The organism is Pseudomonas sp. NPDC089752 (assembly GCF_044748725.1).
Lineage (GTDB): Bacteria > Pseudomonadota > Gammaproteobacteria > Pseudomonadales > Pseudomonadaceae > Aquipseudomonas.
In genome coordinates, this window is record NZ_JBIVGP010000004.1 from 286,423 (window position 1) to 341,556 (window position 55,134).

Consider the following 55,134-nt stretch of genomic DNA (forward strand, 5'->3'; position numbering starts at 1 on the left):
TGGCGTTGGCCTGGCTTGAGCGTGGCGACCACATGCCAGACCCGACGCAGCTCGTAACGGGCCAGGTCCTGGTTGATATGCCCGGCCTTGATGATGTCGCCGTATTTGAGCTTCGGATCGTCGAGCTTGTAGGCGTTGGAGGCAATGTACATCTCCTTCTTGCCTTCGAGCTTCCAGTCATAACGGTCCGGTGCACCGTTGTACATGTCCAGGTTGTCCGAGGTACGCAGGCCGTCGGCGGCGGTGCCTGGGCCGTCGTACGACACTTGCGGTGCCTGGCGCACGCGGCGCTGGCCGGCGTTGTAGATCCACGCCTTGCGCGGTTCCTTCACCTGGTCGAGGGTTTCGTGGACCAGCAACACGGTCCCGGCCAGGCGTGCAGGCGCGGTCACTTCCTGCTTGAAGTAGAACAGGATGTTGCCAGGGTTGCTCGGGTCGTAGTCCTTCATCTTGTCGCGGAAGACGAACTGGTCCGAGAAATACACCAGGCTGAACGAGCCGTTCTGCTGAGGCGTGGCCTGGGTCACCAGGCGACTGACACTGCCGCCGCGGTAACGGGTGATGTGGTTCCAGATGACTTCGAGGCCGCTTTTCGGGATTGGGAACGGAATAGCGGTCTGGAAGTTGTTCAGGCCGTTGCCGCCTTCGACCAGCGTGGTCGCAGTGGCGTTTTTCTTGATGGCGGCGAACACATCATCCGGCACGGTGGCGCCACGGTGGGTCTTGTACACCGGGATCTTGAAGGTGTCCGGGTAGCGTTTGAGCATCGCCACCTGGCCCGGTGACAGCTTGTCCTTGTACTGGTCGACGTTCTGCGCAGTGATGGTGAACAGCGGCTTCTCGCTGCTATAAGGGTCGGAGAGGAAGCCCCGGGCATCGGCTGTGCCGGCAGTGGTCGACAGCGGTTGCCACGGGCCGATGGAGCCATCGGCATTACCGGCCTTTTCCGCGCCCATCGGGGTCAGGGTACTGCCCAGCTTGGCCGCTTCATCGGCGGAAACCGCAGCCATGACGCTGGTCGCCAGCAGGGACAGGCCCAGTACACCGGCTTGCAGCAGACTTCTGGTCTTGTTCATGTCGTCTCGTCCTGGATCTGTGTGCTTAGAAGTTCACGCCGAAGCTGAGGGCGACGAAGTCGCGATCATCCACGGTGCTGTACTTGCCGTCGAAGAAGTTGGTGTACGACAGGCTTGCGGTGTAGGTGTTCTGGTACTCGGCGTCCAGGCCCAGGCTGATGGCCTTGCGGCCTTCCTCGAAGTTGGCGCCAGGGCCTGGCGAGTAGCCGGATACGTCATGCGACCAGGCCACGTTGGGCTTGAGGTTGACCCCGGCGAACACGTCGTTGTAGTCCCAGATGACCCGGGCGCGATAACCCCAGGAGGTGCTGGTGGTGTAGCCGTCGTTTTCGCACTTGCGGTTCAGGTTGGCGGTCGAGGCACCGGCCCCGGCGCCAGCGATGGTGCTGGCATTGAGCGCCTGGCAGGTGTCGGCGCCACCGGTGGCTGGCAGCGGGCCTGGGCCGAATACCGGGTCGCGGCCGTAGCGGGTTTCGTGCGCGTTTTCCAGGCCACCGACGTGGGTCACGCCCACTTCGCCCACCACAGTCATGCGGCTGGCGCCCATCACCTGGTCGAAGAAGTGCGTCAAGGTGGTCTGGAACTGGGTGATTTCCTTGCGGCGATAACCGTGCAGGTCTTGGCCTGGGGTGCCGGTGAGCAGCGAAGCATTGCTCAGTGCGCCCCCGATCGGGCGCACGCCGGCGAACAGGATGTCGGTGGTGTTCAACTGCACCGGGGCATTCGGCCGGTAGCTGAGTTCACCGCTCCACGCGGTACCGGTAGGCAAGGTGGTGGAGAAGCTCAGGCCATACAGGCGGATATCTTCAGGGTATTCGACGAAGTACTTCGAGTTGCCTGCCACGATAAGTGGGGCCAGGGCACGCAGCTGCGGTGGCAGCTGGCTCAGGCCGGCAAACACCGACGGCGCGGCGCCGGTGGCGCTGAAGATCGGGGCGCGGCTGTGGTAGTTCATGAAGTAGGCGCCGAATTCGGTATCCAGCGGCTCGAACATGTAACGCATGGCCACGCCGAACTGGCCGCTGTCACGGGCGTCGCGGTCGGCGCCACGGGCGACCATCACGCCTTCTTCGTTGATGTTCACGCCACGGGTGGCCAGGAAGCCCTGGGCCGCTGCTGGCACCGTGCGGCTGCTGTTGAGCACGCGCAGGTTGTCGGTGCAGCCGTCGGCGATGATGTCGGGCTGCGAGAAGAAGGTGCCGCAGTTGTCGACGACGGTCTGGTCCCACTCGATCTGGTAGAAGGCCTCGGCCGACAGGTTGTCGGTGAGGCTCTGCGAGATGTAGAACATGTTGACCGGGATCAGGCCTTCCTTGATCTCGGCACCAGGGCGGCGGAAGGCGGCCACGTCGATCGGGTTGATCGAGTTGATGCCGCCGCCGATGAAGGTACTTTCACCCCAGCTGACCACCTGCTTGCCGAAGCGTACCGAGCCTGGCTGATCGCCGATCGAGTAGTTGTGGTACACGAAGGCGTCGAGCAGCTGGGCCCCGGAGGACTTGGCGCCTTCCTTGCGATTGGAGTCGCTGATGTCCTTGAACTCGCGGCTTTCGTCCTTCAGTTCGAAGTCGTACCAGTACTTGCCACGCACGAACACGCCGGTGTCGCCGTACTTCAACTCGAGGTCATGGATGCCCTTGAAGATCTTCGAGAAGGTTTCACCCTTCTTGAAGTTGAGGTGGCCATCGTCGGAGGTTTGCGACAGGCCCTTGCCGCCGTTGTTGACCCCGATGAGGTTCTTGTTCGGGTTGGCGGTCGACCAGCTGGCCCCGACAGAGAGCGACGAATCGAACTGGCCTTCGATTTCCCCGATGTTGAAACTGACCGCGAAAGCAGGACTTGCAAGCGTGGAAGCAAGGCTGACGGCCAAGGGCAACTTGGCCCGACGCCAGAACGGGTGTGCAGATTTCATCGACGCTACTCCATGTACTTTTTTGTTATGGCAGTGAGTCCTTTCAAGAACGGCCCGAAAGACCGGTATGCGGGTTTTCACCCGCGGCGACACGTGTTGCGCGTGTCGCCCTCCCCCATTCCTGAAAATCCCCTGGCCCCGACTATAGCCAGCAGACCTAGGTGCTTGATCCCTCTAAAGTGTGATTTGCACACTGGCCGCCAATTCGCCCCGGCGTGGTCCCGGGTAGCGCGTTGGCAAGGCAGAAGCATGGCGCATTTTTGCCGTTTGGCAAGGCGCCGACCGCTCTGGCCTGCGGGTCGTGTTCCGAGGGTCACGACCCGCAGCGCGGTTACAACGTGGAAAGGAACGCGCTGTTGCTGGCCTGCCATTGAACGATGTCTTGGCGGATACGCTTTTTGTCGAGTTTTCCTACACTGGTCTTGGGAATTTCTGTAACAACGGCGATCTGGCTGGGAATCGCCCACTTGTTGATGTGGCCTTCTTCGACGAAAGGCTTGAGGTGTTCCTTCAGCGCCTTGGCATCGACTACCTGCCCTTCGCGCACCACCAGCAGAGCAAATGGACGTTCGCCCCACTGCGGATCGGCGACGCCTACCACGGCCACTTCGCGAACGGCGGGGTGACGGCTGATCAAATCTTCCAGGTCCAGCGAAGACAGCCACTCGCCGCCAGTCTTGATGACATCCTTGATGCGGTCGCGGATATCGATGTAACCCATGCCGTCGAGGGTGGCGACGTCACCGGTGTGCAGCCAGCCGCCCTGCCACAGCTCCTCGCTTTTTTCCGGCTCCTTGAAGTAGCCCATGGTCAGCCAGGGCGCACGCAGCACCAGCTCGCCCTGGGTTTCGCCGTCGGCCGGGAGGAAATTGCCCTGGCCATCGACGATCGCCGCCTCCACCAACGGCACCGGCACGCCGGCCTTGATGCGATAGGTAACGCGTTCGTCCTCGCTGCCGGCCTGCAGTTCGTCGTTCAAATGCGCGGCCGAGATCAGCGGGCAGGTCTCGGACATGCCATACGCGGCGGTCAACTGAATGCCACGGGCCAGCGCGGCCTGATAGAGCGAGCGGTTGAGCGCGCTGCCGCCGATGATGATCTTCCAGCCGCCGAAGTCCTGGCCCTGGGAGCTTGGGCAGTTGAGCAGCATCTGCAGGATGGTCGGTACGCAGTGCGAGAAGGTGACCTTCTCTTCGCGCCACAGCTTGATCAGCATGTCCGGCTCGTAGCGCCCCGGGTACACCTGCTTCATGCCGAGCATGGTGGCCGCATACGGGATGCCCCAGGCATGCACGTGGAACATCGGCGTGATCGGCATGTATACATCGTTGCTGCCGAGCAGGCGCACGCTGTCGATGCTGCCGGTCACCGAAGCCTCGGCCAGGGTGTGCAGCACCAGCTGGCGGTGGGTGAAATAGACGCCCTTGGGGTTACCCGTGGTACCGGTGGTGTAGAAGGTGGTGGCCACCGAGTTCTCGTCGAAATCGGGGAAGTCGTAGTGCGGGCTGGCCGCCGCCAGCAGCTGTTCGTACTCGCCCACCAGGTTCGGCAGTTCGGCGGCATTGTCCGGGCCATCGGTCAGCAGCAGAGTCTTGTCGACCGTGGTCAATTGCCCGGCGATGGCCTGGTAGAGCCCTACGAAGTCGCTGTTGACCAGCACGAAGCGGTCTTCGGCATGGTTCATGGTGTAGAGGATCTGTTCGGGTGAAAGGCGCACGTTGATGGTGTGCACCACCGCGCCGATCATCGGGATGGCGAACATGCATTCCAGGTAGCGGTGGCTGTCCCAATCCATCACGGCCACGGTGTCACCGGCCTTGACCCCGGCTTCGGTCAGCACGTTGGCCAGGCGAGCGATGCGCTCGTTGAGCTGTGGATAAGTCAACCGCAACTGGTCGCGGTAGACGATCTCGCGGGTCTTTTCGTAGCGGCTGCCGGACATCAGCAGGCGTTTGATCAACAGAGGGAAGCTGTAGGCGCCCTCGGCGGGCTTGATGATGCGGGTCTGCAACATGGGTATCCCTTATCTGGAAAGCGAGCCGAACAAGTCTGGGATCTACTGTAGTTCGCCAATGTGACGGTCAAATCAGCCGAAGGAATGATTTGGCTGTGAGAGGTATGAGTGGCATTGTTCGGGGGATGGATCATCCCTGCCCTGCCAACGGAGCCCTACTGATGCCCAGCCCGCGTCGCGCCGTGTTTCTCGATCACCAATCCCTTGATCTTGGCGACCTCGATCTATCTCCGCTGCGAAGCCAGTTCGATGAGTTCGTGCTGTTCGATGCCACCCGCCCTGACCAGGTGGCCGATCGCTTGCAGGGCGCCGTGGCCGTGGTCAGCAACAAGGTCATGCTCGATGCCGAGGCGCTGGCGGCCAACCCGCAGCTCAAGCTGATCCTGGTGGCCGCCACCGGCACCAACAATGTCGACCTGGCAGCCGCTCGCGCCCAAGGCATCACCGTCTGCAACTGCCAGGGCTACGGCACCCCATCGGTGGCCCAGCACACCCTCGCCCTGCTGCTGGCCCTGGCCACGCGCCTGTGCGATTACAACCAGGCGGTGACCGACGGGCAATGGGCCAAGGCCAGCCAGTTCTGTCTGCTGGATTTCCCCATCGTTGAACTGGAGGGCAAGACCCTGGGCCTGCTCGGTCATGGCGAACTGGGCGGCGCCGTCGCGCGGCTGGCCGAAGCCTTCGGCATGCGCGTGCTGAGCGGGCAGATCCCCGGCCGCCCTGCGCGTGACGATCGCCTGCCGCTGGAAGATCTGCTGCCGCAGGTCGACGCCCTGACCTTGCATTGCCCGCTCAACGAGCACACCCGGCACATGATCGGTGCCCGCGAACTGGCCCTGCTCAAGCCCGGCGCGCTGGTGGTCAATACCGCCCGCGGCGGATTGATCGACGAACAGGCCCTGGCCGACACGTTGCGTAACGGCCACCTCGGCGGCGCCGCGACCGATGTGCTCAGCGTTGAACCGCCGGTCCATGGCAACCCGCTGTTGGCCGGGGATATCCCGCGCCTGATCATCACCCCGCACAGCGCCTGGGGTGCCGTGGAGTCGCGCCAGCGCATCGTCGGCCAGCTCAGCGAAAACGCTCAGGCCTTCTTCGCCGGCCAGCCACGCCGCGTGGTCAGCTGAGCGGTAAGGCTGGCTCTGCTACACTGCGCGACTTTTTTCAGGAGGCGTCGTCCATGGACCCGCGCAGTGAAGTATTGCTCCGCCAGGCGGACCTGTTCCAGGGTCCGCTGCTGATTGCCGGCGCCCCCGCCGACGACCTGCTTGGCCAACTGCCCCAGGCCCATGGCTGGACCTGGCATGCGGGCGACCAGGCCATCCTTGACGCTCGCTTTGCCGGGCGCAGCCATTATGGCGTCGAGGTGCCGCCAGTCGCGTTCGAAGCAGCGGTACTGTTCCTGCCCAAGTCGCGAGAACTGGCGGCCTACCTGCTCAACGCCCTGGCTTCGCGACTGGCCGGCCGCGAACTGTATCTGGTTGGCGAAAAGCGCGGCGGGATCGAAGGCGCGGCCAAGCAGCTGCAAGCCTTTGGCAAGCCGCGCAAGCTGGACAGCGCACGGCATTGCCAGTTGTGGCAGGTCACCGTGGACAACGCGCCCGAAGCCAAACCGCTGGTAAGCCTGGCCGAACGCTTCGAGCTCGACCTTGAAGATGGCCCATTACAGGTCGTCAGCCTGCCCGGGGTGTTCAGCCATGGCCGCCTCGACCGCGGTACGGCGCTGTTGCTCAAGCACTTGGACGATCTGCCGGTCGGCCACGTGCTGGACTTCGGCTGCGGGGCTGGAGTGCTGGGTGCCACGGTCAAGCGCCGTTATCCACAGAGCCAGGTCACGATGCTGGACGTGGACGCCTTCGCCGTGGCCGCCAGCCGTCTGACCTTGGAAGCGAACAACCTGGTAGGAGAAGTCATCAGTGGCGACGGGATCGATGCCGCGCCCACAAACCTGAGCCTGATCCTGAGTAACCCCCCGTTTCACACCGGGGTGCACACCAACTACCAGGCATCAGAAAACTTGCTGAAAAAATCAGGCCAACATCTGCGAAAAGGTGGCGAAATGCGCTTGGTTGCCAACAGCTTCCTGCGTTATCAGCCCTTGATCGAAGGGGCGCTTGGCAACTGCCAGACCCGTGCCGAGGCCGATGGCTTTCGCATCTACCGGGCAACACGCGGATAAAAACAGGGCTTGCCGAAAGCGTTTCGGCTAGGCAGAATCCGCTCCGTCCTAGGGGAGTAGTCTCCCGCAAGCACCCAGCTTGCCCGGCACGCGTCAACACACTTGGCCCACAGGCCATGGCGCGTGCGACCCAGCTCTGATGAGCAAGATCCGCACAGACGGATCCAGGGTTTGACAAGACCTATGACACGCACACCTTACCCGGGGCGGGAAGGCTGTACGTGTCATAGCCGTGTCGACCCGCCCCCGTAGGAACCCTGATGCTGGAATCTCTGCTAATCCCCACTGCGATCGTCGCCCTTGCCGAAATCGGCGACAAGACGCAACTGCTCGCACTCATTCTGGCTGCCCGCTTCCGCAAACCCTGGCCGATCATCGCCGGCATCGTCGCCGCCACACTGGCCAACCATGCCGCTGCGGGTGCCGTGGGTGCCTGGGTCGGCGGGTTCTTTAGCGAAACCATGCTGCACTGGATTCTCGCCGCCAGCTTCACCGCCACGGCCTTGTGGACGCTGGTGCCGGACAAGATGGATGACGACGAAAACCCCGCGCGCCGCTTCGGCCCGTTTCTGACCACGCTGATCGCGTTCTTCCTGGCCGAGATCGGTGACAAGACCCAGGTGGCCACGGTGATGCTGGCTGCACAGTATCCGCACCTGATCATGGTCATCATCGGCACCACCCTGGGCATGCTGATCGCCAACGTGCCGGTGGTGCTGGCGGGCAACTTCGCCGCTGACAAACTGCCGTTGACGCTGATTCGCCGACTGGCGGCGGCTGCGTTCATCGTGCTGGCGCTCGTCGCCGTCTACTCGGCGATGAAAAGCAGTGGGTGGGTGGGGTAACTGAGAACCGAGATTGTGGGAGCGGCTTTAGCCGCGAAGCAAGCGACGCTGTGCATGGCACCGGCTGCGCCGGTGTTCGCGGCTGAAGCCGCTCCCACTGGGTCCTGTTTCCGGCTGGCCGGAGAGGGCTGCACAGCAGCCCGCATTCCCTTACTTCTTGGCGGCCTGGTACAGCGGCATCACCTTCGGAATCGCCGCCTGCAACGAGGCAATCCGGCTTTCGGACGCCGGGTGGGTGCTCATGAACTCGGGCGGCGCGCCTTCGGAAGCCTTGCTCATCTTGTTCCACAAGGTGATCGCGGCATTCGGGTCATAGCCGGCACGCGCCGACAGTTCAAGGCCGATCAGGTCGGCTTCGTTCTCGTTGGCGCGGCTGTTGGGCAAAGTCATGGCGTAGTTCACCACCTGGTCGGCCAAGGCAATGCTGCTCTGGCCAAGGCCAAACAGCGCACCTGCGCCCTGGCGGGCCATTTCCACGCCATAGGCCTTGGACATGGCTTCACGGCTGTGTTCACGCAGGGCGTGGGCGATTTCGTGGCCTACCACCGCGGCAATTTCGGCGTCGGTGAGCTTGAGCTGGTCGATCAGGCCGGTGTACACGATGATCTTGCCGCCCGGGCCGCAGTTGGCATTGAGCTCGTCGCTCTTGATGACGTTGACTTCCCACTGCCATTGCGCGGCATCCGGGCGGAATTTCGGCGCTTGGGCGATCAGGCGGTCGGCAATGACCTGCACGCGCTTGGCATCGGCGCTGGACTTGTCCAGCACGCCCTTGCTCGACGCCTCGCCAAGGGTCTGCTGGTAAGACTGGGCGTACATCTGGTTGACCTCATCGGTCGAGAGCATGCTGAACATGTACTGCTTGCGCTCGACGCCGACAGCACCGCCGCTGGTGGTATTCACCGCCTGGCAACCTGCCAGCAGGATGCCAGCGCTCAATAGGCTGACGACAAAAGACTTACGCATGAAAACACTCCCTTTTTACATGCGCCGTATCCTAGGCCGAGTCGCCTGTTACCTGCCATAGCCGCAGGGAAGATTTCTTTTTATATACCGGCCTCTTCGCGGGCAAGCCCGCTCCCACAGGTATTCCATTGAGCCTGAAAGCAGTGGAGAACCTGTGGGAGCGGGCTTGCCCGCGAAGGGGCCGGCACAGGCAACGCATCAGGCCGGCGTCAGGCACTCCGGCGCATCCAGCTTGGGATCATTGACGAAATTCGCCAGTGCCCGCTCACGCAGTGTGGCCGGGGGGCTGGCCAACAGTTCGTGCAAGCGCGGCAACGGCGTTTCAGGGTCTAGCCATGCTGCCCGCCCCGCCTCATCGAGGATCAACGGCCGACGCTGATTCATCGCAGCCTGGGTCACGACCGCGCAGCTCAACCACACCTGGTCCTGCACCGGGTAGGCTTCCCACACGGCGGCAAAATACAGCGATGACCCCTCCCCTGGCGTCAGCCAATAGGGCCGCTTGCGCACCGTGCCGCGCCATTCATAAAAGCCGTTGGCCGGCATCAGGCAGCGACGCAGGCGCAACGCTTCACGGAACATGGGCTGTTCGGCCAGGGTTTCGGCACGGGCATGGGCCGGGGTGCGGGAAAGGTCGGTGAGCCAGGCCGGGGTCAGCCCCCAACGGGCCTTGGCCAGCTGCATCTGGCCATCGAGCTGGCGCTGGATCAGCACCGAGGCGCCGGGCGAGATATTCCATTGCGCCGGCTGGCCGACCGGAAAGCCTGGCAGGCTTGCCAGCTCCTGGGGCCAGCGAAACAGGGCGTAGCGTCCACACATGGGCGAAATCAAAACCTAGCAGATCAAGGTACCGGGATAACTCTCCGGTTCGTCGCCGGCAAGCGGCTGGGCGCCATTGTACGCATCGATCAGCTGCCGTGCGTAACCGGCCTGCTCGTCGGCCACGGCGAGGCCGAGCAAACCTTGCATCGGCAACTCGCCAACGCCGCCCATCAGGTCGCGGCCGACCAGGTGCACGTCGATGCCCTCGCTGGCCAGCATGCCGATCAGCATTTGCGCCTCAAGCAGGTTTTCCGGATCGTAGATTCGTTGCATCAGTCGTTCTCACCGTACACATCGAGCATCCATTCCTCGCCATGAACCTGCAGCACGAAGCGGATAGGCTTACAGCATACCTGGCAGTCTTCGATGTACTCTTGGTCGCCTCCGGACAGGTCCACCGTAGTCTCGACTTCTTCACCACAATAGGGGCAATCGTAGATCGCAGTTTCCAGCATCGCGGCCTCCGGGGTGACTTGTGCGTATAATTGCCGGTCTGTTTACAGGGCCCGTGTGTGTTCGAGCCGTTTTTCGGACCCCGACCCTATCTATTACCCTAGCCGTTTCCAACAAGAGAGCATGATGGGCGAATTCGATGCCATCCGACCATACGACGACGCTGAGGTCCCTGCCGTTCTGGCACGCCTGCTCAGCGACCCGGCATTCCTCGATATCCTCACCCACTTCCGCTTCCCCCGCGCTGCCGGCACCTTCGGCTGGCTGCTCAAGCCGCTGATCGCCCGCCGCCTGCGCAAGGAATTCGCCGGGGTCACCTGCGTTTCCACCCTGCAGGACAAGGTCGAATATTACGTCGACCAGACCATCGATCGGGCCACCGACGGCGTCACCTACACCGGCGTCGAGCAGCTCAAGTCCGGTACCGCCTACCTTTTTTTGGCCAACCACCGCGACATCGTCATGGACCCGGCCTTCGTCAACTACGCGGTGTACCACGCCGGCCTGCCGACGCCGCGCATCGCCATTGGCGACAACCTGCTGCAAAAGCCGTTCGTCAGCGACATGATGCGCCTGAACAAGAGCTTCATCGTGCACCGCTCGCTGAGCGGTCGTCGTGAAAAACTCGCGGCCTACCAGCTGCTCTCGGCTTACATCAACCACTCCATCCGCAACGACAGCGCCTCGATCTGGATCGCCCAGGCCGAAGGCCGCGCCAAGGATGGGGATGATCGCACCGATTCGGCGATCCTCAAGATGTTCCACATGAGCCGCAAGGACGAGCCGTTCGGCGCGGTGATCCAGGGCCTGAACCTGACGCCGGTATCGATCAGCTACGAATACGACCCTTGCGACCAGGCCAAGGCGCGCGAGCTGTACATACGCGCCACCACCGGCACCTACAAGAAAGCGCCGGGCGAAGACGACAACAGCATCGCCAAGGGCATCACCGGCTACAAGGGCCGCGTGCACATCCACTTCGCGCCGCCAGTGACCGAGTTCTTCGATGACACCAAGCAGCTGGCTCAGGAGATCGATCGCCAGATCCTCGGTGGCTACCGGTTGTTCCCGGTGCACTACCTGGCCTATGCGATGTGGGGCGAGAAGGACGAGGCCCTGCAGGTGCCAAGCGCCGAGAAGGTGTTCCCGGCCGATGAGCTGGCCAAGGCCAAGGAAGAATGGCAGCGCCGCCTGGACGCCTGCCCTGAAGAGCAGCGCCCGTACCTGGTGTTGCAATACGCGACGCCGGTGCGCAACCAGTATCAGGTCAAGCAGCAGGCGCCGGTTGCCTGATCATGCAGGGGCCGCCTTGCGGCCCCTCACTGGTCAGATCCAGGTACTGAACCAGGACAGCAGCAACGCCATGGCCAGGCAGGAAAAACCGAGGATGTAGTAGTAGCGCGGCACCCGCTGGTCGAACGCATCCACTACCCCTTCGTCCATTGCCAGGCTTTCACGACTGATGGCCTCGCGACGCCGCGCGCTGTGCACCAGCAGCCCGCCTGGGCAGGTCATCAGCAATGCCAGCAGATTGATCAGCTTGGTCGGGTGGGCGGCCAGGAAACCCCAGAGCACTTGCAACGACATCACGCAACCTCGGTTTAAACGACAGCGAAGGCCGGCATTCTACCGAAGACCGCCCTTGGCGCTCGGATTTGGCGACAAAATGTCACTAAATTTCATCTGTCATGAGCACGTCATCAGAACAGGCCACCCTGTCGGCCTTTCTCGAACCGGAGCTCTTTCATGCTGCACGCCGAAAACCAGGACCGCCTCTATCTCGTTGCCCAGAGCGATGAGCAGCAGGCGTTGATCGATGGTTTCGCCATCAACGTTCAGGACCGCCGGTGGCTGGTTTACTGTGCGCTGGGCGGGCATGTGCACGAACATTTGCCGGAAGTGGACCTGCTGACGGGCGTCAGCTTGCTGGACTTCCACATCGAAGCTGCATGAACTTTCTAGGGCCTCTTCGCGGGCGGTCCGACGTCTCGGCAAGCCCGCTCCCACAGGTACCCCACAAGTTTCAGGGGTGAAGATAAACCTGTGGGAGCGGGCTTGCCCGCGAAGAGGCCGGCACGGCCAATAAAAAAACCCGCTGCTTGGCGCCAGGCAGCGGGTTTTCATCTACAGCTAACGACTTACTCGCCCAGTACCTGGCCGATGGTCGGATCTTTGAACAGGCGGGTCAGAGCATCGCTCAACACGTCACTGACCAGCTTGGTGTTGGTTTCCTGGTTCGGCGCCATGCCAAAACGCTGGTCCAGCGAAGCACCGTAGCGGCCGCTGTAACGGCGGTTGGCGTTCGACACATCAGCACGGAACGTAGCGCCGATGGTGGCTTCGGTCACGTACATGTTGTCCTTGGGCGACTGGTACTTAAGTTCCGCCAGGGTCACGGTCAACTGTGGCGCGTTGTAGGCATTGGGCGTCGGGGTGAAGCCGAGCAGTCGCACTGCGGCTTCAGCCTGGGCCTGCACCTTGGGCACGATATCGTTGCCACTGACGCTGATGGTGCTGGTCTCGGGGTACATGCCACCACGAGTGCCCAGCGACTGCGAAGCCCGACCGTCGACAACCTTGACCACCACCGGCTGACCATGACCGACCGGGGCGAGCTGGGCGTTGAGCTTGGGTTGCGGGCTGAGTTGTTGCGGGCTGTGGGCACAACCGACCAGGCTGAGGCTGGCCACGGCAAGCAAACCGAACAACAAACGTTGCAACATGCGCGTTTCTCCAGAAAAGGCGGCAAAGGCCAGCAGTATACCTAGCCAGGCATGCACCAGTCATCGGCCTCGCCTTGCTGTCACAATCGTTTCATGGCCGCACCGTTATCCTTGCGCCAAGCCCTAACGCACAGGACTCACTGCCATGGCCTCGCTCTGGACCCTGCTCTTCCAACGCCCGCGCCACCGCCACTATGCCCGCCTCGACAGCGACGGCAATTGCCTGGCTTTCAAGCAATGCAGCCAACCGCCAGCAGGCAGCGGCTGGGTGCAGGTCGAAGAAGTGCACCTCGCCTGGCTGGGTCGGCCACTGCCCGCGAGCGCCCGGGTTTGCACCCGCGCAAACCGCCATTGGCAGCGCCGCACCCTGCCAGCCTGACAAACGCTGCAATAAAAACCACGAATAACGACCTTTCTGCCCGCGACATCGCTATAATCTCCCCCCGATTATAAGGACGTCTCCTGATCGGGCCCCGCATTTGCCGTTTGACCCCGGCACCTTCACCGCTTCGCCCACAGAGAGCCTTCCACTCAGGTCTTGCATCGGCTGTCGTGCCTGCTTTTCCGGCCCTTCGCACTGCATGAACCTGCGGGTTGCCATCGCGCAGTCCCCTTTTGAGGTTCACGTCTCCAAAAGAGCGTGGAAAAACGGTTTTCACTACTTCACAAGAGTGTGGCGAGCAAATGAACAGTCTGGCATGTGCAAAAGCGGCAGATGTGTCCCGAACAGCCCTGAACAGGCGGCTAAGGCGCTCGGTTTCCATGAGCATCTGAGGTCGTTCCATAGCGCACGCACGACACCTTGACCATAAGTCGAATTGCCGCACCCATGGCAATCAGGGTTCAATATCGCAACCCGAAGACTGATTGGCGGTGTCCGCGGAAGTGGCAAGAACTGCGAAGAGTCGGACATGGCAATCCTGGCACCCCAGGATTCTCATGCTGTCAATTAGGTAGCTGTAGATTGTGGAGACGCGTTAAATGGCGCAGAACGAATCGGTTGATGTAGTACTGGTAGGCGCGGGCATCATGAGTGCCACCCTGGCCGTACTGCTCAAGGAGCTCGACCCGACCCTCAAGCTGGAGGTCGTCGAGGCGATGGACTCCGGGGCCGCGGAAAGCTCCAACCCCTGGAACAACGCAGGCACCGGCCACGCCGGCCTGTGCGAGCTGAACTACACGCCCCAGGCCGCCGATGGCAGCATCGACATCAAGAAGGCCGTGCACATCAATACCCAGTTCGAGGTTTCGCGCCAGTTCTGGGCGTACCTGTGCAAGAAGAGCAATTTCGGCTCGGCCCGTGCTTTCATCAACCCTGTCCCGCACCTGAGCTATGTCGAAGGTGAAAAGGGTGTGTCCTTCCTCAAGAAGCGTTTCGAGCTGCTCAAGCAGCACCACGCCTTCGCCGAGATGGAATACACCGAAGACAAGGCGGTAATGAACGACTGGATGCCGCTGATGATGCCTGGCCGCCCGGCCGACCAGCAGATCGCCGCCACCCGTGTGAGCAAGGGCACCGACGTCAACTTCGGCGCCTTGACCAACAAGCTGCTCAAGCTGTTGGGCGATTCGCCGGACGCGCAGGTCAAGTACAGCAAGAAAGTCGTCGGCCTGCGCCGTAACGGCGCTGGCTGGACCGTCAGCATCAAGGACGTCAACAGCGGCGGCAGCCGTGAAGTCGACGCCCGCTTCGTCTTCCTCGGCGCCGGCGGCGCGGCCCTGCCGCTGCTGCAGGTGTCCGGCATCCCGGAAAGCAAAGGCTTCGGCGGGTTCCCGGTGAGCGGCCAGTGGCTGCGTTGCGACAACCCGGAAATCGTCAAGCAGCATCAGGCCAAGGTGTACAGCCAGGCCGCCGTCGGCGCGCCGCCGATGTCGGTACCGCACCTCGACACCCGTGTCGTGGACGGCAAGACCTCGCTGCTGTTCGGCCCGTACGCCGGTTTCACCACCAAGTTCCTCAAGCATGGCTCGTTGATGGACCTGCCGCTGTCGGTGCGCATGGGCAACATCGGCCCGATGCTGGCCGTGGCCCGCGACAACATGGACCTGACCAAGTACCTGGTCAGCGAAGTGATGCAGTCGATGGAACAGCGCCTCGAAGCACTGCGCCGCTTCTACCCACAGGCCAAAGCCGAAGACTGGCGCCTGGAAGTGGCAGGCCAGCGCGTGCAGATCATCAAGAAAGACCCGAAGAAAGGCGGCATTCTGCAGTTCGGCACCGAGCTGGTCTCGGCCCAGGACGGCAGCCTGGCCGCACTGCTCGGCGCCTCGCCGGGCGCTTCGGTGACCGTGTCGATCATGCTCGAGCTGATCGAACGCTGCTTCCCTGAACAAGCCAAGGGTGCCTGGGCTGCCAAGCTCAAGGAAATCTTCCCGGCCCGCGAGAAGACCCTGGCCACCGACGCAGCCCTGTACCACAAGATCAGTGCCGACAACGATGTGGCGCTGGAGCTGGTGGAAGACAGCCCGGCCAAGCATTACGCCTGATCCGGCAGAAACGAAAAAACGCCCCTCGGGGCGTTTTTTTGTGCCTGATTCTTTGCCAGCCTGTGCCGGCCTCTTCGCGGGACAAGCCCGCTCCCACAAGTCTGGCGGTGATTTCTGTGGGAGCGGGCTTGCCCCGCGAATAGGCCGGTACAGATTACAAATTAACCGCGGGCGTTATCGATGATCTCGATGTACTCCGGGGCCGTACGCTGGTCAGCGATCTGCTCGACGAAGGTCTGGCCATGCTCGTCCTTGCCATCGAGGTCATAGCCCGCCTCGACGAAGAAACCGACAAAGCGCTCGAAGTCGTCCACGCGCAGCCCACGGTAGGCCTTGACCAACTTGTGCAGCGACGGCGAGGTCACACCATCGGCCGGCTCGAACTGGAGGAACGACTTGATGTAGTCGTCGCTGATTTCGTCACCAATCACCTGCTTCTTGTCTTTACGCATTGCCGGCTCCAACTGGACCATCACGGGATTTCGAAGGCCGGCAGTTTACCCCTCACAAGCGGCGTGCCTCAACGCGTACGTACCGTACCGGTGTGCAGGTCGGCCCAGATGTGGCCGTTGGCGTAGGTCAGAAACTGCACATAGACCGTCTCGTTACGCAGCAGGTCCATCACCACGCGGTAGTCGCTGACCGGGTAATTCAGGCTCAGGATACGGGACTTGTCGTCGTACAGCGGTTTTTTCAGGCTCTTGCCGGCCTCGCCTTCGAAGGTGAGCAGCACCTGGGCGATGCTTGCGCCTTTGCTCAGCGGCTTGCCTTTGAGGCGTACCTGCAGCGCGCGGGTAATCGGGATAGGTTGCTGGTCGGACTGACGCTGGGCGGCCACCACCACCGAATAATCGGTGACCTGCAGCAGTTGCTGAGCCGTCGGCGCTTCCTGTCGCAGGGCTTGCTCATCGGGCGGGAGAAACTGGCTGTGCAGCGGTGCTGCGGCGAGCGGCAGGCTGACTGCCAGCAGCAGGGGGAAAATCGCACGCATGTGAGGCTCCTTGGCATGAAGGAGCACTCTAGCACGCCGAACTGCGGCGACTATCAATCGAACTGCGCGAGCATCCAGGCCTGGTATGCGGCCACACCCTCTTCGCCCTCACGCGGCGCCCAGTGGGCATGCTCACCCTCGACCAGGGGCGTGTACGGCCCTGCCTTGCAGTCGAACAGCACACTGTCGGCCTCCAGCACTACCAGCGAATGATAGACACGCGGCGGCACGTCCACACCGATGCAATCGCCGCCGGCCTGCAGGACACGCTTGTCGATCACCACGCCATTCTCATCGAACACCAGCAGACCCAACCGTCCCTTCAAGGCCAGCAGGGTTTCCGCCTTGTCGTCACTGAGGTGGCGATGAGGGGCAATGTAAGTGGACGGCTGCAGCCCGACTGCCAGCCGATGAAACGGCTCCTGAGCATCGTGAAAGCTGTGATGGTGCCGCCCACGCGGACTTTCAGCGGCTTTTTGTGCCAGCTCAGCGAACAGCGATCGGTCGATGTACGCAGGCTGGCTCATGATCAAAGTCCTTTGACGGCGAAGATGCCGTTCGCGTTGCGCCAGTACCCTTTATAGTCCATGCCGTAACCGAAGATGTAGCGATCGATGCAGGGCAGGCCGACGTAGCTGGCCTTGAGGTCCGGGCTGGCCTTGCGGTCGTGGTCCTTGTCGATCAGTACGGCGGTGTGCACCGAGCGAGCGCCTGCATGTTTGCAGAACTCGATGATGGCGCTGAGGGTATGGCCCTCGTCGAGGATGTCGTCGACGATCAGCACGTCACGGTCGATGAACGACACCTCCGGCTTGGCCTTCCAGAACAGTTCACCGCCGCTGGTCTGGTTGCGGTAGCGGGTGGCGTGCAGGTACGACGCCTCCAACGGGAACTGCAGATGCGTCAGCAGTTTGCCGGCGAAGATCAGGCCGCCGTTCATCACGCAGAACACCACCGGGTTCTTGTCGTGCAGGTCCTGGCAGATCTGCTGGCCGACCTTGGCAATCGCCGCTTCGACTTCAGCTTCGTTGTACAGGCAGTCTGCCTCGCGCATGACTTGACGGATGTGCTCGAGATCAGCGGACATGGCGCTCTCCGGGGGGCATTTTGGAAAAGCGGGCAAAGGTACGCATCCGCTCGTCACAGATCAAGCATTTATGGACTAACGTGCAAAAGGACTGCACGACAGCAAAGGCTGAATAGATTAATCTAGCGCGGTTTTTTTGCCCGCCTTTCGGAGCCCCCTATGCCCACTCGTGAGATCCGCCACCCGCTGATCCGCCACAAGCTCGGCCTGATGCGCCGTGCTGACATCAGCACCAAGAATTTTCGCGAACTCGCCCAGGAAGTCGGCGCGCTGTTGACCTACGAAGCCACCCAGGACCTGCCACTCGAAACCTACGAGATCGATGGCTGGTGTGGCAAGGTACAAGTTGAAAAAATCGCCGGCAAGAAGATCACCGTGGTGCCGATCCTGCGCGCCGGTATCGGCATGCTCGACGGCGTGCTCAGCCTGATTCCGGGCGCCAAGGTCAGCGCCGTAGGCGTCGCCCGCAACGAGGAAACCCTCGAAGCTCATACCTACCTGGAAAAGCTCGCGCCGGACATCAACCAGCGCCTGGCCCTGATCATCGACCCGATGCTGGCCACTGGCGGCTCGATGGTCGCCACCATCGACCTGCTGAAAAAAGCCGGCTGCAAGGAAATCCGCGCGATGGTCCTGGTTGCCGCGCCTGAAGGCATCGAAGTGGTGGAAAAAGCCCACCCGGATGTGCAGATCTACACCGCCTCGATCGACCAGCGCCTCAACGAGCACGGCTACATCGTGCCGGGCCTGGGTGATGCCGGCGACAAGATCTTCGGCACCAAGCAGAAGGACGCCTGACCATGCAGGACGGCTTCAACGACCCGCTCTGGCGCCAGGTCGTTTCGGGTGCGCAGATGCTCTTCGTGGCATTCGGCGCGCTGGTGCTGATGCCGCTGATCACCGGCCTCGATCCGAACGTGGCGCTGTTCACCGCCGGCATCGGCACCTTGCTGTTCCAGCTGGTCACCGGCCGTCAGGTGCCGGTGTTCCTGGCGTCGAGCTTTGCCTTCATCACCCCCATCATCCTCGCCAAGGGCCAGTTCGGCCTGGCGGAGACCATGGGCGGCGTGATGGCCGCAGGCTTCGTTTACACCTTCATGGGCCTGATGGTGAAGATCAAGGGCACCGGCTTCATCGACCGCATGCTGCCACCGGTGGTGATCGGCCCGGTGATCATCTCCATCGGCCTGGCCATGGCGCCGATCGCCGCCAACATGGCGATGGGCAAAGGCGGTGACGGCGCTGCGTTGATGCCGTACAAGACGGCCATGCTGATTTCCATGCCGGCGCTGCTCACCACCCTGATCGTCGCGGTGTTCGGCAAAGGCATCTTCCGCCTGGTGCCGATCATCTCCGGCGTGCTGGTGGGGTTTGCCCTGTCGTTTGCCTTTGGCGTGGTCGACACTGCCAAGATTGCCGCCGCGCCGTGGTTGGAGATTCCCAACTTCACCGCGCCAGCATTCAACTGGCAGGCGATCCTGTTCATCGTCCCAGTTGCCCTGGCACCGGCGATCGAGCATATCGGCGGAGTGATCGCAGTCGGCAGCGTGACCGGTCGTGATTACCTGAAAAAACCTGGCCTGCACCGCACCCTGCTGGGTGATGGCCTGGCCACCACCGCAGCCGGCCTGTTCGGCGGCCCGCCCAACACCACCTACGCCGAAGTGACTGGCGCGGTGATGCTGACCAAGAACTACAACCCGAAGATCATGACCTGGGCGGCGATCTTCGCCATCACCCTGGCCTTCATCGGCAAGTTCGGCGCACTGCTGCAGAGCATCCCGGTGCCGGTGATGGGCGGCATTCTCTGCCTGCTGTTCGGCTCGATCGCGGCGGTGGGCATGAACACCATGATCCGCCACAAGATCGACCTCGGCGAGGCGCGCAACCTGGTGATCGTTTCGGTGACCCTGGTATTCGGCATCGGCGGCGTGCTGATCGGCAGCGGTGACGGCCCGGACGACTGGGGCCTGAAGGGCATCGCCCTGTGCGCCATCGTCGCTATCGCCCTGAACCTGATTCTGCCGGGCAATGATGGCTGGAAACACAAGAAGCTGGATGATCAGTTGCCTTGATCCCGGTTTAACCTGAACCGGCCTCTGTGGGAGCGGGCTTGCCGATACGTCGGACCGCCGCGAAGAGGCCGGAACAGTCAACCTAAGGCTCAGACCTTTTCACACATCCCCGCCAACACCCTCACCCACTCCGGGTGATCATTCAGGCACGGCACCAGCACCAGCTCTTCTCCTCCCGCCTCGATGAACTGTTCCTTGCCACGATCGCCGATCTCTTCCAGCGTCTCGATACAATCAGCCACAAATGCCGGGCACATCACCAGCAGCTTCTTGACCCCCGCCTTGCCCAGCTCATCCAGACGCGTCTCGGTGTAGGGCTCGATCCACTTCGCCCGCCCCAACCGCGACTGGAACGACACTGACCACTTGCCCTCCGGGATGCCCATCTTCTCTGCGAAGGCCTTGGCCGTGGCCAGGCACTGGCCGCGGTAGCACACCGCACGCATCTCGGCGCTGGCGTCCTTGCAGCAGTCCGCCGCCTGGAAATCATGCTTGCCAGTAGGGTCGAGCTTCTTCAGGTGCCGCTCGGGCAGGCCATGGAAGCTCAACAGCAGGTGGTCGTAATCCTGCTGCAGATACGGCTGGGCACTGGCAGCCAGGGCGTCGATGTAGTCCGGGTGATCGTAGAATGGCCGAAGCAGGCGCAGATCCAGCGGCAAGCCGCGCTCGGCAATGGTCTGTTTGGCCTGCTCCACCACGGTGGTCACCGTGCTGTCGGCGAATTGTGGATAAAGCGGTGCCAACGTGACCTTGCGCACGCCCTGGGCAGCCAGGCGCGCCAATACATCGGGTAGCGCCGGCTGGCCATAGCGCATGGCGATTTCGACCGGGCCATGGGGCCAGTGCTCGACCATCGCTTGCTGCAGGCGCCGCGTCAGCACCACCAGGGGTGACCCTTCGTCCCACCAGATCGATGCATAAGCGTGCGCCGATTGCTCAGGGCGCTTGATCAGGATCAGCGACACCAGCAAACGCCGCACCGGCCACGGCAGGTCGATCACGTAGGGGTCCATCAGGAACTGGTTGAGGTAGCGGCGTACATCGGCCACCGAGGTGGAGGCCGGGGAACCCAGGTTGACCAGCAGCAGGGCGTGATCGGTCATGCAGCGTCCTATGTCAGAGGCGCCTGGACAGGTTGTCCAGGGCCGATTGCAGATCGTTGAAGCGGAAGGTGAAACCCGCGGCCAGCAAACGCACCGGGCGCGCCCGCTGGCCACCCAGCAGCAGTGTCGACAACTCACCAAGGCCGGCCTTGAGCAACAGCCCCGGCACCGGCAGCAGTGCCGGCCGATGCAGCGCCCGACCCAGACGTTTGGCGAACTCGCGGTTTCGCACAGGCTCTGGCGCGCAGGCATTATAAGGACCGCTGGCATCCCTGTGCTGCAAGAGAAAATCAATCAGGGCGACCTGGTCGTCTATATGAACCCAGGGCATCCACTGCCGGCCATTACCGAGCGGGCCACCCAGGCCAAGCTTGAAGGGCAGGCGCAGGCGTGACAAGAAGCCGCCATCGCTGGCCAGTACCAGGCCGGTGCGCACCAGCACTACACGCAGGCCCAACGCCTGTGCACGCAATGCGGTTTCTTCCCAGGCGATACACAACTGGCTGGCGAAATCTTCACGCACCGGTTGTGAGGCCTCGGTCAGCTCACGCTCACCGCCATCGCCATACCAGCCCACGGCAGACCCGGAGACCAGCACCTCGGGGCGCTGATCGCGGCTGCCCAGCCAGGCCAGCAACTGCTCGGTGAGGGTAATGCGGCTGGCCCACAGCAGTTGGCGCCGGGCAGCGGTCCATGGCCGATCGGCGATCGGCGCGCCAGCCAGGTTGATCACCGCATCCACCTGCTCTTGCGGCGACAGATCTTCCAGTCGGGCAATCCCACGCACCCCGCTACCGCACAAACGCGCCACCTGATCGGGGCGCCGGCTCCACACGGTCAGCTTATGGCCCTGGCCAAGCCAGTACTGGCAAAGGTGCTGGCCGATCAACCCAGTACCGCCCGTCAGCAATATATGCATGGCTGTGTCCTCGCAGAGTGCGGCGATGGTCTATTTTTAACAACAAGGCACTTTTTTAACCAAACGCTCTCGGATAAACATAGGCCAACCTGCGCCATGACGCGGAATAACCTTATACAAATATTGTGCATTGTACAGGTTTGCCTGACAGCGTAGTCTGCTTATCAGCAAGGTTCGAAGAGGCCATCATGACAGTACCTATTGCCATCATCGGTGCCGGTATCGCCGGCCTTTCCGCCGCTCAGGCCTTGCAGAAGGCCGGGCAAGCCGTTCACTTGTTCGACAAAGGCCACGGCAGTGGCGGGCGCATGGCCAGCAAGCGCAGCGATGCCGGTGCGCTCGATCTCGGCGCCCAGTACTTCACGGCCCGTGACCGGCGCTTCGTCGAGCAGGTGCAGCAGTGGGTGGCTGCCGGCTGGGCTGAACAGTGGAAACCGCAGTTGTACAACTACCGAGATGGCGAACTGACCCCCTCCCCTGACGAACAGACCCGCTGGGTCGGCGTGCCGCGCATGAGCGCCATAACCCGCGGCCTGCTCAAGGACGTCACGGTGAACTTCGGCTGCCGCATTGCCGAGGTGTTCCGCGGCAAGCAGTTCTGGCATCTGCAAGACACCGAAGGCTGCAGCCATGGCCCCTTCAGCCGTGTGGTGATCGCCGTGCCAGCTCCGCAGGCTACTCCCCTGCTCGCGGCTACTCCAAAACTCGCGGCGGTGGCTGCGGGCGTGGTGATGGAACCTACCTGGGCCGTCGCGCTTGGCTTCGAGACACCCCTGGATACGCCCATGCAGGGCTGTTTCGTGCAGGACAACCCGCTCGATTGGCTGGCGCGCAACCGCAGCAAGCCAGGCCGCGACGAGCACCTAGACACCTGGGTACTGCATGCCACCTCCAATTGGAGCAAACATCACATCGACTTGGCCAAGGAAGAGGTGATCGAGCAATTGTGGGGCGAATTCGCCGAATTGGTCGGCTGCGTCGTGCCGGCCCCCTCTTTCGCATTGGCTCACCGCTGGCTGTATGCACGGCCCGCCGGCAACCATGAATGGGGTGCACTGGCAGATGCCGACCAGGGCCTGTATGCCTGTGGCGACTGGTGCCTGTCAGGGCGTGTCGAGGGTGCCTGGCTCAGTGGTCAGGAAGCGGCGCGGCGGCTGTTGGAACATCTCGAATAACGCCAAAGGCAACACTATACAAAAATACTAGTTTGCATAACTTTGTGGCTGTGCTGGAATAACCTTGTACACGGTCTCGTCAATGTACAAGTATTCGGAGTCAGTCATGCCCGATCAGTCCGCCCACAACAAGCCCTGCATCGCCATCAGCGCGTGCTTGACCGGCCATAGCGTGCGCTACAACGGCGGGCACAAGGCTTCCGATCTGTGCCGTACGCAACTGGAAGCCCATTTCGACTGGCTGCCGGTCTGCCCCGAAGTCGCCATAGGCTTGGGCGTACCGCGCGAGCCTATCCGCCTGGTCGGTGACCCGCGGCACCCTGCCGTGGTCGGCACGCGCAATCCCGACATGGATTTGAGCGAACCTCTGGCCAATTACGGCGAACGCATGGCCGCTGAGCTCGACGGTATCTGCGGCTACATCTTCATGCAAAAATCGCCCTCCTGCGGGCTGGAACGGGTCAAGGTCTATCAGGACAACGGCCACCCTGCTGCCGAAGGCGGCACGGGTGCCTATGCCGCCGCATTCTGCGCGCGTCGCCCGGATTTGCCGGTCGAAGAAGAAGGCCGCCTGCACGACCCGGTACTGCGCGAAAACTTCATCAGTCGCGTGTACGCCTATGCCGACTGGCAACATGTGCTTACCGAGGGCCTGAGCCGTGGGGCGTTGGTCCGATTCCACTCACGTTACAAATACCTGCTGATGGCCAACAACCCTCAGGCGTATCGCCAGCTCGGTCGCCTGCTGGGCAGCATGAGCCGGGAAGACGACCCACGGGAAATCGGAGCACGCTATTTCAGCCAACTGATGCAAGCCCTGCGCCGCTGCGCCAGTCGCGGCACCCATGGCAACGTGCTGCAGCACCTCAGTGGCTATTTCAAGGGCGCACTGACATCCCAGGACAAGGCCGAACTGCAGCACCTCATCGACCAGTACCAGCAGGGCGAGGTGCCGCTCGTGGTACCGCTGACCCTGCTCAAGCACTACCTGCGCAAGCACCCCGACCCTTACCTGCTGCAACAAGCCTACCTGCAGCCGCACCCCGACAGCCTGGGGCTGCGCAATGACGTCTGACACGCTTTTGCCCATTGGTGAACTGGCGCGACGCACCGGCGTGAATCCGGTGACATTGCGTGCCTGGGAGCGGCGCTACGGCCTGCTCAAGCCGCAACGCACCGCCAAGGGCCATCGCCTGTATGCCCTCGACCAGCTCGAACGGGTCGAAGCGATATTGGCCTGGCTGGAACGCGGTGCTTCGGTCGGCCAGGTGCGCGAGCTGCTCGACAAGCCACCTGCCGTTGTCCCGCAAGGTGACTGGCAAACGCGCCAACAACAGATGATCGAGGCCATCGCCAACCTGTCCCAGCGCGCCCTCGATCAGCAGCTCAACCAGGCCATGGCGCTGTATCCGGCGATAACCCTCTGCGAAAAGCTGTTGCTGCCGCTGCTGGAGAGCTTGGCACAGCGCTGGCGCACCTACTTCAATGCCCGGCTCGAGCAAGTGTTCTTCCATACCTGGTTGCGCAGCAAGCTTGGGGCGCGGGTCTATCACGACAATCAACTCCTGCAGGGGCCGGCGGTACTGATCGCCGCAGACAGCGAGCACCTGTTCGACCCCAGCCTGTGGCTATGCGCCTGGCTGCTGTGCAGCAACGGCATCCCGGTTGAGATCCTGGAGCAACCGGTCAGCGGTGTCGAACTGCAGCGCGCCGTCATCGCACTTGCGCCTCGCGCACTGCTGCTGCACCTGGGCCCGCGCATCGACAGCCGGGCCTTGCTGCGCACGCTCGAAGGGATATCTGGGCCGAAACTGTTGGGCGGCGCCACGCTTCCCCTCCATCAAGCACAACTACAAGCCTTCGGCCTGCCTGAGCTTTTTCTGTTCGACACCCCTCAGGCGGCATTGCGCGCACTTCAAAGCAATGGCCGCCCGCCTGTAGAGATGAGCCCCCGATGCAATTGATCTGGCTGCGCAGCGATCTGCGCCTCGACGACAACACAGCCCTGAGCGCTGCCTGCGCCCGCGGCCCGACCGTTGCCCTGTGGCTGGCCAGCCCCGGCCAGTGGCAGGCACACGATGATGCCGCATGCAAGGTCGATTTCTGGCTACGAAACTTGCGCGACCTGCGCCAGTCGCTGGAAAACCTCAATATCCCGCTGCTGATCCGCAAGATAGATACCTGGGACGAGGCCGCAGCTGCGCTGCTCAAGGTATGCCGCCAGCACCACATCGAAGCCGTGCATTGGAACGATGAGTACGGCATCAACGAGAACAGTCGCGATCAGGCCACGCGCGCCCTGCTGGAGGCCTCCGGCATTCAGGCACACAGCTACCTCGATCAACTGTTGTTCCGCCCAGGCACCATCCTCACGCGCAGCGGCGACTACTTCCAGGTGTTCAGCCAGTTCAAGAAAGTCTGCCTGGAGCATCTGCACCGCAGCCTGCCGTCTCAGGCTTCACAGGTAAAACGCCAAGCGCCGCTGGATATCGCAAGCGACCCGATCCCGCAACACATCGAAGGTTTCGACAAACCACCACGTGCCCTGAGCGAACATTGGCCGGCTGGTGAGGAAGAGGCCAAGGCGCGGCTCACCCGCTTTCTCGACGAAACTGTCGAGGACTATCAGACCCTGCGCGACCTCCCCGCCAAACCCGGCACCAGCCAGCTGTCGGCTTACCTGGCCGCCGGGGTGATTTCACCACGGCAATGCCTGCATGCCGCCCTGGCAAGCAATCGCGGGGAGTTCGACAGCGGCAGCAGCGGCATTCAGACCTGGATCAACGAATTGCTCTGGCGCGAATTCTACAAGCACATCCTGACCGGTTATCCACAGGTATCGCGCCACCGCCCGTTCCGCGCTCAGACCGAAGCCCTGCCCTGGCGCGATGCGCCTGCAGATCTCGAAGCCTGGGAACAGGGCCGCACCGGCTTCCCGATCATCGATGCTGCCATGCGCCAACTGCTGCACACCGGCTGGATGCACAACCGCCTGCGCATGATCGTCGCCATGTTCCTCAGCAAGAACCTGTTGATCGACTGGCGCAAAGGCGAGCGGCATTTCATGCGCCATCTGATCGACGGTGATCTGGCCGCAAACAATGGCGGGTGGCAGTGGAGCGCGTCCACAGGTACCGACGCGGTCCCCTATTTCCGTATATTCAACCCGGTTTCCCAGTCGCAACGTTTCGACCCACAAGGGGCGTTCATCCGCCACTGGGTGCCCGAACTAGAAGGAGAAGACGAAAAGAACATTCATCAGCCAATGAGAGCAACGGATCTTTTAGTCAATAATTCGTATCACAGTCCTATAGTCGATCTCAGCAGTAGCCGTCAGCGTGCATTGGAAGCGTTCAAGGGCCTTCCACGCCGATAGGATCAGGGGGCATTAATTTGAAATACTCGCGCAGTTTCTGGGTTACAGGGGCCAGCAACGGGCTGGGTTTGGCCCTGGTGGAGCGGTTGCTCGAAGAGGGGCATCGGGTTGCCACGAGTGCAAAGGAAGGCGAGGAAGTACAGACATTGGCAGCTCGCCATGGCAGCAAGCTATTGCTTCTGCCCTGGCAGTTGAACGACGAAGATCAGGCAACCAGCGCCTGCCAACAGCTTTGCGATGCCTGGGGATCGCTCGACTGCCTGATCATCAACGCGGGCACCAGCGACTATGTGGCGAAAGATGTCCCGGACAGCGAGCTGTTCGAGGCGATCGTCACTACCAACCAGTTGGCGGGCGAGTATTGCCTGAGCAAAGGGCAGCCGCTGCTGTCCAAGGGCGACTCACCGCAGGTGATGGCGATTTTCAACCGCTATTCAGCCTTGCAGCTCTATGCACCGACGCAGGTGACGGCAGGCTGGAACAACGTACCGCAGTGGTTGCGCGAAGAGCGCCAGGCATTGAAGGCCAAGGGCATCGATCTGACGGTGGTAGCGCCGCAATCCTTGAAAACGCCAGTGACGCCTGTGCAAGCGGCGCCTGACGCCTGGACTCCCGAGAGTGCCGCAGAGGAGCTGCTGCATCGCTTGACTCTGCGCGAACCGGAATTGGTGCTGGAGGTCCTGGATATCAGCAGTTTGTGGCCGTTGTCACGCTGAATGCTCTAATTGCAGTGCCGGCCTCTTCGCGGGGCGATCCGGCTTGCCCCGCGAAGAGGCCGGCACTGCATGAATCAAAGCGCCATGCGGTAATGCAGGCTGTAGCTTTCCACGCCATCGTTGGGCTGTTTGATGCCCGCATTGGAATAGTGAATCGCCCGCACACCAATCTCATGCCCGCCCGCAAAGCGCAAACCAAAGCCTATGCGATCCTCGAACTGGAACGACGAGCCCAGATCGTTGCTCTCAAGCTTGGTGCGCGAGAACGCAGCCACACCGATACCGGCCTCGATATACGGTTTCACCGAGTCGCCTGCGAACTCATAAACAAAAACCGGCGCAAACGACAGGCTATGGTTACTGGCCGTCTCGTCACCGTCCCAATAGGTGTAGGCGCCATCCCAGTAACCCGTCACTCGACCGACACTGGTTTGCCACCAGCTCGCTTCCCAATTCGACTGTAGCCCCAGGCGATAGACCATGGTGGAGTCTCCGGTCTGCCCCACCGACAGCGAAACGTCGGCAGCCTGTGCCGCGGTGAATTGCCCCAGGGTAAAGACGGCAGCCGCCGCCAAGCCGAGCAGTTTCCTCATGAGAAACATCCTTCTTTCCAATGCTGTTATTAGTGTTCGCCTCGAACAGGCAAACGATAGAAATCAGGAATGGGACGATAGTTCAGCTGTTTTCACGTTTTTTTTACAACTGAAAACCTTGCACTTCGCCAGACTGTTCCCACAGCACAGGTAGGATACTTCTCAAAGATTGCGGATCCGCGCTGCTCCAGAATGCGGTAGCCCCCGCTGGCCCGTCCGCCAGCAGGTCGCGGGCGGCCAGCAAGCGTTGCAGCTGCCGGGCCACAGCCGCGCCGGTATCGATGATGGCCACCTGGGCGGGTACCATTTGCGCGAGCAACGGGCGCAGGAAGGGGTAATGGGTACAACCCAGGATCAACGTGTCGCATCCGGCGGCTAACAGAGGCTGCACGTAACCCGACAGCAGCTGGTACAACTGTGCACTAGCAAGGTCGCCGGTCTCGATCAGCTCGACCAGCCCAGGGCAAGGCTGGGTGACCACGCGCACATCGCTGGCGAAGCGGTCGAGCAAGGCAGCGAACTTGGCGCTCTGCAAAGTGCCGGTGGTAGCCAGCACGCCGACCACACCGGAGCGGGTAGCGGCAGCAGCAGGTTTGACAGCAGGCTCCATCCCTACCAGCGGCCAATCGGGGTACAGCTCACGCAAGTCGGCAACCGCCGCCACTGTTGCCGTGTTGCACGCCAGCACCATGGCCTTGGCGCCTTGCTCATGGAAGAACTCGGCGATGCGCCGGCAGCGCTGGCGGATATAGTCCGGGGATTTATCGCCATACGGCACGTGGCCGCAATCGGCCACATACAGCAGTGACTCGTTCGGCAGCAGGCGCTGGATCTCGGTGAGCACCGACAAACCGCCGACCCCCGAATCCATCACGCCAACCGGCGCCGAGCGCTCAGCCATCGCGCTTGCCGCACACGGCGCAGGCCGGGTCACGCTTGACCCGCAATTCACGCAGGCGCGTGCCGAGGGCATCGATCAGCAGCAGACGGCCGACCAGCGGCTCGCCGAAACCGGCCAGCAGCTTCATGGCTTCCAGCGCTTGCAGGCTACCGACCAGCCCCACCAACGGCCCAATCACCCCGGCTTCGCTGCAGGTCAGCTCGGCTTCGCTGCCATGCCCGTAAAGGCAGTGGTAGCAAGGGCTGTTGTCGCGCCGAGGGTCGAACACCGACAGCTGCCCTTCAAGCCGAATCGCCGCGCCGCTGACCAGCGGCTTGCCCTGAGCAAAACAGGCGGCATTGACCGCTTCGCGGGTGCCGAAGTTGTCAGAGCAGTCCAGCACCAGGTCGACGGCCGCAACTGCGGCAGCCAGCGAGTCTTCATCCAGCGCCTGACGATGGGCGACCAGCCTGACCTCGGGGTTGATGGCCTCCAGCCGCTGCAGCGCCGAGTCCACCTTGCTCATGCCGACGCTACTGCTGTCATGGATGACCTGGCGTTGCAGGTTGGTCAGGTCGACAGTATCGAAGTCCGCAAGATGCAGCTCGCCGACTCCGGCAGCCGCCAGGTACAGCGCGACTGGCGAACCGAGGCCGCCCAGGCCGACGATCAGCGCCTTGCTCTGCTTGAGACGCAGCTGGCCGTCGATATCCACCTGAGCCAGCAGAATCTGCCGGCTGTAACGCAACAGTTCCTGATCGGTCAGCATGGCAAGCGCCCCAGGGAAATACGTTCATGGCCGCCCAGGTCCTTTCGGCTGGCCACCTCGATGAAGCCCTGCGCGGCAAGCAGCTCGCGCACCGCAGGCGCCTGGTCATAGCCATGTTCGAGCAGCAGCCAGCCACCCGCCAACAGATGCTGCGGCGCCTGGCTGATGATCAGCCGCAGGTCATCCAGGCCATCGGCACCGGCCACCAGGGCGCTGCTGGGTTCGAAGCGCACGTCACCTTCTATCAGGTGCGGGTCTTCGGCGGCGATATAAGGCGGGTTGCTGAGGATGAGGTCGAAGCGCTCATCCGCCAGGCTGCTGAACCAGTGACTGGCGAGCACTTTGACGTTGCCCAGGCCCAGGCGCTTGCGATTGCGCTCGGCCAAGGCCACGGCCTCATCGATGCGGTCTACCGCAGTTACCTGCCAGCCCGGACGATCGCTGGCCAGGGCCAGGGCGATGGCGCCCGTGCCGGTGCCCAGGTCGAGAACCCTGGCCGGCGTTGCCGGTAGCAGTTCAAGCGCGGTTTCGACCAGCAGCTCGGTGTCCGGGCGCGGAATCAAGGTGTGCGGTGCCACTTCCAGGTCGATCTTCCAGAAGCCTTGCTGGCCCAGGATATAGGCAACCGGCTCACCGGCACGGCGACGCTGCAGATAGCCGGCGTAGGTCTGGGCGTGTTCGCTGCTGACGATACGCTCGGGCCAGGTGTGCAGGTAGCTGCGCGACTTGCCGATGGCCGCCGCCAGCAGCAGTTCGGCGTCCAGGCGTTCGCTGGGTGAATCTGGCAACTGCGCGTTGCGCAGCAGGCTGGCAATGATGGTCATCAGTCCCCCAGGGCCGCCAGTTGATCGGCCTGGTACTCGGCCAGCAGCGGTTCGATCACGGCATCGACGCCACCGGCGAGGATCTCGTCGAGGGAATACAAGGTCAGGTTGATGCGGTGATCGGTGACCCGCCCCTGTGGATAGTTGTAGGTGCGAATGCGCTCGGAGCGGTCGCCCGAACCCACCAGCAGCTTGCGCTCGCTGGCGATGGCGTTCTGCGCGGCGCTGGTCTGCATGTCGTTGAGCTTGGCCGACAGCCAGGACATGGCGCGGGCGCGGTTCTTGTGCTGCGAACGCTCTTCCTGGCACTCGACCACGATGCCGGTGGGCAAGTGAGTGATGCGGATTGCCGAGTCGGTCTTGTTGACGTGCTGGCCACCGGCACCGGAGGCACGGTAGGTGTCCACGCGCAGGTCGGCCGGGTTGATCTCGATCGCCACCTGCTCATCAGGCTCGGGCAACACCGCCACGGTGCACGCCGAGGTGTGGATGCGGCCCTGCGACTCGGTCTCCGGCACGCGCTGCACGCGGTGCGCGCCAGACTCGAACTTGAGTTTGCCGTACACGCTGTCGCCTTCGACGCGGGCAATGATCTCTTTGTAACCGCCGTGCTCGCCTTCGTTCTCGGAAAGAATCTCCAGGCGCCAGCCGCGCCGCTCGGCGTAGCGTGAATACATGCGGAACAGGTCGCCGGAGAAGATCGCCGCTTCGTCACCACCGGTGCCGGCGCGGATTTCCAGGAACACGTTGCGCCCATCGTTGGGGTCCTTGGGCAGCAGCATGCGCTGCAGCTGCGACTCAAGGCCGACCAGCTGGTCCTTGGCTTCGCGCACTTCCTCCACGGCCATTTCGCGCAGGTCGGGGTCGGCGTCCTTGAGCAGCGCCTGGGCGCCTTCGAGGTCGTCCTGCACCTTGCGCCAGTTCTGATAGGCAGCGATCACCGGCTCGACTTCGGCATATTCACGGGAATAGGCGCGAAAGCGGGTCTGGTCGGAAATGACTTCGGCATCACCCAGCAAAGCGGTGAGTTCCTCGAAGCGGTCCTGGAGCGTGTCCAGTTTGTTCAGCAGCGACGCTTTCATTGCAGGGATTTGTCCGTCGAGCCCTCGTTGAGGGCAAAGAGTTCCTGGGCCATGGCCAGCGCATCGAGGCGCCCCTCGGCCGAGAGCTTTTTCAACTGCACGCTGGGCGCATGCAGGAGTTTGTTGGTCAGCCCCCGGGCCAATTGGGCCAGCACATCTTCGGGGTTGCCGCCGTTGGCCAGCAGACGCTGGGCCTTTTGCAATTCTTCGTCGCGCAGGCGCTCGCTTTGCTGGCGATAGGCGCGCAGTACATCCACCGCGGCCAGCTCGCGCAGACGCACCATGAAGTCTTCGGCGCCGACCGAGACCAGCTCCTCGGCCGCCTGGGCCGCGCCCTGGCGGCTCTTGAGGTTTTCCGCGACCACTTCGTGCAGGTCGTCGACGGTGTACAGGTAGACGTCGTCGAGCTCACCGACTTCCGGCTCGATGTCGCGCGGCACAGCGATATCGACCATGAAGATCGGCTTGTGCCGGCGCAGTTTCAGCGCGCTCTCCACCGCGCCCTTGCCGAGGATCGGCAACTGGCTGGCGGTGGAGCTGATGACGATGTCGCTGTTGGCCAGCTCTTGCGGGATGTCGGCCAACAGCACGGCATGCGCGCCGAACTGCTCGGCCAGCAGGCTGGCGCGCTCCAGGGTGCGGTTGGCCACGACGATGCGGCGCACGCCTTGCTCATGCAGGTGGCGGGCAACCAGGGTGATGGTTTCACCGGCACCGATCAACAGTGCCTGGCTGCGGCCCAGGTCGCTGAAGATCTGCCGCGCCAGGCTGACGGCGGCGAACGCCACCGACACCGGGTTTTCGCCGATGGCAGTGTCGGTGCGTACTTGCTTGGCGGCGCTGAAGGTGGCCTGGAACAGGCGCCCGAGCAACGGGCCGACAGTGCCGGCTTCACGTGCGACGGCATAGGCCGATTTCATCTGGCCGAGGATTTGCGGCTCGCCCAGCACCAGCGAGTCCAGGCCAGATGCTACCCGCATCATGTGCCGGACCGCGTCGTGCTCTTCATGCACATAGGCACTGGCGCGCAGTTCGTCGAGGCTCAGCCGGTGATAGTCGGCCAGCCACTGCAGGACCGCTTCGGCAGACAGGTGGTCCTGCTCTATATAAAGCTCGCTACGGTTGCAGGTCGACAGGATCGCCGCCTCACGGCTGGCGGTCAGTCGGCAGAGCTGCTGCAGGGCGTCGACCAGCTGCTCTGGGGTAAACGCCACGCGCTCGCGTACGTCTACCGAGGCAGTCTTATGGTTGATACCAAGTGCAAGAAAGGCCATGCAAGGTCGCTGGTTGTGACGGGAAGCCGATAATTGTCCTCTTTCGCAGGTTTTAGAACAACCACCGTTCGCTATTGTCCCTATATACCAAGACCATCACTGTAAAGCGCGACCTTCGCGTGTGGGTTTGCCCCTGCGCTTGTGTCATCATGCTCCGACCGTCGGTAAGCCTTTCTAAGCCTCTTTATATGAACAGACCCTACGCACTGCTGCTTGCTTTCGCCCTGCTCCAGGGCTGCCAGAGCCTGGCCCCGCAAAAGGCCGAGTCTCCCGTTGCCGATGCTGCCAAGGCTGAGGCCGAGAAACCCGTGGTGTATGGGTCGTTCAAACAGGACACGTTGTACAGCCTGCTGGTGGCCGAGCTGGCTGGCCAGCGCAACCGCTTCGACATCGCCCTGGCCAATTACGCCGACCAGGCCGAAAAGACCCAGGACCCGGGCGTATCCGAGCGCGCCTACCGCATCGCCGAGTACCTTGGTGCCGACGAGCCGGCCACGGACAGCGCGCTGATCTGGGCGCGCAACGACCCGCAGAATCTCGACGCCCAGCGTGCTGCCGCCATTCAACTGGCGCGTGCCGGCCGCTATGACGACTCCATGACCTACATGGAAAAAGTGCTGCAAGGCCAGGGTGACACGCACTTCGACTTCCTCGCCCTGTCGGCGGCCGAAACCGATCAGAGCACCCGCGACGGCCTGATGCAGAGCTTCGATCGGCTGCTGGTCAAGTACCCGGACAACAGCCAGTTGGTATTCGGCAAGGCGTTGCTGCTGAACCAGGACGGCAAGGCCGAAGAAGCGCTTGAGCTGCTCGAAGCGCACCCGGCGCAAAACGGCGAGATCGCGCCGATCCTGCTCCGCGCTCGCCTGCTTCAGGCATTGGACCGCGGCCCGGAAGCTCTGCCACTGCTGCGCGGAGCCATCCGCGACAACCCGGACGACAAGCGCCTGCGCCTGACCTACGCGCGCACCCTGGTCGAACAGGACCGCATCGCCGATGCCAAAAGCGAGTTCATCAGCCTGGTCCAGCAATACCCCGACGACGACGAACTGCGTTACTCCCTGGCCCTGGTGTGCTTGGAAAACAAAGACTGGGACGAAGCGGAAAGCTACCTGCGCGAGCTGATCGAGCGCGACAGCAATGTCGACGCCGCGCACCTAAACCTCGGCCGTATCGCCGAAGAGCGGCACGACCCAGCCGGCGCCCTGCGCGAGTACGCTCTGGTCGGCCCAGGCCCCGACTACCTGCCAGCGCAATTGCGCCAGGCCGATATCCTCATCGCCAACGGCCGTGGCACCGAAGCGTCGCGCATGCTCGCCGAGGCCCGCGAAGCGCAGCCGGATATCGCCATCCAGCTGTACCTGATCGAATCGGAAAGCTACAGCAACAACAACAAGGACGCCCAGGCCAACCAGGTGCTGCAGCAGGCCATCCAACGCTACCCGGATGACCTCAACCTGCTCTACACCCGCGCCATGCTGGCGGAAAAACGCGATGACCTGCCGCAGATGGAAAAAGACCTGCGCGCCATCATTGCCCGCGAGCCGGAAAACTCCATGGCCCTGAACGCCCTGGGTTACACCCTGGCCGACCGTACCACCCGCTACACCGAAGCCAAGACGCTGATCGACAAGGCCTACCAGCTGACCCCTGACGACCCGGCAATTCTCGACAGCAAGGGCTGGGTCGCCTATCGCCTGGGCAACCTGGACGAAGCCGAAAACTACCTGCGTCAGGCCCTGCAGCGCTTCCCCGACCATGAAGTGGCCGCCCACCTGGGTGAAGTCCTGTGGGCCAACGGCAAGCGCCGCGAAGCCCGCCAGGTCTGGGCCAAGGCCTTCGAGACCCAGCCCGACAGCCCTATCCTGCGCAAGACCGTCCTGCGCCTGACCGGATCCGAGACCCTTTAACGCCATGTTCCTGCGCCATTGCATTACCTTCACCCTGATCGCCCTGCTGGCCGGCTGTGCCGGCTTCGGTAGCCGCGAGGCCCTGCAGGGCCACGGCGACCCACAGCAGTGGCGCGCCCATAAAGAGCAGCTGAGCAGCCTCGATGGCTGGCAGATCAACGGCAAGGTCGGCATCCGCGCCCCGCGCGATTCCGGCAGCGGCACACTGTTCTGGCTGCAGCGCCAGGACTATTACGACATCCGCCTGGCCGGGCCACTGGGCCGCGGCGCCGCTCGCCTGACCGGCCGCCCCGGCGGCGTGGTGCTGGAAGTCGCCAACCAGGGCCGCTACGAAGCCAGCAGCCCTGAATCCCTGCTGGAGGAACAACTGGGCTGGCAATTGCCGGTGTCGCACCTGGTCTGGTGGGTGCGTGGCCTGCCCGCCCCCGACAGCAAGAGCAAGCTGACCCTGGACGGCGACAGCCGCCTGGCCAGCCTCGATCAGGATGGCTGGCAGGTGCAGTACCTGAGCTACACCGAGCAAAACGGTTACTGGCTGCCCGAGCGTCTGAAACTGCACGGCAAGGACCTCGACGTGACCCTGGTGGTCAAGGACTGGCAACCACGCCAGCTGGGGCACTGACCGATGCACAAGCTCACCCTGCCCGCCCCGGCCAAGCTCAACCTGTGGCTGCACATCATCGGCCGCCGCCCTGACGGCTACCACGAGCTCGAAACCGTGTTCCAGTTCCTCGACCACGGCGACGAACTGACCTTCGCCCTACGTGAAGACGGGGTGATCCAGTTGCACACCGAAATCGCCGCAGTGCCCCACGACAGCAATCTGATCGTGCGCGCCGCGCGCAAGCTGCAGGAACAGTCCGGCAGCGCGCTTGGCGCCGACATCTGGCTGACCAAAGTGCTGCCCATGGGTGGCGGCATCGGCGGTGGCAGTTCGGATGCCGCCACTACGCTGCTGGCGCTGGCGCACCTGTGGCAGCTGGATTGGGACGAAGATCGCCTGGCCGCTCTGGGCCTGACGCTGGGTGCCGACGTACCGGTGTTCGTCCGTGGCCATGCGGCATTCGCTCAGGGCGTTGGTGAACAACTGACCCCGGTCGACCCGGCCGAACCCTGGTATGTAGTGCTGGTGCCGCAAGTGTCTGTCAGCACAGTAGAAATTTTTTCACATCCGCAGTTGACACGTGATTCTCTCCCCCTTAAGATGCGCCCCGTTCCCGAGGGAAACAGTCGAAATGACTGCCAACGGGTGGTTGAGCAGAGTTACCCAGAGGTTCGCAACGCGCTGAATTCTCTAGGCAAATTCACTGAAGCTCGGCTAACCGGAACTGGAAGTTGTGTGTTTGGGGCCTTCCCAAGCAAAGCCGAAGCTGATAAAGTTCTGGCCCTTCTTTCAGCGACCCAAACAGGGTTTGTGGCGAAAGGAAGCAATGTTTCGATGTTGCATCGCAAGCTGCAAAGTCTGGTCAAGAAGTCGAGTGCCTAGCGCTCGCAGCAACAGATACAGGGGCGTCGCCAAGCGGTAAGGCAGCAGGTTTTGATCCTGCCATGCGTTGGTTCGAATCCAGCCGCCCCTGCCATTTTCCTTATACTCATCCAGGTATACCCTCAGCCTCCAGGTACTGCGCGTGTCCAAGATGATGGTCTTTACGGGGAACGCTAACCCCGATCTGGCTCGGCGTGTCGTACGTCAGCTGCATATCCCTCTCGGTGACGTCTCTGTCGGTAAATTCTCCGACGGCGAAATCAGCACTGAGATCAATGAAAACGTTCGCGGTAAAGACGTCTTCATTATTCAGCCGACTTGTGCCCCGACCAACGATAACCTGATGGAACTGGTAGTGATGGCCGACGCCTTCCGCCGCTCCTCAGCCTCCCGAATCACCGCCGTGATTCCTTACTTCGGATACGCCCGCCAGGACCGCCGTCCGCGTTCGGCACGTGTAGCCATCAGCGCCAAAGTCGTCGCTGACATGCTCACTGTCGTCGGTATCGACCGTGTACTCACCGTCGACCTGCACGCTGACCAGATCCAGGGTTTCTTCGATATCCCGGTCGACAACATCTACGGTTCGCCCGTACTGGTCGACGATATCGAAGACCAGCGTTTCGAGAACCTGATGATCGTCTCCCCGGACATCGGTGGTGTCGTGCGCGCACGTGCCGTCGCCAAGTCCCTGGGTGTCGACCTGGGTATCATCGACAAACGCCGTGAAAAGGCCAACCACTCCGAAGTGATGCACATCATCGGCGACGTCGAAGGGCGCACTTGCATCCTGGTAGACGACATGGTCGATACCGCCGGCACCCTGTGCCACGCGGCCAAGGCTCTGAAAGAACACGGCGCGGCAAAGGTTTACGCCTACTGCACGCACCCTGTCCTGTCGGGCCGTGCGATCGAGAACATCGAGAAGTCGGTACTGGACGAGCTGGTGGTGACCAACACCGTTCCGCTGTCCGCCGCTGCTCAGGCCTGTGACCGTATCCGTCAGCTGGATATCGCACCGGTCGTTGCTGAAGCGGTACGCCGCATCAGCAATGAAGAATCGATCAGTGCGATGTTCCGCTAAGCGGAACGCGTATTGATGTGAAGCGCCCCGCCCCAACATGTGTTGGGGCGGGGCTTTTTTGCCATCCCCGTTGGCGCTGGTCGCAAACGCCCTCGGGAGGCTATTTTGGAGAAACAAAATGACTGATTTCATTCTGAACGCCCAAGCGCGTACTGACCTGGGGAAAGGTGCGAGCCGCCGCCTGCGTCACTCGCTGAGCATCCCTGCCGTTGTATACGGTGGCGATAAAGAAGCTCAATCCCTGACCATCGTGGCCAAGGAAATCGCCAAACTGTTCGAAAACGAAGCTGCCTTCAGCCACGTTATCGAACTGAACGTCGACGGCGCCAAGCAAAACGTCGTGGTCAAGGCCATGCAGCGTCACCCTGCCAAAGGCTTCATCATGCACGCCGACTTCGTTCGCGTCGTTGCTGGCCAGAAGCTGACCGCTGTCGTTCCAGTGCACTTCATCAACGAAGAAGCACCGGTCAAGAAAGGCGGCGAGATCTCGCACGTTGAATCGCAGATCGAAGTTTCCTGCGAAGCCAAAGACCTGCCTGAGTTCATCGAAGTCGACCTGGGCAACGCCGAAATCGGCACCATCATCCACCTGTCGGACCTGAAAGCTCCGAAAGGCGTAGAGTTCGTCGCTCTGGCCCACGGTGATGACAAAGCTGTTGCCAACGTTCACGCGCCACGCGTTGCTCCAGAAGCTGAAGAAGGCGCCGCTGAGTAATCCACTCGCGCGCCGGTGTTGATCGGGTTACAGTGCCGCGCACCGTAACCCACCAACTCCAAGGAAGAGCCCCTACGTGACCGCCATCCAGTTGATCGTCGGCCTGGGTAACCCCGGCCCCGAATACGAACAGACCCGGCATAACGCAGGGGCTCTTTTCGTTGAACGCATTGCCAGCGCCCAGCGCGTTTCGCTGACTGCTGACAAAAAATATTTCGGCCTGACGGCTAAATTCAGCCATCAGGGCAACGACGTTCGTCTGCTCATCCCCACCACCTACATGAACCGTAGCGGCCAGTCCGTGGCGGCCTTGGCCAATTTCTTCCGCATCAAGCCGGAAGCGATCCTGGTGGCGCATGACGAACTCGACCTGCCTCCGGGCGTTGCCAAGCTCAAGCGCGGCGGCGGCCATGGTGGGCACAACGGCCTGCGCGACATCATCGCGCAGCTCGGCAACCAGAACGACTTCCACCGCCTGCGGCTTGGCATCGGCCACCCGGGTGACGCCAAACTGGTCTCCAACTTCGTCCTGGGTCGCGCGCCGCGCGCCGAGCAGGAGAAGCTCGACGCCAGCATCGATTTTGCCCTCGGCGTGCTGCCGGACGTGCTTGCCGGCGACTTCGCCAAGGCGATGCGCGAGCTGCACAGCCAGAAGGCCTGATTTCCTAGAGAGGGGAATACCCATGGGTTTCAATTGCGGCATCGTCGGCCTGCCCAACGTCGGCAAGTCCACCCTGTTCAACGCCCTGACCAAGTCTGGCATTGCGGCGGAGAACTTCCCTTTCTGCACCATCGAGCCGAACAGCGGCATCGTGCCGATGCCCGACGCGCGCCTGGCTGCACTGGCGGAGATCGTCAAGCCCAACCGCATCCTGCCGACCACGATGGAGTTCGTCGACATCGCAGGCCTGGTGGCTGGCGCCTCGAAAGGTGAAGGCCTGGGCAACAAGTTCCTGGCCAACATCCGCGAAACCGACGCCATCGCCCACGTGGTGCGCTGCTTCGAAGACGAAAACGTGATCCACGTTTCCAACAGCGTCGACCCCAAACGCGACATCGAGATCATCGACCTCGAACTGATCTTCGCCGACCTCGACAGCTGTGAGAAGCAACTGCAGAAGGTCGCCCGCAACGCCAAGGGCGGCGACAAGGAAGCCCTGGCGCAAAAGGCCATCCTGGAAAAACTGATCCCGCACTTCACCGAAGGCAAGCCTGCGCGTAGCCTGATGAAGAACATGGCTGACGACGAAAAAGCCGTTATCCGTGGCTTCCACCTGCTGACCAGCAAGCCCGTGATGTACATCGCCAACGTCGCTGAAGACGGTTTCGACAACAACCCGCACCTGGACGTGGTCAAGGCCATCGCCGAGGAAGAAGGCGCGGTCGTGGTGCCGGTGTGCAACAAGATCGAAGCTGAAATCGCCGAGCTCGACGACGGTGAAGAGAAGGACATGTTCCTCGAGGCCCTGGGCCTGGAAGAGCCAGGCCTGAACCGCGTGATCCGCGCCGGTTACGAGCTGCTCAACCTGCAGACCTACTTCACTGCCGGCGTGCAGGAAGTGCGCGCTTGGACCGTTCGCGTCGGCGCCACCGCGCCGCAGGCCGCTGGCGTGATCCACACCGATTTCGAAAAAGGCTTCATCCGCGCTGAAGTGGTGGCCTATGACGACTTCATCCAGTTCAAGGGTGAAAGCGGTGCCAAGGAAGCCGGTAAATGGCGTTTGGAAGGCAAGGATTACATCGTTAAAGACGGCGATGTGATGCACTTCCGCTTCAACGTATAAAGCAGTAGATCGGCGGCGCCCCCTTCGCGGGCAAGCCCGCTCCCACAGGTATAGTGCAAGCCATGAGAGCGGCGCAGTACCTGTGGGAGCGGGCTTGCCCGCGAAGGGGGCGCCGCTGTTTTCAGCCTGGACACGCGGTCAGCACCACAACCCCACAAAGGCCTATAATCCCTCCTGATTCAAGCGGGATAACCGAAGCGCTGCCTCGAAACCCGATGGTCTGACCTATGCCGGTCAACCGTCGGGGCCAACAGGTCCGGACCACGACCGGCCTGCGTTTCGGAGGCAACATGAACGCGCGTATCTGGCTTCTGGCCCTGGCGACATTCGTCACGGGCATGGCGGAAAACATCACGGTCGGCATCCTGCCGACGCTTGCCCAAGGGTTGAACGTACCGCTCGGCATCGCCGGGCAACTGACGACCGCATTCTCACTCGGGTTTGCCATTGCGGCCCCGTTCTGTTCCCTGCTCACTCGCCGTTTTCCATTGCGCACGCTGCTGTGCATGGCGCTAGCGCTGTTCGCACTGTTCAACCTGATCGCCGCCCTGGCACCTGGCTATACGGTGTTGCTGGCTGCTCGCATCGGCATGGCCGCGACGAGTGCGCTGACCTGCCTGATCTGCACCCTGATGGCCACGCGCATGGTGGCACCAGCGCTGCGCGGGCGCGCCATTGGCGTGATTTTCATGGGTATCAGTGGCTCGCTGGTGTTGGGTGTACCGCTAGGGATGCTGCTGAACGACGCGCTTGGCTGGCGTGGGGTGTTCCTGGGGCTGGTATTCCTGGCCATAGCCGTTTTGTTCACCGCCTGGCACGCCCTGCCGCAACTTCAGGGCGGCGAGCGCATCACGCCCGCTAGCTATCTGAACCATTTGCGGGACCGACGGCTGGTCAGTGCGCAGCTGATTTCAGTCCTCATGATCGCAGGGCATTTCACAGTGTTCGCTTATCTGGCGCCTTACGCGCAGCACGTCGCGCGAATTCCCGAACGATGGCTGCCGTTGATCTTTGCCACCTTTGGTATTGCGGGAGTTGCGGGTGGATACCTGGGTGGCTGGCTCGCTGATCGGCTGGGCGCCCGTCGGGCAATCATGATCACACCCCTGCTCTACCTCGCTACACTGCTGGGCGTTGCCTGGGGCGGCACGGCTGGATGGCTGTTCCTGCCGCTGATGATGGCCTGGGGTTGTGTCAGCTGGATGATTTCCCCGGTGGTACAGAGCTACCTCGCCACACGCGGGCCGGATAGCGTGCAGGCGGGGATGAGCCTGAACCTTTCGGCAATGCACGTCGGGGTCGGTTTGGGGACGGCTGTCGGCGGATGGGTAATAGCCCATGAAGCACTGAGTTCGACGCCCTGGGCGGGTGCACTGCTGACCTTGATGGCAGTCGGTTTGGCTGTTTACTGCACTGGCGGCTCCAGACCACATTCTTTGATTCCGGAACCTCAATCCGAGGCTTAGCACGAACCTGTGGGAGCGGCTTCAGCCGCGAACACCGGCGAAGCCGGTGCCATTCACCGCGTCGTTTTCTTCGCGGCTAAAGCCGCTCCCACGGGGGCTATGCAGCACTTGCCTCAATGCCAGGTGATTTCCCCGGACTCCCGTGTCAGCACCAATTCGGCCAATGCACGGCCCATCTGCAGGTTGTGCACAGAAGATCAAAACCGCTCTTCCACCACTTTGAAGGGATACGCCACCGCCTTGTACTTGCCGATCTTGCCGCGCTTGGGCAACTTCACCACTTCGTCACGGGTGATGTCCTTGTATGGCACCCGCGTCAGCAAGTGGCTGATGATGTTCAACCGGGCGCGCCGCTTGTCGTTGGAATGCGCCAGGAACCAGGGCGCCCAGGAAGAATCCGAAGCGGTGAACATTTCGTCGCGGGCGCGTGTGTAATCGTCCCAGCGGGTATAGGACTTGAGGTCCATGGGCGACAGCTTCCACAGCTTGCGGCCATCGTTGATACGATCCTGCAGGCGACGGGTCTGTTCTTCGGCGCTGACCTCCAGCCAGTACTTGATCAGAATGATCCCCGACTCGACCATCAACTTTTCCAGCAACGGCACCACCGTGAGGAACTTGCTGGCCTGCTCATCGGTGCAAAAGCCCATCACCCGCTCGACACCGGCGCGGTTGTACCAACTGCGGTCGAAGATCACCACTTCACCGGCAGCCGGCAGGTGGTTGAGGTAACGCTGGGCGTACATCTGGGTCTTTTCCCGCTCGGTCGGCGCCGGCAGCGCCACCACACGGAACACCCGTGGGCTGACCCGCTCGGTGATGGCCTTGATGGTGCCACCTTTGCCGGCACCATCTCGGCCCTCGAACACGATGCACACCTTCAGGCCCTTCGCCACCACCCACTCCTGCAGTTTCACTAGCTCGACATGCAGGTGCTTGAGCGACTTTTCGTAGGCCTTGCCGCCCAGTTTCTCTGCGGGTGCTTGCAGGTCTTGTTTTCTGGACGACTTGGCCATGACGCGCTCCTTCTGACGAATGAAACAGTCAGTATGGCCGAACGTGCGCGTTTTACTTTGCCAGATCAGGTTGGAGAATGAGGTGTTTTCGAAGCGTACGCCGACCGGTTTACAGCGCTCGATCTCAAATCCACCAAACCACCCCAAGCGAACACCTTCACTTCACAAATTCCTGAACTAATTATTTCCCCCCAGCGATTTTTCCCCCCGCCACTCCCCACCAGAATCGCTTCACCACAATCACAATAACCGTGAGGCCACTCCCGTGGACCAGACACTCCAGGTACGGCAAGCCGCCGCCGACCTCGTCGCAGCCTTCGCCAGCAACGACACCGCCCGCTACTTCGCCTGTTTCAGCGAAGACGCCACCTTCCTCTTCCACACCCTGCCGCAACCTTTGCTGTCGCGCCGCGCCTATGAAGACCTCTGGGCCCAGTGGCAGGCCGAGGGCTTTGCCGTGCTTGGCTGCGTGTCGAGCAATGTGCAGGTGAGCCTGCAGGGCGAGGTGGCGATCTTCATGCACGATGTCGCCACGCACATCCGTATCGCCGGTGAAGAACACCAGCTGGCCGAGCGCGAGACCATCGTCTTCCGCCGCCACGGCGAGCGCTGGCTGGCCTGCCACGAGCACCTGTCGGTCGTCACCGCAGCCTGATCCTAACTTACGCGGCCTTGCCGCCCTGCCATCGCACCCACAAGAGGGCCTGCGCACTGCGCCGGCCTACAACAACCGCGCTGGAGCATCACCATGAGCCACTCGACCGGTATCGAGACCAATGGCGTCGAACAGATCCCTGACGATCAACGCGACGCCGCCCCGCTGGACCTGTTCCGCCTGATCTTCGGCGGTGCCAACACCTTCGCCACCGCCGTGCTGGGCAGCTTCCCGGTATTGTTCGGGTTGTCGTTCCAGGCCGGCGTCTGGGCGATTCTGCTCGGCGTCGGCGTGGGGGCACTGATCCTTGCACCCATGGGCCTGTTCGGTGCGCTCAACGGCACCAACAACGCGGTGTCGTCGGGCGCGCACTTTGGCGTGCACGGGCGCATCGTCGGCTCGTTCCTGTCGTTGCTCACGGCCGTGGCGTTCTTTTCGCTGTCGGTATGGAGCTCCGGCGACGCCTTGGTCGGCGGCGCCAAGCGCCTGATCGGGCTGCCGGAAACCGACCTGACCCTGGGCCTGGCCTACGGCCTGTTCGCCATCCTGGTACTGGTGGTGTGCATCTTCGGCTTCCGTTTCATGCTGTGGGTGAACAAGATCGCCGTGTGGGCGTCGAGCCTGCTGTTCCTGCTCGGCATCGTCGCCTTTGCCGGGCCGTTCGACGCGGGCTACGCCGGCAGCGTGAACCTGGGCCAGGCCGGCTTCTGGGCGGCGTTCGTCGGTGCGGCAATCCTGGCCATGAGCAACCCGGTATCGTTCGGCGCCTTCCTCGGTGACTGGTCGCGCTACATTCCGCGGCAAACGCCGAAGGCGCGCATCATGCTGGCGGTGATCGCCGCTCAGGCCGCGACCTTGATCCCCTTCCTGTTCGGCCTGTGCACTGCCACCCTGGTCGCCACCCAGGCGCAGGACTACATCGCCGCCAACAACTACGTCGGCGGCCTGCTGGCCGTGGCACCGAGCTGGTTCTTCCTGCCGGTATGCCTGATCGCGGTGATCGGCGGCATGTCCACCGGCACCACTGCGTTGTATGGCACGGGGTTGGACATGTCCAGCGTGTTCCCGCGCCTGCTCAGCCGCGCCGGCGCCACCCTGCTGATCGGCGTGCTGGCGATTGCCTTCATTTTCATCGGCCGTTTCACCTTCAACCTGGTCCAGAGCGTGTCGACCTTCGCTGTGCTGATCATCACCTGCACCAGCCCGTGGATGGTGATCATGATCCTCGGCCTGATCACCCGCCGCGGCTTCTACCACGCCGACGACCTGCAAGTGTTCACCCGTGGCCAGCGCGGCGGCCATTACTGGTTCCTGCATGGCTGGAACTGGCGCGGCATGGGGGCGTGGATCCCCAGCGCGGTGGTCGGCCTGTGCTTCGTCAACCTGCCGGGGCAGTTCGTCGGCCCGCTGGGCGACCTGGCCGGCGGCATCGACCTGAGCCTGCCGGTCACCTTGGGCCTGGCGGGCGTGCTGTACCTGCTGCTGCTCAACCTGTTCCCTGAACCTGCTGGCGTGTATGGCCCCAACGGCCCGCGCTGGGTGCGCTGCAAAAGCACCCCGCATACGCCAGTAATGACCCCTGCCGAAATGGCCTGACTGGATACTGACCATGACCACTTCCCACTACATCGCCGGCCGCTGGGTCGAAGGCCAGGGCAGCGACTGCATCAGCGTCAACGACCCCGCATTGGGCGTGCCCTTCGCCGAACTGATGGCTGCCAGCGTGGCTCAAGTTGACCAGGCCGTGGCGGCGGCGCGTGAAGCCCTGCCCGCCTGGAAACAGACCAACGCCAGCGAACGCGCGGCCTACTTGCGTGGTTTCGCCGAGCAGCTGGGGCAGCGCCGTGAAGCGTTGATCACCCTGCAAATGCGCAACAATGGCAAGCCGCGCCACGAAGCTGAAATCGACCTCGACGACGCGATCGCCACCTTCAGTTACTACGCCGAACTCGCCGAGCAGCTGCCTTCGAAAAACCGTGACGTGCCGCTGGCGGCTCCCGGCTTCACGTCGCGCACCCGCCTGGAACCGGTAGGTGTGGTCGGCCTGATCGTGCCGTGGAACTTCCCGCTGGTGACCAGCGCCTGGAAACTCGCCCCAGCCCTGGCCGCAGGCTGTACCGTGGTACTCAAACCTTCGGAAGTCACCCCGCTGATCGAGCAGACTTACGGGGAGATTGCCGATGCGCTGGGCCTGCCCGCCGGCGTGCTGAACATCGTCAACGGCAAGGCCGAAACCGGTGCGGCGCTCAGCAGCCACAACGGCTTGGACAAACTGTCGTTCACCGGCAGCAACAGCGTGGGCAGCCAGGTAATGCGCAGCGCCTCGGCGCAGTGCCGGCCGGTGACGCTGGAGTTGGGTGGCAAATCGGCAATCGTGGTGTTCGACGATTGCGATGTGGACCAGGCGGTGGAGTGGATCGTAGCTGGCATCAGCTGGAACGCCGGGCAGATGTGCTCGGCCACTTCACGGTTGCTAGTCCAGGATGGGATTGCCGATGCGCTGCTGCCGCGCCTGCAGCAGGCCTTGGAGAAGCTGCGTGTGGGTAACCCGCTGACTGAAGAAGTGGACATGGGGCCGCTGACCAGCCAGGCGCAGTGGTTGAAAGTGGCCAGCTACTTTGCCACGGCGCGTGAAGAAGGCTTGCAGTGCCTGGCTGGCGGCAAGGCGCTGGATCGTGACGGTTGGTTCGTCAGCCCGACGTTGTATGCCGATGTGCCAGTGGACAGCCGTCTGTGGACGGAAGAGATCTTTGGGCCAGTGCTGTGTACGCGTCGGTTCTCGACCGAAGCGCAGGCGATTGCCGAAGGCAACGACAGCCGTTTTGGGTTGGTCGCCACCGTTTGTTCGGCTGACCTTGAACGTGCCGAGCGAGTGGCCGATGCGCTGGAGGTCGGGCATGTGTGGATCAACTCGGTGCAGGCGGTGTTCGTCGAAACGTCGTGGGGCGGGACCAAGGGCAGCGGGATTGGGCGTGAGCTTGGGCCTTGGGGGTTGTCGGGGTATCTGTCGGTGAAGCATGTGACGCGGTGCTTGGGGTGAGCTCGCCATAACACTTTTGGCGCCTGTGAGATCGCGCCGCGCGGGCGGCGCGCGATATGCCCAGGCATGCACATCAGCCACCCTAGCATTGAGGTTGGATTTTCCGGCCTCTTCGCGGGGCAAGCCCGCTCCCACAGGATCTAAGTGTGGGAGCGGGCTTGCCCCGCGAATGGGCCGCACAGCGGCCCCCAGCTTCACGCCGGCTCGTCAGCCGGCCGCGAGCCTTCCTGCACCAGCACCATGCTCTGCGGCGAGGACAGTGCAATGCCTTCATCACGCAAACGGCCGAGGATGGTGAACAGCAGATCACTGCGCGCCCCCGACACCTGCCGCGGCCCCGCCACGTAACCGCTGACACTGATCACCATGCCGCTGGCCGTCAGGTCCTTGAAGGTCACCGAAGCCGCGGGCGCATCGAGGATCGCCTCATGCTCGTGGTAAGCCGCCAACAACAGCTCGCGCACCTGGTTGGCATCGGTCTCCAGCGGCAAGGTCAAGGTGATGCCGACCACGCCCAAGGCATTGCCCATGGTCACGTTGCGCACGTTCTGCGAAATGAACTGCGAGTTGGGCACGATCACCGTGGAACGGTCGGACATCTGGATCTCGGTGGCGCGCACGTTGATCCGGCGGATATCACCCTCGACCCCGGCCAGGCTTACCCAGTCCCCCACCTTGACCGGGCGCTCGGTGAGCAGGATCAGGCCGGAAATGAAGTTCTGCACGATCTGCTGCAAGCCGAAACCGATACCTACCGACAGCGCACTGACCACCCAGGTCAGGCTGGTGAGGTTGATGCGCAACGTCGACATCACCAGCATGGCCAGGAACAGGAAGCCCAGGTAACCGACCAGGGTCACCAGCGAGGCGCGCATGCCGGCGTCCATGTCGGTTTCCGGCAGCAGACGCTCGCTCAGCCAGCGCTTGAGCACGCGGATGCCGAGCATGCCGCCGAACAGCATCGCCACGGCCAGCAGAATGTCGCCCGGCACGATGTTCAGGTTGCCGAGGAACTTGCCACCGGTACCGTCCCAATCACCCAGGCTCAGCAGCAGCTCGCCCGGGCTGGTGCCCGACGGCATCAGCGCCAGCATCACCGCCAGGAACAGCAGCACCGTGCGGCCGATACCGGTCAGGATGGTGCTGGCCTGCGCCTGATGGCGTGGCGCCAGGCCCAAGGTCGAAGCCAGTGCCAGGCCGCCGGGTTGGCGCGGCGACAGCAACGTCTCGAAGAGGTCACCGATAAAGGTGGTCAACAGGTAGGCGCAGGTAGCGACCACGCTGATCCACAGCAGCTTGGCGGTAAGGAAGTAGGCCAGGGTCAGGTAGCCGGCCAGTAGCGTCAGCACGATCAGGCCAACCCACACAAAGATCACGAACGGGATCAGCCCGGCCAGGCCGGTCGGGCGCTCCAGTTCATGGGCACGCAGTGTGCGGCGGTAGCGGACGATCGCTATCGTGAAGATCGCCGCCACCACCAGCGCTGTCAGGCCGTTGGTCGCCACGGTCAGCGCCAGGCTGGTGCCGATGACGCTGTTGATGCGCTCCATGGTCAGCATCACCATCAGCGCCAGGGCCAGCAATTTGGGGAACCAGCCCAACGCGCTGGCCACTTCGTCATGAATCGGTGGCAGGCGCCAGGATGGGCGCTGGAGCATCAGCATGGCGCGGCCCAGGCCGGTGATGAAGGCGCTGAACACCACCAGGGTGAGGAAGTGGTTGGTCAGGCTGGCCATGTCGGAACCCAGCTCGGCGCTGCTCTCCAAGCCCCAGCGCAGCAGCGACACGGAGCCCGCGATGGTGCCCAGTGTGGCCAGGCTGACACTGACGGCCAGTGCGCTGCGGCGCAAGCGCCCCTCGGGCAACCAGCGGACCATGGCGTCGGCGAGCAGGCGCTCGAACAGCAGCCGTACCAGCGTCCAGACCAGGATTGCCGCGATCAGGCTGCCGATGAAGAACCAGCGGTGTTCGGCGCTAAAGGCGCTGGCCATTGCGTCGGCGGCCTCGCTGCGCAGATCGCGCAGGCGCATCACATCGTCTTCGGTGGGACGGATCAGTGATTGCCAGAATGCTGGGCTCAACGGGCTGGCGGCGCGGCTGGTGACCTGCGAGTTGAACTGGCTGCGGCGCAGGTTGACGATCTGCGTGGACAGGTCGCGGGCCGACTGGGTCAGCTTGGTCGCTTGTTCCTGCTCGGCAAGCACGGCTTTCTTCTGCGCTTCGAGATCCTTGCGTTGCAAGGCCAGGCTTGCGGCTTCATCCGGCTGTACCGGCCCGATGACCTTGAGCTGGTCGTCGATCTTTTCCACATCGGTCGTGCGCACCGCGCTCAACGCGTCTGCCTGGCGCTGCACCTGCACGGCAGCCATGCGCAGCTGCGAGAGCACGTCGTCATTGGCGTTGCTGGTGACCCCCTGGCGAATCTGGTCAAGCCGATCGCTCAGCTGCTCGATGCTGGCGTTTTCGTCCAGCACAGGGAGTTCGCCACCTGCAAGATTGGACGCCGGCGTGGGCGCCGACCAGGCGGGCGCAGCGAGCGCGAGCATCAGGGCCATGATACCCAGGCAATAACGGGCAAGGCTTACACGCCTCATCGAACATTCCTCTTTACAATTCGATTTGGCGGTGGATTCTACGCGGCTTATGGCAATCAGGAGAGTGCCGTTTCTCGCGCCAATAGTTGCCGCTTGCGCTCCACGCCCCAACGGTAACCACTGATGTCGCCGTCACGGCGCACCACCCGGTGGCAGGGGATGGCCACGGCAATGCGGTTGGCCGCGCAGGCCATGGCCACGGCGCGCACCGCCTTGGGCACGCCGATGCGCTCGGCGATCTCGGTGTAGCTCACGCGGCTGCCCACCGGCACCTCGCGCAGCGCTTGCCAGACGCGCTCCTGAAACGCGGTGCCCTGCACGTCCAGGGGAAGGTCCAGACCCAAAGCCGGTGCTTCGACAAAACCCACGACTTCGGCGACCACGCGCTCGTAGTCGGCATTGCCGCCGATCAGTTCGGCTTTCGGGAACTGGTCCTGCAATTGTTCGAGCAGTGCTTGAGGGTCATCGCCCAGGAGAATCGCGCAGATGCCTTTGGCACTCTGTGCCACCAGAATCGCCCCCAAAGTGCACTGGGCCACGGCGAAATGGATGGCCGCTCCTGCGCCACCGTTGCGGTACTCACGTGGGCGCATGCCCAACCGTTGGTCGGCGCTTTCGTAGAAACGGCTGTTGGAGTTGTAGCCGGCCTCGAAGATGGCGTCGGTCACCGAGCTTTGCCCGTTCAGGCGTTCACGCAGGCGCTGGGCGCGGAAGGCGGTGGCGTAGGCCTTGGGGGTGAGGCCGGTCTCGGCCTTGAACAGACGGTGCAGGTGGAACGAGCTGACGGCCAACTGCGCGCCGAGCTGGTCGAGGCTGGGAGCATTGTCGCAGGTTTCGAGCAGGCGACAGGCGCGGGCGACCAAGTCGGAGTGGCGCTTGGGCGTGGTCTTGACCTGGCAGCGCAGGCACGGGCGATAGCCGGCAGCTTCAGCGGCGGCGGCGTCGGTGAAGAATTCGACGTTCTCCCGCTTGGCCATGCGCGATTTGCAGCCGGGCTGGCAGTAGATGCCGGTGGTGCGTACGGCGTAGATGAAGTGACCGGCGGCGTTGCTGTCGCGGGTTTGTACGGCTTGCCAGCGTTGGTCGTTGGTGGTGTAAGCGTTCATCGCGGTGTGCCTCCACTCATTGCTGTACCAATACCGGCCCTTTCGCGGGACGAGCCCGCTCCCACAGGATATCTATAGAGCACAATGACGGTGGAGAACCTGTGGGAGCGGGCTTGCCCCGCGAAAGGGCCGGCAAAGCCACACATCAACACTAGGCCCGCCACAGGTACCAGGCCGCCACCGTCCGATGCGGGCTCCAGCCGCCGCCCAACGACCGCATCTGCGCCGGTGTCGGCGCCTTCTCCAGCCCCTTGAGCCGCCGATACCCTTCACGCACGCCAAAATCGTCCACTGGCAAGATATCCGAGCGCTCCAGGCTATAGATCAGCAGCATTTCCACTGTCCAGCGCCCTACCCCACGCAAGGCAACCAGGCGCTCGATCAAGGCATCGTCAGTCATGCGCAACGCCTCTTCGCGGCCAGGTACCGCGCCGTCCAGGGCAGCTTGGGCAATCCCCTGAACAGTGGCCAGCTTGCTCGCCGAAAAACCACACGCCCGCATCGTTTCCGGCGCCAGCGCCAACAATTGCTGCGGTGCAGGAAACCCGTCACCAGGAAACAACGCCAGCAACCGCGCAAGAATTGCCTCGGCCGCACGCGCATGCAGCTGCTGATACGCGATCGCCCGTACCAACGTCTCATAAGGCTCACGCCCCGGCGTCGCGCAATGCAGGCAAGGCCCGATAGCGGCGATATGCCGCGCCCAGTCAGGGTCAAGTGCAGCCAGGTAATCGGTGGCCTCGCGGTAGGCGCCAGGCGAGAGGTCGGCGAGGATCATCCAGTGCTCCAATGGGCTCAGTGCAGGTCCAGCTTAACCCAGCCTTCCATCGGGGAAACGCCGAATCTTGCGCGGCTAATTCCTGGTATACCATTGCCCCGCGACGCCCTCCCCGCATAGAATTGAGAACTATTCACAATCACTCAAGTTCCCTGGAGTCAGGCCTTCGCTACGATGCAGATCAACGACACGCTCAAACCGGCCGAGGTCGCCCTGCTCTATCAGTCCCATCACGCCTGGCTTCGCGGATGGCTGCGTAGCCGAGTGGGCTGCCAGGAACACGCCGCCGACCTGGCCCAGGACACCTTCGTGCGCCTGCTGCGGGCGCGCCAGGTTTCACCGCTGAAAGAACCGCGCGCCTACCTGAGCAGCATCGCCCGTGGCCTGATGATCGACCAGTTCCGCCGCCGCACCTTGGAGCGCGCCTATCAGGAGAGCCTGGCGCACCTGCCCGAAGGCGACGTGCCGAGTGAAGAACATCGCCTGGTCATTCTCGATACTCTGGAACGCCTTGACCGCGCCCTGCATCAGCTCAAACCACGCGCCCGCCAGGCATTCCTGCTGGCTCAGCTCGATGGCCTGAGCCTCCCGCAGATCGCCCTGCGCCTGGACGTGTCACGCGCAACTGTCGAACGCGACCTGGCCAAGGCCCTGGGCGTCTGTTACCGGTTGCGCTATGCCGAACTCTGATCGCGCCCCCGCGCAAGCCCAGGTCGACCAGGCCATCGAATGGCTGGTGAAGCTGCGCTTCGATAGCCCGAATCCGGCAACCGAACAGCAATTTCAGCAGTGGCTGGCCCGCCACCCGCACAATGCCCAGGCCTGGCAACGGGTCAGCAACCTCAGCGACGAACTGGCCGGCTTACCCAACGAGCTGAGCCGGCGCACCCTCGATGGCAGCCAGCGCCAGCGCGTCAGCCGCCGTGATCACCTCAAGCTGTTGGCGGTACTGGCTGTGGGCGGCAGCCTTGGCTGGGCCGCGCGCGATCCTCTTGGCCTGCCGGCGCTGATCGCCGACAGCAGCACCGACACGGGCGAGCGCCGCCAGCTGCAGGGCAGCGATGGCAGCCAGATCCAGCTCAACACGGCCAGCGCCATCGACCTGCGCTACAGCGCCGAGCAACGCCAACTGACCCTGCTGCGCGGCGAAGTCAGCCTGGCCAGCAACCCCGACGACAACCGCCCGTTCCACATCAGCACCCGGGTAGGCGACCTCGACACCCGTGACGGCCAACTGATGCTGCGCGAAAACGACCAGGGCCTGCTGCTGGCCGTGCGCGGCGGCGAAGTCACCCTGTTCCCCGCCTCCACGGCACCGCGCCTGGTACACGCGGGCGAGACGCTGCAAGTGTCGCCGAGTGGGCGCTATCAACTTGCGACACTGCATGGCGACCCTTGGGGCTGGACCGACGGTGTACTCAGCGTGCAGCAGATGCCGCTCGGCGAGTTCTGCGCGGAACTCGCCCGCTATCGCCCGGGGTTGCTGCGCTGTGCACCTGACGTGGCCAAGCTTAAAGTGTCCGGCACCTACCAGCTGGGCGACACCGAACAAATCCTGCGGTTGCTCGCCCGCAGCCTGCCGGTGCGTATCGACTACCGCACGCGTTACTGGGTCAGCGTCGGCGCAGCCTGAGAAAGGCTAGTCTGCCACCGCCCGCAACTTCCCCGCCCGCCGGTACGACTGACGAGCAAAGCACACGAACAGCCCAGCCATGATCGCCAGCGCCATCGGCAAGCCATGGGGCGCCACGTCCATCGCAGCACCGCTGAGCAGCGGCCCGACCAGGCTGCCGACGCCCCACAGCAAGCCGACGCTGGCATTGGCGGTGACCAGGTCCTGGCCCTTGAAGCGCTGCCCGATCAGCACCAGCGCCAGGGTATAGATGCCCCCTGCCACCGCGCCCAATACCACCAGTAACGGCCACAACAGCCAGGTCATCTGCAACAGCCACGGCAAGGCGATGCCGATCGCCATCGCCACCAGCCCGCACACCAGGTGCAGCCCGGTGCGCTCGACCCGGTCGGCCAGCCAGCCCAGCGGCAGCTGGAAGACCATGTCGCCGGCGAACACCACGGTCACCATCAGCGCCGCCACGCCAACGGCAAAGCCATGGCTGGTGGCGTACACCGGCAGCAGCGACAGCACCACCGCATCGAAGAACGAGAAGAACAGCACTGCCACGCATAATGCCGGCGCGACGCGGAAGAAGCCGGCCAGGCCGAAGCTTTTCTCGCCATCGTCACCGTGCTCCACGTGGTCGTTAGGCACCGTCAGCAGAATGCACAGCAGCGCCAGGCCATAACAGATTGTCACCACGCCGGTGATCCACGGGCTGTTGGCACCGACCACGGCGAGCATCGCCGGGCCAAGCACCTGGAAGCCGGTGAAGCTGGTGGCGTACAGGGCCATGATCTTGCCGCGGTTATGGTCGGGGCACAGTTCGTTGACCCACGACTCGCCCAGGATGATCGCGATGCCCATGCCGATCCCCAGGCCCAGGCGCAGCACGGCCAGCAGCCAGATCGAGTCGAACGCCGATTCCAGGAAAGCGATGCTGACGGCGCACAGGCTGAAGCACAGCAGGTAGATGGTGCGCCGGGTCAGGTGCCGGCAACAGGCGTCGACCATGAATGCCGAGAGCATCATGCCCGCGGCGGGGATGGCCGAAATGATGCCGATCTGCAAGGTGCCGGCGCCGGCCTCGTGCAAGCGCAACGACACCAGCGGCAGGCTGGCCCCCAGACTGAAGCCGACCACCGACACGGCGAACAGAAGGCCCGCCAGCAAACGCATGTTCATGTACCACTCCCAGCAAACTGAAAAAGACGCGCAGATACGGGCGCCCAGGCGCACGCCGGGACGCTGGTCAGTTCAGAACGAGGTGTGGCGAGAAGGTGAAGGCAAACAGCACGCTGCGCCGACGCTTGAGCACCGTGTCGCTCGGCCACGCACGACGCATGGCCTGAAGGGCAGGCTGGCGAGCGTGTGGGAGGGACTGAGTACGGCGCATTGCTTGGGCTACTACGCAGGTGGTTGAGAAGAGGCGGCACTCTAGGCCAAGCCAGGTTGAGTCGTCAATTGCCGGGGGCTGCTATGCAGCCCCTTTCGCGGGACAAGCCCGCTCCCACAAAGCCCCTCCCTACAGCCCGGAACCTGTGGGAGCGGGCTTGCCCCGCGAATGGGCCGCTGTGCGGCCCCATCGGTCTCAGCGCTTCCCGGTATTTGGCAGAAACACCGCCAACAAGCCAAACAATGGCAGGAACGAGCACAACCCGTACACGTACTCGATACCGCGCAAGTCCGCCAGGTACCCCAGCAGCGCCGCGCCAATGCCGCCGAAACCGAACATCAGGCCGAAGAAGATCCCGGCGATCATGCCCACGCTACCCGGCACCAGCTCCTGGGCGTAGACCACGATTGCCGAGAATGCCGAGGCCAGAATAAAGCCAATCACGATGCTGAGCACGGTGGTCCAGAACAGGTCGGCATACGGCAGCGCCAGGGTGAACGGCGCCACCCCGAGGATCGAGAACCAGATCACCGCCTTGCGCCCGATGCGGTCACCGATCGGCCCGCCGAAGAACGTACCCGCCGCCACCGCACCCAGGAACAGGAACAGGTGTAACTGCGAGCTGGCCACCGACAGGTCGAATTTCTCGATCAGGTAGAAGGTGAAGTAACTGGTGAAGCTGGCCATGTAGAAGTACTTGGAGAACACCAGCAGGCCCAGCACGATCAGCGCCGCGATCACCCGCTTGCGCGAGATGCCGTGGGTGGCCTGCACCGCCTTGCGCGCCCTGGCCTGGTTGAGGTGTTCGGTGTACCAGCGACGCAGCATCAAGGTCACGGCAAAGAACAGCAGCCCGGCCACTCCGAACCAGGCCACGTGGCTCTGGCCGAATGGAATGACGATGGCGGCCGCCAGCAACGGGCCAAAGGCGGATCCAGTGTTGCCGCCGACCTGGAAAGTCGACTGCGCCAAGCCGAAACGCCCGCCTGAGGCCAGCCGCGCAATCCGAGATGTTTCCGGGTGGAAGGTCGACGAACCGATACCCACCAGCGCCGAGGCCAGTAATATCATCGGGAAGCTGCCGACGAAGGCCAGCATGACGATCCCCACCAGCGTGCACAGGGTGCCGAGTGGCAGCAGATTCGGCGTCGGTCTACGGTCGGTGAAGAAGCCGACCCAGGGCTGCAGCAGCGAGGCCGTGATCTGGAAGGTCAGTGTGATCAGGCCAATCTGGGCGAAACTCAGGTCGTATTTAGCCTTGAGCATCGGGTAGATCGCCGGCAACACCGACTGGATGAGGTCGTTGATCAGATGCGCCAACGCGCAGAAGGTGATGATGCGCATCACCAGCGGGTTGGCGTGGCTTGCCGAACCGCTGCTGACGTTGGAGGTGCCGCTGATGGCCATGGGCTAGAGTTCCGTCCGCAGGTTTGGGATCCGATTATCAGGAAACAAATGGATACATAGCTACCTTTTTATCCCTTTGTCACTGCTTACTTGTAAATGGTTCTCAATATATTTAGCATCCTCTGACCCATTTCCCCGTAATCGTTGGGCGAAACCGCCCTTTCGCGAGCACATCCCATGAGCCCGATGCCCGCCACGCAACTCAAGGCCGACCCTGAGCAGGAAGCACTGGAATGGTTTTCCCGCCTGCGCCAACCCGGCTGCGATGAGCGCGAACGACAGGCCTTCGCCCGGTGGTGCCAAGCCCCGCTCAACGCGCACGCCTATGCCGAGCTCGAAGCCTGCTGGCAGCAACTTCAGGTGCCCGCTGCCCGGCCTCGGCCGCGTGTGTTCAGCGCCAGGCGTGGCCACATGGGCAAGGTGTTGGCGCTGCTGTTTCTGTCAGGGCTGGCACTGTTGGCGTATTTGTATTGGCCTTTGATGCAACGCCTTGCCAGCGAGTTGCACACCGATGCCGGCGAACGGCGCAGCCTGCGCCTGGCCGACGGTTCCACCCTGCACCTGGACAGTGCCAGCGCCATGAATGTCGACCTGCGTGGGCGCACACGCCTGCTGCACCTGGTCCAGGGCCAGGTGTATCTGGAAGTGATGCTCGACGGTCGCGCCATGGAAGTGCAGGTGGACGATGCACGTATTCAGGTCTTCGGCACCCGCCTGATGGTCGCGCGCCATGCCGACCAT

General features: G+C 62.9%; 55 protein-coding genes, 1 tRNA gene and 1 riboswitch (2 of these 57 cut by a window edge). Of the genes, 29 read left to right on the plus strand and 27 right to left on the minus strand.

What is annotated here, in order from left to right:
- The 3 genes from ACIPZF_RS08680 to ACIPZF_RS08690 form a co-directional block, all read right to left on the minus strand.
- Positions 1 to 1,076, minus strand: partial view of a DUF1329 domain-containing protein gene (locus ACIPZF_RS08680; RefSeq protein WP_400797740.1) — the 5' portion only. It extends 289 nt beyond the left edge of the window; 1,076 of the gene's 1,365 nt are visible here — the first part of the coding sequence; the start codon lies at positions 1,074 to 1,076; its stop codon lies off the left edge, out of view.
- 25 nt (positions 1,077 to 1,101) lie between these two features.
- The gene (locus tag ACIPZF_RS08685; RefSeq protein WP_400797743.1) at positions 1,102 to 2,988 is read right to left on the minus strand and encodes a DUF1302 domain-containing protein; all 1,887 of its coding nucleotides are present in this window, start codon (positions 2,986 to 2,988) and stop codon (positions 1,102 to 1,104) included.
- A gap of 331 nt (positions 2,989 to 3,319) precedes the next feature.
- Positions 3,320 to 5,002, minus strand: a complete 1,683-nt coding sequence (locus tag ACIPZF_RS08690; protein WP_400797746.1) for a fatty acid--CoA ligase — start codon at positions 5,000 to 5,002, stop codon at positions 3,320 to 3,322.
- A gap of 161 nt (positions 5,003 to 5,163) precedes the next feature.
- Here ACIPZF_RS08690 and ACIPZF_RS08695 point away from each other — a divergent pair, with 161 nt between their 5' ends.
- The 3 genes from ACIPZF_RS08695 to ACIPZF_RS08705 all read left to right on the plus strand — a co-directional run bounded on the left by ACIPZF_RS08695 (position 5,164) and on the right by ACIPZF_RS08705 (position 8,026).
- On the plus strand, positions 5,164 to 6,129 hold the full coding sequence (locus tag ACIPZF_RS08695) for a 2-hydroxyacid dehydrogenase (RefSeq protein ID WP_400797748.1): 966 nt from the start codon (positions 5,164 to 5,166) through the stop codon (positions 6,127 to 6,129).
- 53 nt (positions 6,130 to 6,182) lie between these two features.
- On the plus strand, positions 6,183 to 7,181 hold the full coding sequence (locus ACIPZF_RS08700; RefSeq protein ID WP_400797750.1) for a methyltransferase: 999 nt from the start codon (positions 6,183 to 6,185) through the stop codon (positions 7,179 to 7,181).
- A 39-nt stretch (positions 7,182 to 7,220) separates the two neighbouring features.
- Positions 7,221 to 7,353, plus strand: a riboswitch (yybP-ykoY riboswitch).
- Between the two features lie 88 nt (positions 7,354 to 7,441).
- A complete protein-coding gene (locus tag ACIPZF_RS08705) occupies positions 7,442 to 8,026 on the plus strand; it encodes a TMEM165/GDT1 family protein (protein ID WP_400797753.1) in 585 nt (194 codons plus the stop codon).
- A 150-nt stretch (positions 8,027 to 8,176) separates the two neighbouring features.
- On the opposite strand, the gene ACIPZF_RS08710 is transcribed toward ACIPZF_RS08705, so the two are convergent.
- The 4 genes from ACIPZF_RS08710 to ACIPZF_RS08725 all read right to left on the minus strand — a co-directional run bounded on the left by ACIPZF_RS08710 (position 8,177) and on the right by ACIPZF_RS08725 (position 10,269).
- A complete protein-coding gene (locus ACIPZF_RS08710; RefSeq protein ID WP_400797755.1) occupies positions 8,177 to 8,992 on the minus strand; it encodes a M48 family metallopeptidase in 816 nt (271 codons plus the stop codon).
- A gap of 198 nt (positions 8,993 to 9,190) precedes the next feature.
- On the minus strand, positions 9,191 to 9,811 hold the full coding sequence (locus ACIPZF_RS08715; protein ID WP_400797758.1) for an SOS response-associated peptidase: 621 nt from the start codon (positions 9,809 to 9,811) through the stop codon (positions 9,191 to 9,193).
- Between the two features lie 15 nt (positions 9,812 to 9,826).
- A complete protein-coding gene (locus ACIPZF_RS08720; protein WP_400797761.1) occupies positions 9,827 to 10,087 on the minus strand; it encodes a putative signal transducing protein in 261 nt (86 codons plus the stop codon).
- On the minus strand, positions 10,087 to 10,269 hold the full coding sequence (locus tag ACIPZF_RS08725) for a CPXCG motif-containing cysteine-rich protein (RefSeq protein WP_010225771.1): 183 nt from the start codon (positions 10,267 to 10,269) through the stop codon (positions 10,087 to 10,089). The genes ACIPZF_RS08720 and ACIPZF_RS08725 overlap by 1 nt, the downstream gene beginning before the upstream one ends.
- Before the next feature lie 124 nt (positions 10,270 to 10,393).
- Here ACIPZF_RS08725 and ACIPZF_RS08730 point away from each other — a divergent pair, with 124 nt between their 5' ends.
- Positions 10,394 to 11,560 carry a 1-acyl-sn-glycerol-3-phosphate acyltransferase gene (locus tag ACIPZF_RS08730; protein ID WP_400797764.1) on the plus strand — a complete coding sequence of 389 codons (1,167 nt, stop codon included), beginning with the start codon at positions 10,394 to 10,396 and terminating at the stop codon, positions 11,558 to 11,560.
- A gap of 33 nt (positions 11,561 to 11,593) precedes the next feature.
- Here the strand turns inward: ACIPZF_RS08730 and ACIPZF_RS08735 are convergent, their stop codons facing one another.
- Positions 11,594 to 11,854 (minus strand): hypothetical protein, encoded by a 261-nt coding sequence (locus tag ACIPZF_RS08735; RefSeq protein WP_400797767.1) that lies wholly within the window; start codon positions 11,852 to 11,854, stop codon positions 11,594 to 11,596.
- A 159-nt stretch (positions 11,855 to 12,013) separates the two neighbouring features.
- Here ACIPZF_RS08735 and ACIPZF_RS08740 point away from each other — a divergent pair, with 159 nt between their 5' ends.
- Positions 12,014 to 12,220 carry a hypothetical protein gene (locus ACIPZF_RS08740; protein ID WP_400797770.1) on the plus strand — a complete coding sequence of 69 codons (207 nt, stop codon included), beginning with the start codon at positions 12,014 to 12,016 and terminating at the stop codon, positions 12,218 to 12,220.
- 185 nt (positions 12,221 to 12,405) lie between these two features.
- Here the strand turns inward: ACIPZF_RS08740 and ACIPZF_RS08745 are convergent, their stop codons facing one another.
- Positions 12,406 to 12,990 carry a YajG family lipoprotein gene (locus ACIPZF_RS08745; RefSeq protein ID WP_400797773.1) on the minus strand — a complete coding sequence of 195 codons (585 nt, stop codon included), beginning with the start codon at positions 12,988 to 12,990 and terminating at the stop codon, positions 12,406 to 12,408.
- Positions 12,991 to 13,135: 145 nt separating this feature from the next.
- Between ACIPZF_RS08745 and ACIPZF_RS08750 the strand changes: the two genes are divergently transcribed.
- Both ACIPZF_RS08750 and mqo read left to right on the plus strand, forming a co-directional pair.
- A complete protein-coding gene (locus ACIPZF_RS08750; protein ID WP_400797775.1) occupies positions 13,136 to 13,369 on the plus strand; it encodes a hypothetical protein in 234 nt (77 codons plus the stop codon).
- 602 nt (positions 13,370 to 13,971) lie between these two features.
- Positions 13,972 to 15,477 (plus strand): malate dehydrogenase (quinone), encoded by a 1,506-nt coding sequence (mqo, locus tag ACIPZF_RS08755; RefSeq protein ID WP_400797778.1) that lies wholly within the window; start codon positions 13,972 to 13,974, stop codon positions 15,475 to 15,477.
- A 161-nt stretch (positions 15,478 to 15,638) separates the two neighbouring features.
- On the opposite strand, the gene ACIPZF_RS08760 is transcribed toward mqo, so the two are convergent.
- From ACIPZF_RS08760 to ACIPZF_RS08775, 4 genes are all read right to left on the minus strand, one after another.
- Positions 15,639 to 15,929: a PA4642 family protein gene (locus ACIPZF_RS08760; protein ID WP_400797781.1), complete on the minus strand. Its 291-nt coding sequence runs from the start codon at positions 15,927 to 15,929 to the stop codon at positions 15,639 to 15,641.
- A 68-nt stretch (positions 15,930 to 15,997) separates the two neighbouring features.
- A complete protein-coding gene (locus ACIPZF_RS08765) occupies positions 15,998 to 16,468 on the minus strand; it encodes a hypothetical protein (RefSeq protein WP_400797784.1) in 471 nt (156 codons plus the stop codon).
- Positions 16,469 to 16,521: 53 nt separating this feature from the next.
- Complete coding sequence (locus ACIPZF_RS08770) at positions 16,522 to 16,995, minus strand: WbuC family cupin fold metalloprotein (RefSeq protein ID WP_400797787.1); 474 nt, start codon at positions 16,993 to 16,995, stop codon at positions 16,522 to 16,524.
- A gap of 2 nt (positions 16,996 to 16,997) precedes the next feature.
- Positions 16,998 to 17,555, minus strand: coding sequence for a hypoxanthine-guanine phosphoribosyltransferase (locus ACIPZF_RS08775; protein ID WP_400797790.1), 558 nt, complete (start codon positions 17,553 to 17,555; stop codon positions 16,998 to 17,000).
- A 159-nt stretch (positions 17,556 to 17,714) separates the two neighbouring features.
- On the opposite strand from ACIPZF_RS08775, the gene upp reads away from it, so the two are divergent.
- Positions 17,715 to 18,353, plus strand: a complete 639-nt coding sequence (gene upp, locus ACIPZF_RS08780; RefSeq protein ID WP_011532223.1) for a uracil phosphoribosyltransferase — start codon at positions 17,715 to 17,717, stop codon at positions 18,351 to 18,353.
- Positions 18,354 to 18,355: 2 nt separating this feature from the next.
- Positions 18,356 to 19,630 carry a uracil-xanthine permease family protein gene (locus tag ACIPZF_RS08785; RefSeq protein WP_400797792.1) on the plus strand — a complete coding sequence of 425 codons (1,275 nt, stop codon included), beginning with the start codon at positions 18,356 to 18,358 and terminating at the stop codon, positions 19,628 to 19,630.
- A gap of 89 nt (positions 19,631 to 19,719) precedes the next feature.
- On the opposite strand, the gene hemH is transcribed toward ACIPZF_RS08785, so the two are convergent.
- Together hemH and ACIPZF_RS08795 are read right to left on the minus strand one after the other, a co-directional pair.
- Positions 19,720 to 20,733 (minus strand): ferrochelatase, encoded by a 1,014-nt coding sequence (gene hemH / locus ACIPZF_RS08790; RefSeq protein ID WP_400797794.1) that lies wholly within the window; start codon positions 20,731 to 20,733, stop codon positions 19,720 to 19,722.
- Between the two features lie 13 nt (positions 20,734 to 20,746).
- Entirely contained in the window at positions 20,747 to 21,652 is a 906-nt protein-coding gene (locus ACIPZF_RS08795; RefSeq protein WP_400797797.1) for a TIGR01777 family oxidoreductase, read from the minus strand.
- A gap of 188 nt (positions 21,653 to 21,840) precedes the next feature.
- Between ACIPZF_RS08795 and ACIPZF_RS08800 the strand changes: the two genes are divergently transcribed.
- The 5 genes from ACIPZF_RS08800 to ACIPZF_RS08820 all read left to right on the plus strand — a co-directional run bounded on the left by ACIPZF_RS08800 (position 21,841) and on the right by ACIPZF_RS08820 (position 26,919).
- Positions 21,841 to 22,827 carry an NAD(P)/FAD-dependent oxidoreductase gene (locus ACIPZF_RS08800; RefSeq protein ID WP_400797800.1) on the plus strand — a complete coding sequence of 329 codons (987 nt, stop codon included), beginning with the start codon at positions 21,841 to 21,843 and terminating at the stop codon, positions 22,825 to 22,827.
- Positions 22,828 to 22,933: 106 nt separating this feature from the next.
- Positions 22,934 to 23,902: a YbgA family protein gene (locus ACIPZF_RS08805; RefSeq protein WP_400797802.1), complete on the plus strand. Its 969-nt coding sequence runs from the start codon at positions 22,934 to 22,936 to the stop codon at positions 23,900 to 23,902.
- Positions 23,892 to 24,791: a MerR family transcriptional regulator gene (locus ACIPZF_RS08810; protein WP_400797804.1), complete on the plus strand. Its 900-nt coding sequence runs from the start codon at positions 23,892 to 23,894 to the stop codon at positions 24,789 to 24,791. Before ACIPZF_RS08805 ends, ACIPZF_RS08810 begins: the two co-directional genes overlap by 11 nt.
- Positions 24,782 to 26,203: a deoxyribodipyrimidine photo-lyase gene (gene phrB / locus ACIPZF_RS08815; RefSeq protein ID WP_400797807.1), complete on the plus strand. Its 1,422-nt coding sequence runs from the start codon at positions 24,782 to 24,784 to the stop codon at positions 26,201 to 26,203. Before ACIPZF_RS08810 ends, phrB begins: the two co-directional genes overlap by 10 nt.
- A gap of 17 nt (positions 26,204 to 26,220) precedes the next feature.
- Complete coding sequence (locus ACIPZF_RS08820) at positions 26,221 to 26,919, plus strand: SDR family oxidoreductase (RefSeq protein WP_400797809.1); 699 nt, start codon at positions 26,221 to 26,223, stop codon at positions 26,917 to 26,919.
- 74 nt (positions 26,920 to 26,993) lie between these two features.
- Here the strand turns inward: ACIPZF_RS08820 and ACIPZF_RS08825 are convergent, their stop codons facing one another.
- From ACIPZF_RS08825 to hemA, 6 genes are all read right to left on the minus strand, one after another.
- Positions 26,994 to 27,512 carry an acyloxyacyl hydrolase gene (locus tag ACIPZF_RS08825; protein WP_400797811.1) on the minus strand — a complete coding sequence of 173 codons (519 nt, stop codon included), beginning with the start codon at positions 27,510 to 27,512 and terminating at the stop codon, positions 26,994 to 26,996.
- A 103-nt stretch (positions 27,513 to 27,615) separates the two neighbouring features.
- Entirely contained in the window at positions 27,616 to 28,413 is a 798-nt protein-coding gene (gene murI / locus ACIPZF_RS08830) for a glutamate racemase (RefSeq protein ID WP_400797813.1), read from the minus strand.
- Positions 28,406 to 29,161, minus strand: coding sequence for a molybdopterin-synthase adenylyltransferase MoeB (locus tag ACIPZF_RS08835; protein WP_400797816.1), 756 nt, complete (start codon positions 29,159 to 29,161; stop codon positions 28,406 to 28,408). The genes murI and ACIPZF_RS08835 overlap by 8 nt, the downstream gene beginning before the upstream one ends.
- Positions 29,155 to 29,985, minus strand: a complete 831-nt coding sequence (gene prmC / locus ACIPZF_RS08840) for a peptide chain release factor N(5)-glutamine methyltransferase (RefSeq protein ID WP_400797818.1) — start codon at positions 29,983 to 29,985, stop codon at positions 29,155 to 29,157. The genes ACIPZF_RS08835 and prmC overlap by 7 nt, the downstream gene beginning before the upstream one ends.
- Positions 29,985 to 31,067 (minus strand): peptide chain release factor 1, encoded by a 1,083-nt coding sequence (gene prfA, locus ACIPZF_RS08845; protein WP_400797821.1) that lies wholly within the window; start codon positions 31,065 to 31,067, stop codon positions 29,985 to 29,987. The genes prmC and prfA overlap by 1 nt, the downstream gene beginning before the upstream one ends.
- A complete protein-coding gene (gene hemA / locus ACIPZF_RS08850; protein ID WP_400797824.1) occupies positions 31,064 to 32,341 on the minus strand; it encodes a glutamyl-tRNA reductase in 1,278 nt (425 codons plus the stop codon). The genes prfA and hemA overlap by 4 nt, the downstream gene beginning before the upstream one ends.
- Before the next feature lie 188 nt (positions 32,342 to 32,529).
- Between hemA and ACIPZF_RS08855 the strand changes: the two genes are divergently transcribed.
- The 9 genes from ACIPZF_RS08855 to ACIPZF_RS08895 all read left to right on the plus strand — a co-directional run bounded on the left by ACIPZF_RS08855 (position 32,530) and on the right by ACIPZF_RS08895 (position 40,786).
- A complete protein-coding gene (locus tag ACIPZF_RS08855; protein WP_400797826.1) occupies positions 32,530 to 34,251 on the plus strand; it encodes a tetratricopeptide repeat protein in 1,722 nt (573 codons plus the stop codon).
- 4 nt (positions 34,252 to 34,255) lie between these two features.
- Positions 34,256 to 34,873, plus strand: coding sequence for a lipoprotein insertase outer membrane protein LolB (gene lolB, locus ACIPZF_RS08860; RefSeq protein ID WP_400797829.1), 618 nt, complete (start codon positions 34,256 to 34,258; stop codon positions 34,871 to 34,873).
- Positions 34,874 to 34,876: 3 nt separating this feature from the next.
- A complete protein-coding gene (gene ispE, locus ACIPZF_RS08865) occupies positions 34,877 to 35,737 on the plus strand; it encodes a 4-(cytidine 5'-diphospho)-2-C-methyl-D-erythritol kinase (RefSeq protein ID WP_400797832.1) in 861 nt (286 codons plus the stop codon).
- Positions 35,738 to 35,756: 19 nt separating this feature from the next.
- Positions 35,757 to 35,831: transfer RNA gene (locus ACIPZF_RS08870), tRNA-Gln, on the plus strand.
- Positions 35,832 to 35,879: 48 nt separating this feature from the next.
- On the plus strand, positions 35,880 to 36,821 hold the full coding sequence (locus tag ACIPZF_RS08875; protein ID WP_003247410.1) for a ribose-phosphate pyrophosphokinase: 942 nt from the start codon (positions 35,880 to 35,882) through the stop codon (positions 36,819 to 36,821).
- Between the two features lie 118 nt (positions 36,822 to 36,939).
- Positions 36,940 to 37,536 (plus strand): 50S ribosomal protein L25/general stress protein Ctc, encoded by a 597-nt coding sequence (locus tag ACIPZF_RS08880; protein ID WP_400797835.1) that lies wholly within the window; start codon positions 36,940 to 36,942, stop codon positions 37,534 to 37,536.
- Positions 37,537 to 37,612: 76 nt separating this feature from the next.
- Positions 37,613 to 38,197 carry an aminoacyl-tRNA hydrolase gene (gene pth / locus ACIPZF_RS08885; protein WP_012270476.1) on the plus strand — a complete coding sequence of 195 codons (585 nt, stop codon included), beginning with the start codon at positions 37,613 to 37,615 and terminating at the stop codon, positions 38,195 to 38,197.
- Positions 38,198 to 38,219: 22 nt separating this feature from the next.
- Positions 38,220 to 39,320 (plus strand): redox-regulated ATPase YchF, encoded by a 1,101-nt coding sequence (gene ychF, locus ACIPZF_RS08890; RefSeq protein WP_095115861.1) that lies wholly within the window; start codon positions 38,220 to 38,222, stop codon positions 39,318 to 39,320.
- Positions 39,321 to 39,610: 290 nt separating this feature from the next.
- Positions 39,611 to 40,786: an MFS transporter gene (locus tag ACIPZF_RS08895; RefSeq protein ID WP_400797838.1), complete on the plus strand. Its 1,176-nt coding sequence runs from the start codon at positions 39,611 to 39,613 to the stop codon at positions 40,784 to 40,786.
- 197 nt (positions 40,787 to 40,983) lie between these two features.
- Here the strand turns inward: ACIPZF_RS08895 and ppk2 are convergent, their stop codons facing one another.
- Positions 40,984 to 41,802, minus strand: coding sequence for a polyphosphate kinase 2 (ppk2, locus tag ACIPZF_RS08900; protein ID WP_400797841.1), 819 nt, complete (start codon positions 41,800 to 41,802; stop codon positions 40,984 to 40,986).
- Positions 41,803 to 42,067: 265 nt separating this feature from the next.
- On the opposite strand from ppk2, the gene ACIPZF_RS08905 reads away from it, so the two are divergent.
- From ACIPZF_RS08905 to ACIPZF_RS08915, 3 genes are all read left to right on the plus strand, one after another.
- Positions 42,068 to 42,457, plus strand: a complete 390-nt coding sequence (locus tag ACIPZF_RS08905) for a YybH family protein (protein ID WP_400797844.1) — start codon at positions 42,068 to 42,070, stop codon at positions 42,455 to 42,457.
- A gap of 93 nt (positions 42,458 to 42,550) precedes the next feature.
- Positions 42,551 to 44,053 (plus strand): purine-cytosine permease family protein, encoded by a 1,503-nt coding sequence (locus ACIPZF_RS08910; protein ID WP_400797847.1) that lies wholly within the window; start codon positions 42,551 to 42,553, stop codon positions 44,051 to 44,053.
- Positions 44,054 to 44,066: 13 nt separating this feature from the next.
- Entirely contained in the window at positions 44,067 to 45,497 is a 1,431-nt protein-coding gene (locus ACIPZF_RS08915; protein ID WP_400797850.1) for an aldehyde dehydrogenase family protein, read from the plus strand.
- A 194-nt stretch (positions 45,498 to 45,691) separates the two neighbouring features.
- Here the strand turns inward: ACIPZF_RS08915 and ACIPZF_RS08920 are convergent, their stop codons facing one another.
- The 3 genes from ACIPZF_RS08920 to ACIPZF_RS08930 form a co-directional block, all read right to left on the minus strand.
- Positions 45,692 to 48,091 carry a DUF3772 domain-containing protein gene (locus ACIPZF_RS08920; protein ID WP_400797853.1) on the minus strand — a complete coding sequence of 800 codons (2,400 nt, stop codon included), beginning with the start codon at positions 48,089 to 48,091 and terminating at the stop codon, positions 45,692 to 45,694.
- Between the two features lie 56 nt (positions 48,092 to 48,147).
- The gene (gene ada / locus ACIPZF_RS08925) at positions 48,148 to 49,197 is read right to left on the minus strand and encodes a bifunctional DNA-binding transcriptional regulator/O6-methylguanine-DNA methyltransferase Ada (protein ID WP_400797855.1); all 1,050 of its coding nucleotides are present in this window, start codon (positions 49,195 to 49,197) and stop codon (positions 48,148 to 48,150) included.
- Between the two features lie 151 nt (positions 49,198 to 49,348).
- Entirely contained in the window at positions 49,349 to 49,975 is a 627-nt protein-coding gene (locus tag ACIPZF_RS08930) for a DNA-3-methyladenine glycosylase family protein (protein ID WP_400797858.1), read from the minus strand.
- A gap of 174 nt (positions 49,976 to 50,149) precedes the next feature.
- Here ACIPZF_RS08930 and ACIPZF_RS08935 point away from each other — a divergent pair, with 174 nt between their 5' ends.
- A complete protein-coding gene (locus ACIPZF_RS08935) occupies positions 50,150 to 50,665 on the plus strand; it encodes a sigma-70 family RNA polymerase sigma factor (protein WP_400797861.1) in 516 nt (171 codons plus the stop codon).
- Positions 50,652 to 51,608, plus strand: a complete 957-nt coding sequence (locus ACIPZF_RS08940) for a FecR domain-containing protein (protein WP_400797864.1) — start codon at positions 50,652 to 50,654, stop codon at positions 51,606 to 51,608. The genes ACIPZF_RS08935 and ACIPZF_RS08940 overlap by 14 nt, the downstream gene beginning before the upstream one ends.
- Positions 51,609 to 51,614: 6 nt before the next feature.
- Here ACIPZF_RS08940 and ACIPZF_RS08945 read toward each other — a convergent pair whose 3' ends face one another.
- Positions 51,615 to 52,775, minus strand: a complete 1,161-nt coding sequence (locus tag ACIPZF_RS08945) for an MFS transporter (RefSeq protein WP_400797867.1) — start codon at positions 52,773 to 52,775, stop codon at positions 51,615 to 51,617.
- Between the two features lie 406 nt (positions 52,776 to 53,181).
- Complete coding sequence (locus tag ACIPZF_RS08950; RefSeq protein WP_400797870.1) at positions 53,182 to 54,393, minus strand: MFS transporter; 1,212 nt, start codon at positions 54,391 to 54,393, stop codon at positions 53,182 to 53,184.
- Between the two features lie 177 nt (positions 54,394 to 54,570).
- Between ACIPZF_RS08950 and ACIPZF_RS08955 the strand changes: the two genes are divergently transcribed.
- On the plus strand, positions 54,571 to 55,134 hold the 5' portion of the coding sequence (locus ACIPZF_RS08955; protein WP_400797873.1) for a FecR family protein. 369 nt of this gene lie beyond the right edge of the window; the window shows 564 of its 933 coding nt (coding positions 1-564); it begins with the start codon at positions 54,571 to 54,573; its stop codon lies off the right edge, out of view.

Coding starts and splice junctions, on each gene's coding strand:
- ACIPZF_RS08705 (WP_400797753.1), top strand. CDS start 7,442: ATGCTGGAATCTCTGCTAATCCCCACTGCGATCGTCGCCCTTGCCGAA.
- ACIPZF_RS08950 (WP_400797870.1), bottom strand. CDS start 54,393: ATGGCCATCAGCGGCACCTCCAACGTCAGCAGCGGTTCGGCAAGCCAC.
- ACIPZF_RS08825 (WP_400797811.1), bottom strand. CDS start 27,512: ATGAGGAAACTGCTCGGCTTGGCGGCGGCTGCCGTCTTTACCCTGGGG.
- ACIPZF_RS08805 (WP_400797802.1), top strand. CDS start 22,934: ATGCCCGATCAGTCCGCCCACAACAAGCCCTGCATCGCCATCAGCGCG.
- ACIPZF_RS08810 (WP_400797804.1), top strand. CDS start 23,892: ATGACGTCTGACACGCTTTTGCCCATTGGTGAACTGGCGCGACGCACC.
- ada (WP_400797855.1), bottom strand. CDS start 49,197: ATGAACGCTTACACCACCAACGACCAACGCTGGCAAGCCGTACAAACC.
- ACIPZF_RS08920 (WP_400797853.1), bottom strand. CDS start 48,091: ATGAGGCGTGTAAGCCTTGCCCGTTATTGCCTGGGTATCATGGCCCTG.
- ACIPZF_RS08695 (WP_400797748.1), top strand. CDS start 5,164: ATGCCCAGCCCGCGTCGCGCCGTGTTTCTCGATCACCAATCCCTTGAT.
- ACIPZF_RS08740 (WP_400797770.1), top strand. CDS start 12,014: ATGCTGCACGCCGAAAACCAGGACCGCCTCTATCTCGTTGCCCAGAGC.
- upp (WP_011532223.1), top strand. CDS start 17,715: ATGCCCACTCGTGAGATCCGCCACCCGCTGATCCGCCACAAGCTCGGC.
- ACIPZF_RS08720 (WP_400797761.1), bottom strand. CDS start 10,087: ATGCAACGAATCTACGATCCGGAAAACCTGCTTGAGGCGCAAATGCTG.
- ACIPZF_RS08775 (WP_400797790.1), bottom strand. CDS start 17,555: ATGTCCGCTGATCTCGAGCACATCCGTCAAGTCATGCGCGAGGCAGAC.
- prmC (WP_400797818.1), bottom strand. CDS start 29,985: ATGACCATCATTGCCAGCCTGCTGCGCAACGCGCAGTTGCCAGATTCA.
- ACIPZF_RS08710 (WP_400797755.1), bottom strand. CDS start 8,992: ATGCGTAAGTCTTTTGTCGTCAGCCTATTGAGCGCTGGCATCCTGCTG.
- ACIPZF_RS08700 (WP_400797750.1), top strand. CDS start 6,183: ATGGACCCGCGCAGTGAAGTATTGCTCCGCCAGGCGGACCTGTTCCAG.
- ACIPZF_RS08940 (WP_400797864.1), top strand. CDS start 50,652: ATGCCGAACTCTGATCGCGCCCCCGCGCAAGCCCAGGTCGACCAGGCC.
- ACIPZF_RS08895 (WP_400797838.1), top strand. CDS start 39,611: ATGAACGCGCGTATCTGGCTTCTGGCCCTGGCGACATTCGTCACGGGC.
- ACIPZF_RS08770 (WP_400797787.1), bottom strand. CDS start 16,995: ATGAGCCAGCCTGCGTACATCGACCGATCGCTGTTCGCTGAGCTGGCA.
- ACIPZF_RS08750 (WP_400797775.1), top strand. CDS start 13,136: ATGGCCTCGCTCTGGACCCTGCTCTTCCAACGCCCGCGCCACCGCCAC.
- ppk2 (WP_400797841.1), bottom strand. CDS start 41,802: ATGGCCAAGTCGTCCAGAAAACAAGACCTGCAAGCACCCGCAGAGAAA.
- phrB (WP_400797807.1), top strand. CDS start 24,782: ATGCAATTGATCTGGCTGCGCAGCGATCTGCGCCTCGACGACAACACA.
- ACIPZF_RS08915 (WP_400797850.1), top strand. CDS start 44,067: ATGACCACTTCCCACTACATCGCCGGCCGCTGGGTCGAAGGCCAGGGC.
- ACIPZF_RS08685 (WP_400797743.1), bottom strand. CDS start 2,988: ATGAAATCTGCACACCCGTTCTGGCGTCGGGCCAAGTTGCCCTTGGCC.
- ACIPZF_RS08855 (WP_400797826.1), top strand. CDS start 32,530: ATGAACAGACCCTACGCACTGCTGCTTGCTTTCGCCCTGCTCCAGGGC.
- ACIPZF_RS08835 (WP_400797816.1), bottom strand. CDS start 29,161: ATGCTGACCGATCAGGAACTGTTGCGTTACAGCCGGCAGATTCTGCTG.
- hemA (WP_400797824.1), bottom strand. CDS start 32,341: ATGGCCTTTCTTGCACTTGGTATCAACCATAAGACTGCCTCGGTAGAC.
- ACIPZF_RS08715 (WP_400797758.1), bottom strand. CDS start 9,811: ATGTGTGGACGCTACGCCCTGTTTCGCTGGCCCCAGGAGCTGGCAAGC.
- ACIPZF_RS08935 (WP_400797861.1), top strand. CDS start 50,150: ATGCAGATCAACGACACGCTCAAACCGGCCGAGGTCGCCCTGCTCTAT.
- hemH (WP_400797794.1), bottom strand. CDS start 20,733: ATGACCGATCACGCCCTGCTGCTGGTCAACCTGGGTTCCCCGGCCTCC.
- ACIPZF_RS08765 (WP_400797784.1), bottom strand. CDS start 16,468: ATGCGTGCGATTTTCCCCCTGCTGCTGGCAGTCAGCCTGCCGCTCGCC.
- ACIPZF_RS08730 (WP_400797764.1), top strand. CDS start 10,394: ATGGGCGAATTCGATGCCATCCGACCATACGACGACGCTGAGGTCCCT.
- murI (WP_400797813.1), bottom strand. CDS start 28,413: ATGGCTGAGCGCTCGGCGCCGGTTGGCGTGATGGATTCGGGGGTCGGC.
- ACIPZF_RS08930 (WP_400797858.1), bottom strand. CDS start 49,975: ATGATCCTCGCCGACCTCTCGCCTGGCGCCTACCGCGAGGCCACCGAT.
- ACIPZF_RS08880 (WP_400797835.1), top strand. CDS start 36,940: ATGACTGATTTCATTCTGAACGCCCAAGCGCGTACTGACCTGGGGAAA.
- ACIPZF_RS08795 (WP_400797797.1), bottom strand. CDS start 21,652: ATGCATATATTGCTGACGGGCGGTACTGGGTTGATCGGCCAGCACCTT.
- ACIPZF_RS08745 (WP_400797773.1), bottom strand. CDS start 12,990: ATGTTGCAACGTTTGTTGTTCGGTTTGCTTGCCGTGGCCAGCCTCAGC.
- ispE (WP_400797832.1), top strand. CDS start 34,877: ATGCACAAGCTCACCCTGCCCGCCCCGGCCAAGCTCAACCTGTGGCTG.
- ACIPZF_RS08690 (WP_400797746.1), bottom strand. CDS start 5,002: ATGTTGCAGACCCGCATCATCAAGCCCGCCGAGGGCGCCTACAGCTTC.
- ACIPZF_RS08760 (WP_400797781.1), bottom strand. CDS start 15,929: ATGCGTAAAGACAAGAAGCAGGTGATTGGTGACGAAATCAGCGACGAC.
- ACIPZF_RS08785 (WP_400797792.1), top strand. CDS start 18,356: ATGCAGGACGGCTTCAACGACCCGCTCTGGCGCCAGGTCGTTTCGGGT.
- ACIPZF_RS08800 (WP_400797800.1), top strand. CDS start 21,841: ATGACAGTACCTATTGCCATCATCGGTGCCGGTATCGCCGGCCTTTCC.
- ACIPZF_RS08725 (WP_010225771.1), bottom strand. CDS start 10,269: ATGCTGGAAACTGCGATCTACGATTGCCCCTATTGTGGTGAAGAAGTC.
- ACIPZF_RS08910 (WP_400797847.1), top strand. CDS start 42,551: ATGAGCCACTCGACCGGTATCGAGACCAATGGCGTCGAACAGATCCCT.
- mqo (WP_400797778.1), top strand. CDS start 13,972: ATGGCGCAGAACGAATCGGTTGATGTAGTACTGGTAGGCGCGGGCATC.
- lolB (WP_400797829.1), top strand. CDS start 34,256: ATGTTCCTGCGCCATTGCATTACCTTCACCCTGATCGCCCTGCTGGCC.
- ychF (WP_095115861.1), top strand. CDS start 38,220: ATGGGTTTCAATTGCGGCATCGTCGGCCTGCCCAACGTCGGCAAGTCC.
- ACIPZF_RS08735 (WP_400797767.1), bottom strand. CDS start 11,854: ATGTCGTTGCAAGTGCTCTGGGGTTTCCTGGCCGCCCACCCGACCAAG.
- ACIPZF_RS08945 (WP_400797867.1), bottom strand. CDS start 52,775: ATGAACATGCGTTTGCTGGCGGGCCTTCTGTTCGCCGTGTCGGTGGTC.
- prfA (WP_400797821.1), bottom strand. CDS start 31,067: ATGAAAGCGTCGCTGCTGAACAAACTGGACACGCTCCAGGACCGCTTC.